At 32.8% G+C, this 57,671-nt stretch carries 49 protein-coding genes, 3 tRNA genes and 1 pseudogene (1 of these 53 running past the window's edge); 20 read left to right on the forward strand and 33 right to left on the reverse strand.

The genetic code is table 11. The annotated features are described in order from the left end of the window. Position 1: 1 nt before the first annotated feature. The 6 genes from B4H69_RS08855 to mutY form a co-directional block, all read right to left on the reverse strand. A tRNA-Asn gene (locus B4H69_RS08855) sits at positions 2-75 on the reverse strand. 58 nt (positions 76-133) lie between these two features. Then, positions 134-207, reverse strand: a tRNA-Asn gene (locus B4H69_RS08860). A 65-nt stretch (positions 208-272) separates the two neighbouring features. Continuing rightward, positions 273-1,583 carry an RIP metalloprotease RseP gene (gene rseP / locus B4H69_RS08865; RefSeq protein WP_280045411.1) on the reverse strand — a complete coding sequence of 437 codons (1,311 nt, stop codon included), beginning with the start codon at positions 1,581-1,583 and terminating at the stop codon, positions 273-275. 75 nt (positions 1,584-1,658) lie between these two features. Then, positions 1,659-2,267 carry a gliding motility lipoprotein GldD gene (locus B4H69_RS08870; protein WP_244957998.1) on the reverse strand — a complete coding sequence of 203 codons (609 nt, stop codon included), beginning with the start codon at positions 2,265-2,267 and terminating at the stop codon, positions 1,659-1,661. A gap of 15 nt (positions 2,268-2,282) precedes the next feature. Then, positions 2,283-2,735 carry a single-stranded DNA-binding protein gene (locus B4H69_RS08875; protein ID WP_038334855.1) on the reverse strand — a complete coding sequence of 151 codons (453 nt, stop codon included), beginning with the start codon at positions 2,733-2,735 and terminating at the stop codon, positions 2,283-2,285. Between the two features lie 38 nt (positions 2,736-2,773). Further along, a complete protein-coding gene (gene mutY, locus B4H69_RS08880; protein ID WP_291093588.1) occupies positions 2,774-3,793 on the reverse strand; it encodes an A/G-specific adenine glycosylase in 1,020 nt (339 codons plus the stop codon). Between the two features lie 104 nt (positions 3,794-3,897). Between mutY and B4H69_RS08885 the strand changes: the two genes are divergently transcribed. The 5 genes from B4H69_RS08885 to B4H69_RS08905 all read left to right on the forward strand — a co-directional run bounded on the left by B4H69_RS08885 (position 3,898) and on the right by B4H69_RS08905 (position 7,521). Beyond that, the gene (locus B4H69_RS08885; protein ID WP_019975652.1) at positions 3,898-4,194 is read left to right on the forward strand and encodes an HU family DNA-binding protein; all 297 of its coding nucleotides are present in this window, start codon (positions 3,898-3,900) and stop codon (positions 4,192-4,194) included. A 213-nt stretch (positions 4,195-4,407) separates the two neighbouring features. Beyond that, positions 4,408-5,979 (forward strand): Rne/Rng family ribonuclease, encoded by a 1,572-nt coding sequence (locus B4H69_RS08890; RefSeq protein WP_038334846.1) that lies wholly within the window; start codon positions 4,408-4,410, stop codon positions 5,977-5,979. Between the two features lie 57 nt (positions 5,980-6,036). After that, positions 6,037-6,711: a TIGR02117 family protein gene (locus B4H69_RS08895; protein WP_180905667.1), complete on the forward strand. Its 675-nt coding sequence runs from the start codon at positions 6,037-6,039 to the stop codon at positions 6,709-6,711. A gap of 135 nt (positions 6,712-6,846) precedes the next feature. Then, positions 6,847-6,920, forward strand: a tRNA-Asn gene (locus B4H69_RS08900). Between the two features lie 130 nt (positions 6,921-7,050). After that, complete coding sequence (locus B4H69_RS08905; RefSeq protein ID WP_180905666.1) at positions 7,051-7,521, forward strand: ecotin family protein; 471 nt, start codon at positions 7,051-7,053, stop codon at positions 7,519-7,521. Positions 7,522-7,573: 52 nt separating this feature from the next. Here the strand turns inward: B4H69_RS08905 and B4H69_RS08910 are convergent, their stop codons facing one another. The 3 genes from B4H69_RS08910 to era all read right to left on the reverse strand — a co-directional run bounded on the left by B4H69_RS08910 (position 7,574) and on the right by era (position 10,689). Continuing rightward, complete coding sequence (locus B4H69_RS08910) at positions 7,574-8,818, reverse strand: DUF445 domain-containing protein (protein WP_291093593.1); 1,245 nt, start codon at positions 8,816-8,818, stop codon at positions 7,574-7,576. A gap of 84 nt (positions 8,819-8,902) precedes the next feature. Beyond that, entirely contained in the window at positions 8,903-9,691 is a 789-nt protein-coding gene (locus B4H69_RS08915) for a universal stress protein (RefSeq protein ID WP_038334827.1), read from the reverse strand. Positions 9,692-9,801: 110 nt separating this feature from the next. Then, complete coding sequence (era, locus tag B4H69_RS08920) at positions 9,802-10,689, reverse strand: GTPase Era (RefSeq protein ID WP_291062348.1); 888 nt, start codon at positions 10,687-10,689, stop codon at positions 9,802-9,804. A gap of 222 nt (positions 10,690-10,911) precedes the next feature. Between era and B4H69_RS08925 the strand changes: the two genes are divergently transcribed. Further along, positions 10,912-11,181, forward strand: coding sequence for a hypothetical protein (locus tag B4H69_RS08925; RefSeq protein WP_291062346.1), 270 nt, complete (start codon positions 10,912-10,914; stop codon positions 11,179-11,181). Positions 11,182-11,239: 58 nt separating this feature from the next. Here B4H69_RS08925 and B4H69_RS08930 read toward each other — a convergent pair whose 3' ends face one another. Further along, entirely contained in the window at positions 11,240-12,283 is a 1,044-nt protein-coding gene (locus tag B4H69_RS08930) for a hypothetical protein (protein WP_291093596.1), read from the reverse strand. A 174-nt stretch (positions 12,284-12,457) separates the two neighbouring features. On the opposite strand from B4H69_RS08930, the gene scpA reads away from it, so the two are divergent. The 3 genes from scpA (at position 12,458) to B4H69_RS08945 (ending at position 17,986) form a co-directional block, all read left to right on the forward strand. Next, positions 12,458-14,590 (forward strand): methylmalonyl-CoA mutase, encoded by a 2,133-nt coding sequence (gene scpA / locus B4H69_RS08935; RefSeq protein ID WP_038334809.1) that lies wholly within the window; start codon positions 12,458-12,460, stop codon positions 14,588-14,590. Between the two features lie 76 nt (positions 14,591-14,666). Continuing rightward, positions 14,667-15,176: a hypothetical protein gene (locus tag B4H69_RS08940; protein ID WP_038334805.1), complete on the forward strand. Its 510-nt coding sequence runs from the start codon at positions 14,667-14,669 to the stop codon at positions 15,174-15,176. 59 nt (positions 15,177-15,235) lie between these two features. Then, positions 15,236-17,986 (forward strand): outer membrane beta-barrel protein, encoded by a 2,751-nt coding sequence (locus B4H69_RS08945; RefSeq protein WP_291093601.1) that lies wholly within the window; start codon positions 15,236-15,238, stop codon positions 17,984-17,986. Between the two features lie 113 nt (positions 17,987-18,099). Here the strand turns inward: B4H69_RS08945 and B4H69_RS08950 are convergent, their stop codons facing one another. Further along, positions 18,100-18,942 (reverse strand): siderophore-interacting protein, encoded by an 843-nt coding sequence (locus B4H69_RS08950; RefSeq protein WP_038334795.1) that lies wholly within the window; start codon positions 18,940-18,942, stop codon positions 18,100-18,102. 177 nt (positions 18,943-19,119) lie between these two features. On the opposite strand from B4H69_RS08950, the gene B4H69_RS08955 reads away from it, so the two are divergent. Beyond that, a complete protein-coding gene (locus tag B4H69_RS08955) occupies positions 19,120-19,875 on the forward strand; it encodes a tyrosine-protein phosphatase (protein ID WP_114998358.1) in 756 nt (251 codons plus the stop codon). A gap of 28 nt (positions 19,876-19,903) precedes the next feature. Here the strand turns inward: B4H69_RS08955 and B4H69_RS08960 are convergent, their stop codons facing one another. The 3 genes from B4H69_RS08960 to B4H69_RS08970 all read right to left on the reverse strand — a co-directional run bounded on the left by B4H69_RS08960 (position 19,904) and on the right by B4H69_RS08970 (position 25,194). Beyond that, positions 19,904-21,838 carry a heavy metal translocating P-type ATPase gene (locus tag B4H69_RS08960; protein WP_280045857.1) on the reverse strand — a complete coding sequence of 645 codons (1,935 nt, stop codon included), beginning with the start codon at positions 21,836-21,838 and terminating at the stop codon, positions 19,904-19,906. A gap of 58 nt (positions 21,839-21,896) precedes the next feature. Continuing rightward, positions 21,897-22,313: a Fur family transcriptional regulator gene (locus B4H69_RS08965; protein ID WP_280045858.1), complete on the reverse strand. Its 417-nt coding sequence runs from the start codon at positions 22,311-22,313 to the stop codon at positions 21,897-21,899. Positions 22,314-22,395: 82 nt separating this feature from the next. Further along, complete coding sequence (locus tag B4H69_RS08970; RefSeq protein ID WP_280045860.1) at positions 22,396-25,194, reverse strand: GH92 family glycosyl hydrolase; 2,799 nt, start codon at positions 25,192-25,194, stop codon at positions 22,396-22,398. Positions 25,195-25,283: 89 nt separating this feature from the next. Here B4H69_RS08970 and B4H69_RS08975 point away from each other — a divergent pair, with 89 nt between their 5' ends. The 5 genes from B4H69_RS08975 to serS all read left to right on the forward strand — a co-directional run bounded on the left by B4H69_RS08975 (position 25,284) and on the right by serS (position 30,009). After that, positions 25,284-26,285 carry an isoaspartyl peptidase/L-asparaginase family protein gene (locus tag B4H69_RS08975; RefSeq protein WP_291093604.1) on the forward strand — a complete coding sequence of 334 codons (1,002 nt, stop codon included), beginning with the start codon at positions 25,284-25,286 and terminating at the stop codon, positions 26,283-26,285. Next, positions 26,282-26,959, forward strand: coding sequence for a copper homeostasis protein CutC (locus B4H69_RS08980; RefSeq protein ID WP_291093606.1), 678 nt, complete (start codon positions 26,282-26,284; stop codon positions 26,957-26,959). Before B4H69_RS08975 ends, B4H69_RS08980 begins: the two co-directional genes overlap by 4 nt. Positions 26,960-26,977: 18 nt before the next feature. Further along, positions 26,978-28,102, forward strand: a complete 1,125-nt coding sequence (locus B4H69_RS08985; RefSeq protein ID WP_180905655.1) for an ATP-binding protein — start codon at positions 26,978-26,980, stop codon at positions 28,100-28,102. A 20-nt stretch (positions 28,103-28,122) separates the two neighbouring features. Further along, a complete protein-coding gene (locus B4H69_RS08990) occupies positions 28,123-28,425 on the forward strand; it encodes a hypothetical protein (protein ID WP_180905654.1) in 303 nt (100 codons plus the stop codon). A 315-nt stretch (positions 28,426-28,740) separates the two neighbouring features. Beyond that, the gene (serS, locus tag B4H69_RS08995) at positions 28,741-30,009 is read left to right on the forward strand and encodes a serine--tRNA ligase (protein ID WP_291093609.1); all 1,269 of its coding nucleotides are present in this window, start codon (positions 28,741-28,743) and stop codon (positions 30,007-30,009) included. Between the two features lie 69 nt (positions 30,010-30,078). On the opposite strand, the gene rfbD is transcribed toward serS, so the two are convergent. From rfbD to B4H69_RS09035, 8 genes are all read right to left on the reverse strand, one after another. Further along, entirely contained in the window at positions 30,079-30,933 is an 855-nt protein-coding gene (rfbD, locus tag B4H69_RS09000) for a dTDP-4-dehydrorhamnose reductase (protein ID WP_180905652.1), read from the reverse strand. Positions 30,934-30,986: 53 nt separating this feature from the next. Continuing rightward, positions 30,987-31,502, reverse strand: coding sequence for an OmpH family outer membrane protein (locus tag B4H69_RS09005; RefSeq protein WP_180905651.1), 516 nt, complete (start codon positions 31,500-31,502; stop codon positions 30,987-30,989). Between the two features lie 26 nt (positions 31,503-31,528). After that, positions 31,529-32,116 (reverse strand): OmpH family outer membrane protein, encoded by a 588-nt coding sequence (locus B4H69_RS09010; RefSeq protein WP_180905650.1) that lies wholly within the window; start codon positions 32,114-32,116, stop codon positions 31,529-31,531. A 61-nt stretch (positions 32,117-32,177) separates the two neighbouring features. Next, the gene (bamA, locus tag B4H69_RS09015; protein WP_291093613.1) at positions 32,178-34,700 is read right to left on the reverse strand and encodes an outer membrane protein assembly factor BamA; all 2,523 of its coding nucleotides are present in this window, start codon (positions 34,698-34,700) and stop codon (positions 32,178-32,180) included. A 20-nt stretch (positions 34,701-34,720) separates the two neighbouring features. Continuing rightward, complete coding sequence (locus B4H69_RS09020; protein ID WP_291093793.1) at positions 34,721-35,464, reverse strand: isoprenyl transferase; 744 nt, start codon at positions 35,462-35,464, stop codon at positions 34,721-34,723. An 11-nt stretch (positions 35,465-35,475) separates the two neighbouring features. After that, entirely contained in the window at positions 35,476-36,249 is a 774-nt protein-coding gene (locus B4H69_RS09025; RefSeq protein ID WP_291093615.1) for a DUF6089 family protein, read from the reverse strand. A 117-nt stretch (positions 36,250-36,366) separates the two neighbouring features. After that, on the reverse strand, positions 36,367-37,251 hold the full coding sequence (locus B4H69_RS09030) for an NAD kinase (protein WP_291093617.1): 885 nt from the start codon (positions 37,249-37,251) through the stop codon (positions 36,367-36,369). After that, positions 37,251-37,907: an HPP family protein gene (locus B4H69_RS09035; protein ID WP_291066308.1), complete on the reverse strand. Its 657-nt coding sequence runs from the start codon at positions 37,905-37,907 to the stop codon at positions 37,251-37,253. The genes B4H69_RS09030 and B4H69_RS09035 overlap by 1 nt, the downstream gene beginning before the upstream one ends. A 243-nt stretch (positions 37,908-38,150) precedes the next feature. On the opposite strand from B4H69_RS09035, the gene B4H69_RS09040 reads away from it, so the two are divergent. Genes B4H69_RS09040 through B4H69_RS09050 form a run of 3 tightly spaced genes read left to right on the forward strand, consistent with a single transcriptional unit; the run spans position 38,151 to position 40,972 of the window. Beyond that, positions 38,151-39,068 (forward strand): mevalonate kinase family protein, encoded by a 918-nt coding sequence (locus B4H69_RS09040; RefSeq protein WP_280049240.1) that lies wholly within the window; start codon positions 38,151-38,153, stop codon positions 39,066-39,068. A 25-nt stretch (positions 39,069-39,093) separates the two neighbouring features. After that, positions 39,094-40,017: a UbiA family prenyltransferase gene (locus B4H69_RS09045; protein WP_114998383.1), complete on the forward strand. Its 924-nt coding sequence runs from the start codon at positions 39,094-39,096 to the stop codon at positions 40,015-40,017. Between the two features lie 10 nt (positions 40,018-40,027). Further along, entirely contained in the window at positions 40,028-40,972 is a 945-nt protein-coding gene (locus B4H69_RS09050; protein ID WP_038334708.1) for a pseudouridine synthase, read from the forward strand. A 59-nt stretch (positions 40,973-41,031) separates the two neighbouring features. Here B4H69_RS09050 and B4H69_RS09055 read toward each other — a convergent pair whose 3' ends face one another. Both B4H69_RS09055 and rluF read right to left on the reverse strand, forming a co-directional pair. Then, positions 41,032-43,476: an alpha/beta hydrolase family protein gene (locus tag B4H69_RS09055; protein WP_291093619.1), complete on the reverse strand. Its 2,445-nt coding sequence runs from the start codon at positions 43,474-43,476 to the stop codon at positions 41,032-41,034. A gap of 114 nt (positions 43,477-43,590) precedes the next feature. Beyond that, positions 43,591-44,505: a 23S rRNA pseudouridine(2604) synthase RluF gene (rluF, locus tag B4H69_RS09060; protein WP_286478361.1), complete on the reverse strand. Its 915-nt coding sequence runs from the start codon at positions 44,503-44,505 to the stop codon at positions 43,591-43,593. 110 nt (positions 44,506-44,615) lie between these two features. On the opposite strand from rluF, the gene B4H69_RS09065 reads away from it, so the two are divergent. Together B4H69_RS09065 and B4H69_RS09070 are read left to right on the forward strand one after the other, a co-directional pair. Beyond that, positions 44,616-44,963, forward strand: a complete 348-nt coding sequence (locus tag B4H69_RS09065; protein WP_180905640.1) for an arsenate reductase family protein — start codon at positions 44,616-44,618, stop codon at positions 44,961-44,963. A 9-nt stretch (positions 44,964-44,972) separates the two neighbouring features. Further along, positions 44,973-47,111, forward strand: coding sequence for a S9 family peptidase (locus B4H69_RS09070; protein WP_180905639.1), 2,139 nt, complete (start codon positions 44,973-44,975; stop codon positions 47,109-47,111). A gap of 109 nt (positions 47,112-47,220) precedes the next feature. Here the strand turns inward: B4H69_RS09070 and B4H69_RS09075 are convergent, their stop codons facing one another. The 9 genes and pseudogenes from B4H69_RS09075 to B4H69_RS09115 form a co-directional block, all read right to left on the reverse strand. Beyond that, a complete protein-coding gene (locus tag B4H69_RS09075) occupies positions 47,221-49,422 on the reverse strand; it encodes a M1 family metallopeptidase (RefSeq protein WP_180905638.1) in 2,202 nt (733 codons plus the stop codon). Between the two features lie 69 nt (positions 49,423-49,491). After that, on the reverse strand, positions 49,492-51,639 hold the full coding sequence (locus B4H69_RS09080; RefSeq protein WP_180905637.1) for an alpha-N-acetylglucosaminidase: 2,148 nt from the start codon (positions 51,637-51,639) through the stop codon (positions 49,492-49,494). A 100-nt stretch (positions 51,640-51,739) separates the two neighbouring features. Next, positions 51,740-52,356 (reverse strand): annotated as a pseudogene (locus tag B4H69_RS09085) (DUF4254 domain-containing protein). Positions 52,357-52,435: 79 nt separating this feature from the next. Beyond that, on the reverse strand, positions 52,436-52,618 hold the full coding sequence (gene tatA, locus B4H69_RS09090; RefSeq protein ID WP_038336575.1) for a twin-arginine translocase TatA/TatE family subunit: 183 nt from the start codon (positions 52,616-52,618) through the stop codon (positions 52,436-52,438). Positions 52,619-52,655: 37 nt separating this feature from the next. Then, entirely contained in the window at positions 52,656-54,323 is a 1,668-nt protein-coding gene (locus B4H69_RS09095) for a murein hydrolase activator EnvC family protein (protein WP_280045868.1), read from the reverse strand. Further along, complete coding sequence (locus tag B4H69_RS09100; protein ID WP_291093626.1) at positions 54,323-55,123, reverse strand: DUF4292 domain-containing protein; 801 nt, start codon at positions 55,121-55,123, stop codon at positions 54,323-54,325. Before B4H69_RS09100 ends, B4H69_RS09095 begins: the two co-directional genes overlap by 1 nt. A 6-nt stretch (positions 55,124-55,129) precedes the next feature. Then, a complete protein-coding gene (locus tag B4H69_RS09105; RefSeq protein ID WP_286501653.1) occupies positions 55,130-56,152 on the reverse strand; it encodes a sugar phosphate nucleotidyltransferase in 1,023 nt (340 codons plus the stop codon). A 98-nt stretch (positions 56,153-56,250) separates the two neighbouring features. After that, entirely contained in the window at positions 56,251-56,685 is a 435-nt protein-coding gene (gene dut, locus B4H69_RS09110) for a dUTP diphosphatase (RefSeq protein WP_038336568.1), read from the reverse strand. 2 nt (positions 56,686-56,687) lie between these two features. Beyond that, positions 56,688-57,671, reverse strand: partial view of a lipopolysaccharide biosynthesis protein gene (locus B4H69_RS09115; RefSeq protein ID WP_280062637.1) — the 3' portion only. 435 nt of this gene lie beyond the right edge of the window; the window shows 984 of its 1,419 coding nt (coding positions 436-1,419); its start codon lies beyond the right edge, outside the window; its stop codon occupies positions 56,688-56,690.

The raw sequence follows: 57,671 nt of genomic DNA on the forward strand, positions 1-57,671 counted from the left end.
GCTCCTCCTCTTGGGCTCGAACCAAGGACCCTCTGATTAACAGTCAGATGCTCTAACCAACTGAGCTAAGGAGGAAAATCCGATATTTTAAAATTTTATTTTTAAGTCTTTGTTTGACGTTTCACTAAAAAAGCTCCTCCTCTTGGGCTCGAACCAAGGACCCTCTGATTAACAGTCAGATGCTCTAACCAACTGAGCTAAGGAGGAATGTTGCTTAATTGTGGGTGCAAATATAGAAGTATTTTTTACACCCACAAAAAATATTTTAAAATTTATTTAAAAATCATATTCACAATATCGTTCCCAAATATGAATACCATTAATCCTAAGATAATTACAACTCCAACCATTTGTGCTTTTTCTAAAACTTTTTCACTTGGTTTTTTACCTGTCACCATTTCATAGATAGCAAAAACAGCATGTCCACCATCCAAACCTGGGATTGGTAATAAGTTAATGAATGCTAACCAAGCAGAAATCATAGCCGTAAATGACCAGAAAAATAACCAGTTCCATTCTTTTGGCATTTGTTTTACCATTCCAATTGGCCCAGCAACTTGCTTACGACCGTCTTTTACTTGGAATAATGTTCCAATTCCACGAACTTGCGTTGCAATCGCTTCAAATGGCTCTACAATTCCTTTTGCGATTCCTTCACCAATTGTATAATCTTCCTTAGAAATCAATGAATCTAAATACGCTGTTGATCTTAGGAATCCAATGCTTCCATCTTTACCTACATTAACCATCAACTCTACAGGCTCACCTTTTCTTTCAACACTCAAAGAAACAGTTTTCCCTTTGTATTCTTTTAATTTATTTGTTAAATCTGAAAATAGAGGTGTTGTGAAACCATCAATAGCAATTACTTTATCATCTTTTAATAAACCTGCTTTTTGTGCTGCACTATTCTCAACAACCGAATCTACAACAGTTGGCATTTGAGGAATAAAGAAAGCGCCTTTAGCGTTTAAAATTTCAGTTCTGAAATCTTCTGTAATTGGTAAAGAAACTTCTTTTCCTTGACGTTTTACATCTAAAGTTTCACCACCTAATAAAGCTTCTTTTCCTATTTCGTTTAATGCTTGATATTTAACACCATTTACGCCTACAGGAATATCACCTTTTTGCAGGCCAAATTTAGTTTGCGTTGCATTCGCTTCGATTCCATATTGCATTTTGTTTACATCAACAAAGCTTTTTCCTTGAGAAATGAATAAAATAGTATAAATAATCATCGCTAAAATGATATTCACAATAATACCACCTAACATAATGATTAATCGTTGCCAAGCTGGTTTCACACGGAATTCCCATGGTTTTGGCTCTTGTTTCATTTGTTCCAAATCCATGCTTTCGTCAATCATTCCCGAAAGTTTTACGTATCCTCCAAGAGGCAACCAACCGATACCATAAACAGTATCTCCAATTTTCTTTTTCCAAATGGCAAATTTCACATCGAAAAAACAAAAGAAACGTTCGACACGAACGCCAAACCATCGCGCTGTAACATAATGTCCTAGCTCGTGCAACATTACTAAAAGCATCAAACTAAGCATTAAGGTAGCTATCTGTATTAACATATTGTTTTAAATTTATTTATGTTCTAATTTTATTAAACGATTACAAAATTAATAGAATTTATTTATCAAAGCTGTTTATTTTTTCCATTCTAAGGTTTCTAACAATTTTTTTACATCCTTTTTGATATAATCAACTGCTGGAGCTAAAGAATCAGGTTTTGGTTGAGTTTTGAAATAAACCGAACCTGCTAAAAAATTCTTTACACTATCCGTCGCATGAAATTGAATATTAATCGCTGATTCTCCTCCTAATTCATACATAGTACCAAAAACCTTTTTTTCTGGAAAAGAAAATTCTTGTGGCGAGATAAAACTGGCTTTAACCGTCTGTTCTTGTACAAAACTTTCACTTTCTTTTATTTGAACGATTAAATCTTGTGGTGACTGAACTGGAAAATACGTCAGGTAAATTGTTGCTTTCATTCGTGGATAAACAATATTGAAAGAGTTTGGTTTTTTCCCTGCAATCACCTTCCCAAAGTTTGAATACTGAAAAGTATAAGGCACATTTTCTTTGAATGATAGATAAGTTTGTTGCGGATATTCGAGACGAACTTGCCCTAAAGGTTTGGCAACTTCCTCGTTTTTATTGCACGACACAAAAAAAATAGCACTACTACATAATGCTATTATAGTTTTAAAATTCATTGTATAACGTAAAACGTTAAGTTTTGTAAAATTCATTTAATTTTTTAATTTCTAAAAAGGTAAATCGTCTTCTCCTTCATCTATAAAAGGCGGCTCGACAACTGTTGTGTTTTGTTGACTTTGCTGAACTTTGTTCTGATCATTTTGCATGGCTTGACGTTGTTCATTGTCAATTTTGGGTGTCAAAAACTCGATTGAATTTGCTACGATTTCTGTTGTATAACGCGTTTGTCCGTTATCGTCCCATTTGCGCGTTTTGATACGTCCTTCAACAAAAACTTTATCTCCTTTTTTTAGATAACGATCACATAATTCTGCCAATTTATTGCGTGTCACAATATTGTGCCATTCTGTTTCTGTAATTCGCTCTCCCGTTCTAGAGATATATGATTCTGTCGTTGCAATAGGAAATCGTCCAATACAATTTTGTTCGTCAAAATGATGCAATTTTACATCATCGCCCAAATTTCCGATCAAAAGTACTTTATTCGTTGTTCCATTCATAGTTGTAATAGGTTTTTAGTGGCTTGTTACTTACAAAGTTAATCCAAATAATGTTTATTTATAAATTTTTCTATTGGTTTTGGAAGCGGATAATGTTCGAGATCGTTTAAAGCAATCATTTCAAAATCATTTTCGGCTTGCAAATTTGTTATATCTTTTAAAGATACATTTAATTTCCAATATTTTATAAATAAATTTTGATGTGACAAAATGTGTTTCTCTTCTTCGATAAAAGTTAAATTATTTTCAAGATTTTTATCTAAAATCCAACCTTTATCCAACAAATCAGTTTCAGTTTCGATTTTTGGAAAAGTGAATAAATTTTTCCAAACATCATTTCCAATTCGTTTAGACAACGCAATTTTATCTTCATTTTCGATGAAAATAAAATGTAAAAAACGATTTGATACTTTTGTCTTTTTCAATTTGATAGGCAATTCGTTTACTTTATTTAATCGAAGCGCTTCACAAGACTCATTAAGTGGACAAATTTCACATTTTGGTTGTTTTGGTGTACAAATCGTTGCACCCAAATCCATCACCGCCTGATTAAAATCACCTGGACGTTTTTTATCAATGATTTCTAAGCCCAAATCCCAGAAAATCTTCTTTGTTTTTGGCGAACTTATATCATCTGTAATATTAAAATATCGCGCAAAAACTCGAAACATATTTCCGTCTACAGCAGGCACAGATTCATCATATACAATAGATGCAATTGCAGCAGCAGTGTAATCTCCTACGCCTTTTAGCTTTTTTAAATCTTTGAAATTATTCGGAAATTGTCCATTTAATTCATCAGCAATCGTCTTTGCCGTGAAGTGCAAATTTCTGGCACGGGAATAATAACCCAGTCCTTGCCAGAATTTTAGGACTTTTTGTTCGTCGGCATTTGCCAAATCGAAAATAGTCTCAAATTCTTGTATGAAATTATTGTAAAATTTCATACCTTGGTCAACCCTTGTTTGTTGGAGAATAATTTCCGACAACCAAATGTGAAATGGGTCTTTTGTATGACGCCAAGGTAAATCTCGTTTATTTTTGTCAAAATATGACAAAATCAGATAGTTGAAGTTCATAAAAACTGAAAAAATCTTTTTTTGTTGGGATACTATCGTTATATTTGCACCCGCTTTCAAATTTAAGAATAATAAGAGGAATTATGACAAAGGCAGAAATAGTAAATAACATTTCAGGTAAATTAGGACTTGAAAAGAGCGATACTCAAAGAGTGGTAGAATCGTTTATGGAGGAGGTGATTAAATCATTAGTAGAAGGAGAAAATGTATACTTAAGAGGATTTGGTTCTTTTACTATTAAAACTAGAGCTGAAAAAACAGGTAGAAACATTACAAAAGGTACTTCTATCATTATCCCAGCACACAACGTTCCTACATTTAAACCAGCGAAGACTTTCATCGAAGATGTAAAGACTAGCGAAGCAAACGTAATCAAATAACAATAAAATAATTGTATCATGCCAAGCGGAAAAAAACGTAAAAGACATAAGGTAGCGACGCACAAACGCAAAAAACGTCGTCGTCTTAACAGACACAAAAAGAAAAAATAATTAGTAGCTAAGCTATTAATAATTTAGTCTTTTTACAAGATAGCACTTTTCAATGGAAATTTTGGAAAGTGCTTTTATCATTTTTAAAAACATAATTTTTTGATGAGTAAAGAATTAGTGATTTCAGCCTTAGCTGATCAAGTACGCATCGCAGTTTTAGATGAAGGTCGCTTGATGGAATTTCATCAAGATACTGCAAATGATGGCTTTGCAGTTGGCGACATTTACTTGGGTAAAATCAAAAAATTAGCTCCCAGTTTAAATGCAACCTTTGTTGACATTGGTTATTCGAAAGATGCATTTTTACATTACCATGACTTAGGTCCACAAATACGCTCGTCAAATGCTTACAACAAAATTGTAGCAAATGGCACGTACAAAACCGAAAAATTGAAGAACTTCCGTATGGAAGAGCCGATTGACAAAGATGGACAAATTACAGAAATCTTTGCTCCAGGTGATTCCGTTTTGGTTCAAATTACAAAAGAACCAATCCATACGAAAGGACCAAGAATTACTTCTGAAATTTCAATTGCTGGTCGATATTTAGTTTTAGTTCCATTTTCGGAACGTGTTTCGATTTCGCAAAAAATCAAACAAAAACCAGAACGCGATCGTTTAATCAAAATTTTAGAAGGTTTAACACCAGAAGGCTTCGGAGTTATTATCAGAACAGTTGCCGAAGAGAAGAACGCAGAAGAATTGCAAGCAGATTTGGCATATTTGTTAAACAAATGGACTCAAATCTTCAAAAATCTTCAAAAAAAGAAAGCGCCAGCTAAAATTCTCAGCGAAATGGACAGAGCTTCTTCTATTTTGAGAGATAATTTTAATGATGATTTTATTAAAATTTCTGTTGATGATGACGAATTAGCTGACGAGATGCGCGAATATTTGGAAGTTATTGCACCAGATAAAATTAATTTGGTAAAAGAATACGACGATCCATTTGTTCCAATTTTTGAGAAGTTTAATGTCGAAAGACAAATTAAACAAGCTTTTGGTAAAACGGTAACTATTCCACAATCTAAAGGTGCATATCTTGTGATTGAACATACAGAAGCGTTACATGTAATTGATGTGAATTCAGGAAATATTTCTCGTAATTCTAAAAATCAAGAAGATTCAGCTTTTGCCGTAAACAAAATTGCTGCTTCTGAAATTGCACGTCAGTTGCGATTACGTGATATGGGAGGAATTGTTGTGGTCGATTTTATTGACATGACGGATGTAGAACATAAGAAAGAATTGTTCGAACATCTGAGAGCTGAAATGGCGAAAGATAAAGCAAAACATAAGATTTTGCCACCAAGTAAATTTGGATTGATTCAGATTACAAGACAACGTGTTCGCCCAGAAGTGAATTTCGTGACAACTGAAGAAAATCCTAACCAAGAATCGAATGAAGTTGAAGCACCTATCGTTACAATTGATAAAATTGAACAAGTGCTCTTGAATATCCTTGATAGAAAAGATAAGGATTTACGAAAAATGTCGTTGCACGTGCATCCTTTCGTAGCTGCTTATTTACAACATGGATTGCCAAGCATTCAGATGAAATGGTTTTTTAAGCATAAAAAGTGGATTAAGATTGTACCAAGAGATGCGTACAAATACTTACAATTTAATTTCTTGGACAAAGATCATAATACACTTTACAACGAATCAAATTAAGAAAAGCCTCGCAATTGCGAGGTTTTTTGTTTTATATTCGTTACACAACAAAATACTATGAAAAAAATCTTCCGAATTCTACTCAAAACTTTAGGAGCTTTAGTTTTACTAATTGTGGTGTATTTACTTGCAGTAGTTTTGCTGCCATTAATTCCAGTAAATAAGCAAAAAGAAAAGCCTAATGATCAAATTACAGCTTATATTTTGACAAATGGCGTACATACAGATATTGTGGTTCCAGTAAAATCTGAAGCGATTGATTGGTCGACTTTTGTGCCTTTTTCGGATACGAAATCGAAAAAAGAATACAAATATATTGCCTTTGGTTGGGGTGATAAAGGTTTCTATTTGGATACACCAGAATGGAAAGATTTGAAATTTTCTACTGCTTTCAACGCTGCATTTTGGTTGGGAGATTCGGCGATGCATACTACTTTTTATGATAAAATGACGTTGGGAGAAGATTGTAAAAAAGTAAACATGAGCTTAGAGGAATATCAAAAATTAATTGTTTACATCAAGCAATCATTTGATTTAGATAAAAATAACAAAGTCGAATTAATAAAAACGGATGCTGTTTATGGAGATAGTGATTCGTTTTACGAAGCAAAAGGAAGTTATAGCTTATTTTTTACGTGTAATACGTGGGCAGCAAGCGCGCTAAAAGCAGCAAATAAAGAAGCACCATTGTGGACGGCAACACAACAAGGAATTTTTCGTCATTATGAATAATTTTTTTGAATTATTTCTGATTCATTTTCAAAGAGTTGCCTATTAATGCGACTTGTAGAACGAAAAAAAATACTTTTAAGATTTGGAAGTAATAAAATTTGCTCTATATTTGCAACACAATATCGATAACGATACTCCTCCTTAGCTCAGTTGGTTAGAGCATCTGACTGTTAATCAGAGGGTCCTTGGTTCGAGCCCAAGAGGAGGAGCAAAAAAGACAATCAATTTGATTGTCTTTTTTTATTTCACAAAAATTTAACATTCCCTCACACAACCATTCACCTAACTTTTGCATCTTACTAATAGAAAACAAATAAAATAAAATAAAATCAAATTAGTATGAAACTTAGAAAAGTATTTAGCGTTTTAGCATTATTAATGGTTATGGTAACATTCGCGCAAAAAAATATGAAAATAGATTATTCAATGTATCCAAAAGCAAAAGATGGATATGAACAAAAAATTATCACGTTGAAAACTTTACCTAACGAAGATAATTATAGTGTAGAAATTTTCGCAGGTAAAAAAACATTGGTTGATTCTTGTAATCATTTTTTCTTAGCAGGAGCCTTCGAACAAAAAACTGTTGATGGTTGGGGTTATGATTATTTCAATTTCGAATCAAACGGTAACGTTGGAGGAACTTTAATGGGATGTTTTGACAATAAATCTGTCGAAAAAATTGTACACGCACAATCTATTCAAACGCGTTACAATAGCAAATTACCAATCGTAGTTTACGTACCAAAAGGCTATACTTTAGAATATAGAATTTGGAAAGCAGATGAAAAACTTAATTTAGTTAAGTAATATTTATAGTTGTTAATTGAAAAAGCTCGAGAGATTCTCGAGCTTTTATATTTTAATGAAATACCAATTGCGTAATCGTGTAAATAACTAAACCAACAAGTCCTCCAACCAACGTTCCGTTAATCCGAATAAATTGCAAGTCTTTCCCAACTTCCAATTCTAGCTTTTCGCTCAACTCTTTTCCTTCCCATTTATCAACGGTATTACTAATCAAACTTTCTACTTCTTTGACATTTCGTAAAATCATACGGTAAATAAAATGACGCACCCAACCATTAATCTTATCAATCATTTCTTGGTTATCGTTCAAATTCTCGGTCAATTTTATTATATTTTTTTTAATGTAAACTTGCATTGCAGAATTATCATCATCAAAACTTTCAGTCAAATTTTGTTTAATCGCCAACCACAAATCCAAAGCATAATCATTCAATCGTTCTTTTGTGATAAAATCATCTCGAAGCGATTCTAACCTAAATTTCCAATCGGGAGATTCTTTTATATTCTGAATATTTTCTCGGATAATTCGTTCGATATTATGACGAATTGGATGCTCTTTGTCCGCTTCAACCTCATCCAAAAAACTAACCACGCCTTCCACTACTCCTTTCGATATTTTTTTACCAGCAAAAAATGAAATGACAGGATGTTTTTCATTTAATTTATCTTTAATAATCAAATCACTTTCTAAAATATACTCTTTCGCTTTTGGAATGATTGCTTCTAAAATTTCGTCGTGTTTTTCCTTTTCTAAAATATACTCTAAACTTGATGATACTAATTCAGGTAAATCAAATTGTTTCAAAATTTCATCACCTTTCAAGGTTATAAAATCAACGACATCTTTATCATCTAAATCTTTGACAATTTTCTTGGAGAAATTAATCAATTCTTCTTGCAACATTTCTTGATTCGTAGGTTTATTCAACCAATCTGCTGCGTATTTTACAACTTCTAATTTCTCGATATATGGACGAATTGTAGATGGTGTCAAAAAATTCTCAGTTACAAACTGTCCCAAATTATCTCCAATCGAATTTTTACTATTTTCGATCAAATTTGTATGCGGAATTTTAAGTCCAAGCGGATATTTGAACAAAGCCGTAACCGCAAACCAATCGGCAAGTGCACCAACCATTGCTGCTTCGGCAAATGCTTCCACATATCCAATCCATTTCGCAGGTGAATGTTGACTTAGATAAACCATCAAAAAGTAAATAAAAGCCATCAAAATGAATAATCCTGTTGCAATTGCTTTATGTTTTTTGAGGTTTTGTATTTTCTGAAGTTCCGTCATAAAAGTGTTTTGAGAAATTTGTTGCAAAAATTTAGCCAATCAAAAAAGCGGAGAATTCTCCGCTCTAAGTTTTATGTTTTTAATTTATTTACTTTCCTGAAAAACCAATAACGCTACATTTGCACTCGACAATAATCGTTGGCTATGATTAATTGTAAATAATCTTTCAAAAGATGATAATTCACGGTGAACAACGCCTAATACATCGATATTGTTTTTCATACAATAATTGATTAAACCACCTTCTACATCTTTACTCGGTTCAATTGTAATCATCGCTTCAGGATATTCTTCTTCCCATTCTTTTTTTACGCTTAACATTTGCGGAGTAATCGATTTGTCATCAACATGTACAATGTTCAACAATTTATCGTAACGTTTTGTCACTTCTTCCATTTGCGCCAAAGCTTTTGTCTCTTTTTGATTAAACAATGTAGCATAAGCAAAATTTCTTTCTTCTTTAAATTTCACATTATTTGGAACAACCAACACAGGCGCAGGCGAATTATTAATGACATTTACAGTATTAGAGCCAAAAAACTTTTTGCCTAAACTATTTTGTCCATTCGTTCCCATCACCACATATTGTATATCATCTTTGTTGATAATATCCAAAATCATCAACAACAAATCGCCAACAACCAAAGAACTCTCTATTTTTACATGTTCAAGGTTATTTTCTTTTGCAATATTTTTAAGTTTATTGATATAATTTTCGAAGTTTTCTTCTGTAACTTCAAGATAATTTTTAAGATTTGATTGTACCGAAACTAACTTAATATCTGTTTTAAGAACTTTTGCAAGGTTTAACGCATACAAAAAAGCATTGTTCGCTGTTTCCGAAAAATCGGTTGGAAATAATATTTTAGCCATAATAATTAAATTCTAGAATAGATTTTGTTCTATAAATTTACAACTAAAATTTAGGTAAAGCCACAAAAAAAGTCTTGATTTCTCAAGACTTATCTATTTTTTAATCGTTTTTAATAACCAAAACGACGCAAATCATTCTCTTTGCTTCTCCAATCTTTTCGCACTTTCACGAAAAGTTTCAAGAATACTTTTTTATCAAAGAATTTTTCTAATTCTTCTCTTGCTTCTTTTCCTACTTTCGATAAAGACTCTCCTTTATGTCCAATAATAATTCCTTTCTGAGAATCGCGTTCTACAAAAATTTCAGCTTCGATAGAAATTAAATTCAAATCTTCTTTGAAGCGTTCTGTTACTACCTCAACAGAATAAGGAATCTCTTTTTGATAGTTTAATAAAATCTTTTCGCGAATTACTTCGTTTACAATAAAACGCTCCGAACGGTCTGTTAATTGATCTTCTGGATAATATTGTGGTCCTTCTGGAATAATTTCTTTGATCTTATTAATCAACAAATCTACATTAACGTTTTCTTTAGCCGAAATAGGTAAAATCTCTGCTTTTGGTAATAATTCGTGCCAATATTCTACCGCTTCATTCAATCGATCTGGCGTAGCTGTATCAATTTTATTCAACAATAAAATAATTGGTGTAGATGTTTTTTGCAGACGTTCGAAAACTTGTTCATTTTTCAATCGTTTTTCTCCAATTTCTACAACATAAAGAATCACATCGGCATCCACCAACGATTCATTTACTGCATCCATCATTTTTGTTTGCAGTTCATAAGCAGGATCCAAAACACCAGGAGTATCCGAAAATACAATCTGATAATCTTCTCCTGTCAAAATACCTTTGATACGATGACGAGTCGTTTGCGCTTTATGTGTTGCGATAACCAAACGCTCTTTCATCAACATATTCATCAAAGTAGATTTTCCAACATTTGGATTTCCTATGATGTTTACAAAACCGGATTTAAATTTCTTTTCGTCTGACATTCTGCAAATTTAGTGATTTCTATAATATTATTTCAGATTAATATGTTGAAGAAAAGATTAATATTCTAATGAAATTTTAATTTCATAAAATTGATTTTGGTCTGTATTTTGAATAATTCTAATTAAGTTCAAAAAAATATGACGAAAGTTATGGTTTATTGAAAAATATGATTAATTTCATACATGTGTTATGGAAGATTAAATTAACCAAAATTTAAAAAAATGATGAAAGCAGAACTTATCGAAAAAGAAGAAGTAAGAAACTATAAATTTTTAGACGCGCCAAAAGACGAAGTAACAGTAGAGGCAAACAAATTGAATGGTGCAGTAAGATTAGGAAACGAATTCAAATCGAAAGCATATATTACATTTCAAACAGATCAAGGTCCTAAGAAAATTGAGACGACTGTTTGGTCTGTTACGGATAATTTTTTACAAATTAAGAATGGAGTTTTGATTCCGTTAAAATCTTTAATTGATATTCAATACTAAAAATTGTTTATTGCTTAAATTCAAAAAGGGATACGACGATGTCGTATCCCTTTTTGAATTAATTATTTTCGTTAGATTCTTTCAACAATCTAATTAATTCTGCTCTAATAGCTGCTTTATCATTACTTTTTGGGAAATCTCCGATAAAAAATGTTTGTTGCGGAACTTCATAAGATTCTAATTCACTTTTTGGAATATCAACATGTTCTGCAAATCGACTTTCTATTACCAAAGAAATTACATCTTCTGTAGATCCTTTTTTCGGAAAAGCAATCACAATAAAATTATAATCGATATATGGTTTTAATTTCTCTTCGATCAATTCTAAATTCACCACATCTTTCCCATTCAACTTACACTCATTTCCAAAAATCCATCTAAACTTTTTCTGATCATCCGAAACAACAGCCTGTCTATTTAAATTTAGTGATTCTTTTTCGTAAGGCGAATTCAAGACTAAATTACCTTTTTCATCTTCCGAAAGTTCTATTTTATCTAAAACTGTATAATCTGTTTCATCTATTTTCTTTACTGCAATCGGAAACCCATTCGCGGTAAAAACTTGATAAAAAGTTGTTTTCGTTTGATCATTCAATTTACTTTTCAAATCATCTGACAAATCATCACTTTCGACAGCAATTTTTTCGATTCTTGCTAAATCTTCAAAAGAGTTTTCAATCTGTTTCTTTGTCAAATAAGCATAATTTAATGCGTATCCTATCTCGTCTTGACTTTCGTCTGTTAATGGAATCTTCACTTTATCCGAATTTTCATGACAATACAAATCAAAACCTCCTTCTATGGCTTGAACCAATGAAATTTCTCCTTCATTTTCTAAAACCGATGAACTTAAAAGTGTAGAATCACCTTTTTTCAATCCTAAAAAATTATTTAACGAATGAAATGTATCATTCACAAATTGAGGATCAAAATTTGATATATAAACATTATCTTCTCTCGAATAATGGAAATTAACTTTTTCTTCTTTTGAATCGATCTTTTTCATCAAATCAAAAATATCATTTTGCCATTGAAAGGTATTTTTATCCTGAAATTCACTCAAAATCTCTGGAATCTTTTTGTTACTAAAATCTAGCTTCATAATAATTATTTTTTGTGCGGTTTTAATTTATTGATAATCAAATTCAATCAATAATTTTACCAAAAAACTCGATTAAAATGTTTTTTCAACTTTTGTTGACAAAAAGTTGAAAAAAGCAGTTTCAAAAATTGGTGATTTTATAAAATCTAATGGATAATTATTTATCTTAGCAAGATGAATCACAAAACAGATTTTTCGAATTTAAGATTTAAACGAAATCTAAATTCTAATCCATCACATATAGAGTCATTTGAATTAGATAGTTTACAAGTCAAAAGTGATTACAATTACGATGATGTAAAAGATCTGAAACAGATTAACTTTCTACCCGGAGTTGCCCCATATTTACGCGGTCCTTATACGACTATGTATGTTCGTCAACCTTGGACAATTCGCCAATATGCAGGTTTTTCTACTGCCGAAGAATCAAATGCTTTTTACAAAAGAAATTTAGCTGCAGGTCAGAAAGGTCTTTCAGTTGCTTTTGATTTGGCTACTCACCGCGGTTATGACTCAGATCATGAACGTGTTGTTGGAGATGTAGGTAAAGCTGGCGTTGCAATAGATTCTGTAGAAGATATGAAGATTTTGTTCAATGAAATTCCATTGGATAAAATTTCGGTTTCAATGACAATGAACGGAGCTGTTCTTCCTATTTTAGCGTTCTACATTGTAGCTGCAGAAGAACAAGGTGTTTCACAGGAACAACTTTCTGGTACCATTCAGAATGATATTTTGAAAGAGTTTATGGTTCGTAATACATACATTTATCCACCAACTCCTTCGATGAAAATTATTGCAGATATTTTCGAATATACTTCTCAAAAAATTCCTCGTTTCAATTCAATTTCTATTTCAGGTTATCACATGCAAGAAGCTGGAGCTACGCCTGTTTTGGAAATGGCTTATACGCTTGCAGATGGTTACGAATATGTAAAAACTGGTTTGGAAGCAGGATTGAAAGTTGATGACTTCGCTCCTCGTTTATCATTTTTCTGGGCGATTGGAATGAATTTCCCTCAAGAAATTGCAAAAATGAGAGCTGCTCGTATGTTATGGGCAAAATTGATGCAAGAATTTGAACCTCAAAATAAAAAATCATTAATGTTGAGAACGCACTGTCAGACTTCTGGTTGGAGTTTAACAGAGCAAGAACCTTATAACAATATTGGTCGTACTGCAATCGAAGCGTTGGCTGCTGCATTAGGCGGAACACAATCTTTACATACCAATGCATTGGACGAAGCAATTGCTTTACCAACAGATTTCTCGGCTCGTATTGCACGTAATACACAAATCATTTTACAAGAAGAAACTCAAATTTGTAGAACAGCTGATCCTTTTGGAGGAAGTTTTATGATTGAATCTTTGACAAATGAAATGGCAAATCAAGCGTGGGAATATATTCAAGAAGTTCGTGAATTAGGTGGAATGACGCAAGCCATAGAAGCTGGAATTCCAAAAATGCGTATTGAAGAAGCTGCTGCAAAAAAACAAGCCAAAATTGATTCTGGTGAAGTTGCAATTGTAGGTGTTAATGCTTATCGCTCGAAATTAGAACAACAAGAATTCGAAATTTTAGAAGTTGACAACACAGCAGTTCGTCAAAAACAAATTGATCGATTAAATCAAATTAAAGCGGAGCGTAATAGCGAAGCTGTACAAGATATTTTAGTACAATTAACAAAAGCTGCTGAAACAGGCGAAGGAAATTTATTAGAATTATCTATCGAAGCGGCTCGTCGTCGTGTTACGTTAGGTGAAATTTCTGATGCATTAGAAGCTGTTTTTGGACGTCATAAAGCAATTACAAGAGGAATTCAAGGAGTTTATGCTATGGAAGCAGGTAAAATGAATAAATTTGAGGAAGCTCGTAATTTAGCTGACGAGTTTGCAGAAGAAGACGGACGTCGCCCTCGTATTATGGTAGCAAAAATGGGACAAGACGGTCACGATCGTGGTGCAAAAGTCGTTGCAACCTCTTTTGCGGATATGGGATTTGATGTGGATATTTCCCCATTGTTCCAAACGCCAGCAGAAGTTGCAAAGCAAGCTGTAGAGAATGATGTTCATATTTTAGGAATTTCTTCTTTGGCTGCAGGTCACAAAACATTGGTTCCGGAAGTTGTAAAGCAATTGAAAGAATTAGGTAGAGATGATGTTTATATCGTAGTCGGAGGTGTTATTCCGCGTCAAGATTATGATTATCTTTATCAAAATGGTGCAGATGCAATCTTTGGCCCAGGTACAAACTTAGCTGAATGTGCCTGCGAAATTTTAGAGAATTTATTGAAATCTTATAAATAAATCTATTTTAGTATGAGTATTCCTGTCTATTGACAGGAATATTTTTATATTTATACCACACAAACCTTAAAGCGAAATGAATAAAACTCTTCGAAATATTATCTTAATCATCTGTACAATTTTTATTATATGGTTTATTGGATACTTTCTGATTGGAGATTTTATCAGTTTAGAATTCGCGAATCATGACTTTGCAAAACTATTTCCAAAGCTTTTAACTTTTGCTGCGGCAGTTAGTATTTATGTGCTTTTTCTACTTTCGATCAAAAAGAAAGACGGATGGAGTTTTATGAATGTGATGAAATTTATCTTTGGAATTATCTTCGGATTTCTTCCACTTTTAACCTTCGAATATTATAGTATTGGAAGTTGTACAAATTGGAAAATTGATAAAAAAATTCAAAAAACGCTTTATAAATCCAATTCTTCTGATTCAGAAAAAATTGTTTTAATCGAAACATTTTGTCCAGAATCTAACCTAAAAACAACTCAAGTAAAGCGAATTGTAGAGATTACACCACTTTTTATAACAACTTCTGAAATTGATCTAAATAAAATTTCGGATAAAAGTTGGAAAAAACTTTAATCAAAATTAAACTTTGCCCAAAATTTGATGTCTAACAGATGAAGTAACCAATTCATCTCATGACAAAATATATTCTATCATTTCTTTTTAGTTTGATTACGATTTTTTCTTTTGGACAAGAAAAGATTACCGTCACTGGAAAAGTAACGGATGTACTTAATTTTCCTTTAACTGATTCTGAAGTTATTTTAGGCAATAAAGCCGATTCTACACAAATTTCTACTACATCTACAAATGATGATGGTACGTTCAAAATTGAAATTAATCTACAAGATAAACCTGTTTATTTAATTATTGATGAACCTTTAGAAGGCGTTTTCAAACAAAGTTTCGAATCGATCAAAAACAATATTGATCTTGGAACAATTATCATTAATCCGATGATTTATGATTTGGATGAAGTTGTGGTGACAAATGTGGAACCTATGGTTGTAAAACAAGATACAATCGAATATAATGCTGATTCTTACAAAGTAAAACCGAATGCAAATTTGGAAGCTTTATTGAGAGAATTACCAGGTTTTGAAATGGATGATAGCGGAAATATTACGGTAAATGGAAAAGATGTTAATGAGATTTTAATTGATGGTGAACCATTTTTTGGAACAGATGGAAAAGTTGCGTTAGAAAATTTACCTGCAGATATTATCAAAAAAATTCAGGTTTCGGATTATAAAACAAAGAATGAAAAATTCTCTGGAGAACGTTCTAAATCAGATAAATCTTCTATAAATATTACCTTGAAAGAAGATAAAAAGAAAGGTTATATGCTCAAAGCCACCGCGGGTTATGGAACGAATAATCATTACGAAGGCAATTTGATGGCGAACTATTTTAAAGGTAAAAAGAAAATTAGTTTGATTGGTTCTTCGACGGATATTGCGGCTTCTGGAATGACAAGCGGTGAAGGTTCGCGTGGTCGTGGCGGAATGGGACGAAGAGGTTCTGATGGAGTAATAACAAATACATCGATTGGATTGAATTATAGCGATCAATTAAATGATAATTTGAAAATTGGAGCTGATTACCGTTTAAATCATTCGTTTTCAAAAAATGATCAATACAAACATATCGAAAATTTTGCGCCTAAAAATATTTATACTTCTGATGCAAATTCTAAAACAAAAAGCGAATCGTATGGACATAATTTTGGAACAAATTTAGAATGGACGAAAAACAACACAAAAGTTTATTTTTATCCATCGTTTAGTAATTCATCATCTACAAATTCATCGATTTCGGATAGTAAAACATATTCTGATTTGGGTGATTTGAGAAATCAAATGAATCAAACTTCGAATGGAAAATCAAATTCGAATACATTTAATACATTATTATCACTTAATCAGAAATTCAAAAATAAATCTTATTTAGACTTTAATTCAAGTATTTCGATTGGTAAAACAGATCGAAATTCGTTCATCAATTCAACAACTTTATATACAAATGATTCGATAGCGGATATTTATCGAAACATCAATGAAAAAAATATTTCGAAGAATAATCAATACAATTTTGATATAAAATATACGTATCCAATTACAGATTCTTTGAAAATTGCTGTTGGTTCTGCTTATAATTTAACTGATTCTGAAACCAATAATAGAACATGGAATTATAATGATGTAACGGGAGAATATGATAATTTGAACAATGATTTGACGCGTTTTTATTCAACTCAATTGAATGAATTTAATCCATATGCTCAATTATTACTGAACAAAAATAAAATTTCGGCAACTGTACGTTTTGGTGCAAATATCTATAATCAACAAAATTTTGGAACGTTTAAAGCAGATGATTACAGCTCAACTCAAAACAAAACTTTGCCAGATATTTCGGGAAATATTCGTTATCAAAGCGGAAACAACTCGCTTTCTTTAATGTATAATTATCAGACAAGTTTGGCTTCGACATCACAAGTTTTACCGATTTTAGATGAAACTGATCCGTTAGATGTTTTCAAAGGTAACCCGGATCTTGATCCAAATAAAGCGCATCAAATCAATTTGATGTTTAGCAATTTTGATCGTAAAACACGTCAAGGGTTTAACGCTAACTTAGGTTATACGTACAATGAATCGAATATTGTGAATTATACAGAAATGGATTATTCGATTTATAAACGAACTACAACGTATGAAAATGTAAAAGGGAATTATCGTCTGAATGGTAACTTTTTCTTTAATAAGCAATACCAGAAAGGGATCAATAAATTTAGAGTAAATATAGGAATGTCGGCAAGTTATGCTTTAACGCAAGGTTTTAGAGATGCGGTGAAATATGAGCAATACAATACAACTCTATCGCCTACATTGAGATTAAATTGGGATTATGGTGATTATTTAACGATTTCACCTTCTTATCGTTTGAACTTTACAAATTCGAGATATGTAAACTATTCTATTGATAATCAAAATAATATTACGCACAATTTCGGAATTAAAACGATTTCTACTTTTCCTAAAAATTTGACTTGGACAAATGATTTCAGTTACAATTATAACTCGAGAATGGCAGCAGGTTTCAAGCGTGATTTCTTTTTGTGGAATACAAGTTTGATGTATCGTTTCTTCGATGATAAATTGGAGGCTGGTGTTAAAGTTTACGATTTATTGAATCAAAATAACAGTTATACGCGTACAATTACAGCAGAATCAACAATCGATCAACGCAATAATATTCTGACTCGTTTTGTAATGTTCTCGTTAACATTCAACTTAAATCAGTTTGGTGGAAAATCAACAAAAAATGGAAACGGAAACCGACCAAGAGAAGGTGGTGGAATGCGAAGAATGGAAATGCAATAGTAAAATAACAACAAAAAAACGGCTCAAAATTGAGCCGTTTTTTCAATTCTTATATAATCAAAAAAAGCTTCACCATTTCTGATGAAGCTTTTGATTAAATATCCCTCTTGTTTTTAGAAAACTCTTACCAACAATTCTTGTTCTATTTTATCGTGACAATTTTCTAATGCATTTCTCTCTGCTTTTCCAGCTTTCCAATGCGATGTACAATAAAATTCGTCTTTTTTCCATTCTAAATCATCTTTAAAAAATGATTTTATTTCCTTTACAGATTTAGATTCTCCCGCAACATAAGCAAAACGTTTTCCATCTTTGCGTTTCGGAAATTGCTGATTTTTCGTCAAACTATATAAAGCTGTTCCACTTCCTACATTTTGATTCACAATCCATTTAAATTCTAAATTTGCTTTTGTTTCAATTTGGTGAATATCATCTTCTGTTGGCACTTCCACACAAACAATTCCGTTTGTTTTAGCAGGAAGAGACTCTATAATTGCCGAAATTACAGGCAAACCTGTTAAATCTGCAGCTAAGAAAATGAAATCTGTTTTTGGAGCCAAGTCTTTCTTTTTCGACTTCATCGAAACCCCAATCATATCTCCAACTTTCGCCTCATTTGCCCAACGCGATCCTGGACCGTTCAATCCATGATTTGCAATATCAATCACAATCACATTGTTTTTTGCATCAATATCACGCAACGTATAGGTACGAGAAACTGGTTTAAATTTTTCTGATGGCGAAATCCATTTTTGATTTTCTTCATCATACTCAGCGTAGTGAATATCACGGATTCCAAGCGGTGGAAAAAGTAATTTACATGTTCCGCCCAACGTTGTATCCTTAAAAAAAGAAACATCATCATTCTCCAAATGAACGCGAATAAGATGTGGTGTCACAAATTCTTTCTTTTTTAAGATGAACTTCTCCTTCGCAATTTTCACTTTATCTCCCATCAGATTATTTAGATTTATTCTAATTCTATGCGAATATAAAATAAATTTAGATTGAATAAAAATAATAAAATGTTAAAGTAAAAAGTTATACTTTTTTTAATATCATTTTAATATGATAACTAAATAATTAGCCTTAACTTTTACATATCAAAAAATAACCTAAAAAACGAACAGAAAATGGAAAATACTTTTTGCGAAATCTCGCTCGAACAAAGAACTCTTCCACTTGAAGGCGGATTTAATTGCAGAGATTTAGGTGGAATAATTAACACAAAAAATGAAGTCATTAGAAAAGGATTGTTAATTCGATCTGATGATTTAGCAAATTTGACAGATGATGACTTGGAGATTTTAAACGATTTTCCAATTCGAACAATTATTGATTTACGCACGACTTACGAACGTTTAAAAAATCAAGATCACATTCCAAATAGTTGTAATCACGAAGTTCATTTGGATATTTCTTCTGGACATTTCGAAAATTTAGTGAAACAATTCAAAGCTGGAATTTCAAATCCGAAAGAATTTATGTGCAAAATTTACGAGGATTTTGTTTTAGATAAGACGTGTCAAACGCAATACAAAAGCTTTTTTGATATTATTCAACACAAAAATAGAACGCCAATTTTATTTCATTGTACAGCTGGAAAAGATCGAACTGGATTTGCAACAGCAATGATTTTATCTGCTTTGAAAGTCGATTTAGATACAATTATGGATGATTATTTGGCTTCTAATATCTTTTTGGAACAAAAATATGCTCACATCTTAAAAATCGATCCAAATTATAAATATCTAATTGATGTTTTACCTGAATATTTAGAAAGTTCTTATGAAGCGATTAATAAGAATTTTGGTTCAGTCGAAAATTATTTAACTGATATTTTAAAGGTTGATTTAGATTTGATGAAAGATTTATACATAAAAAAATAAGCGATCAATTGATCGCTTTATTTTTTATCTAAAATTTCATTCGTTGAATTCGTACCGCATTCAAAATTGCTAATAAAGCAACCCCAACATCAGCAAAAACAGCTTCCCACATATTGGCGATTCCTTCTGCACCAAGGAAAAGCACGATTATTTTAACGCCCATTGCTAAAATGATATTCTGTATCACAATCTTTTTTGTTTCACGACCAATTTTTATCGCCGTTGCTATTTTAGAAGGTTGATCGGTTTGGATTACAACATCTGCAGTTTCTATCGCAGCATCACTACCAAGTCCACCCATCGCAATTCCAACATCAGAAAGAGCTAAAACAGGTGCATCATTGATTCCATCTCCAACAAAAGCCACCACTTGATTTTGATCTTTTTTCAATGCTTCAACTTTCTCTACTTTTCCTTCTGGTAACAATCCACCAAAAGCTTCATCAACACCAACTTCTTTCGCAACTTTCTGCGTAATGGTATTTTTATCACCACTCAACATAATCGTTTTCGAAACACCCAAAGCCTTCATTTTCTGAATTGCTTGTTGCGCATCTTCCTTAATTTTATCGGCAATCGTAATATATCCAGCATATTTATTATCAACCGCGACTACCACAATGCTTTCTACAATATCATGAATTTCTTGTGGATACTGAATCGAGAAATGATCTAATAATTTAGTATTTCCAGCTAAAACTATTTTTCCATCAACTTTTCCTTTCAAACCTTTTCCAGAAATTTCTTCCACTTCTATCGCTTTCAATTCTGATGGATGACTTGCCACAATCGCTTTCGCAATTGGATGCGTAGATTGTTTTTCTAAAGCCGAAACAAGATTTAAAAAATCGTTTTCAGGAAGATTAGTTTCAATTTTTTGAACTTCGAAAACCCCTTCCGTCATTGTTCCTGTTTTATCCATCACAACTGTGTTTACTTTCGCCATTAAATCTAAAAAGTTAGAACCTTTTACTAAAATTCCGTTGCGTGAAGCTGCCCCAATTCCTCCGAAATAACCCAATGGAACCGAAATTACTAATGCACAAGGACAAGAAACAACCAAGAAAACTAAACCTCTATACAACCAATCATGAAAATCATAATTGTCAACAAAAAAGTAAGGAATAATCACCAAAGCAGCAGCTAAAAAGAAAACAATTGGTGTATATATTTTTGCAAATTTTCGGATAAATAATTCAGTTGGTGCTTTGCGAGAAGCTGCATCTTGAACCATTTGTAAGATTTTTGCAATCGAACTATCTTCAAATTTTTTAGTAGTTTGAATCTCGATTACATTTTCAAGATTTAACATTCCTGCCAAAACAGTTTCTCCAGTTTTATAAGTTGAAGGCTTACTTTCTCCCGTCAAAGCAGCAGTATTAAAGCTTCCTTTATCTGAAATCATAATTCCATCTAACGGAACTTTTTCCCCAACTTTTACCTGAATTGTTTCTCCAATTACCACATCTTGCGGTTTTATTGTTTCGAAATTACCATTTCGTAAAACATGCGCTGTATCTGGGCGAACATCTAACAAGGCTTTGATATTTCCTTTTGCCTTATTAACCGCAGCTTCCTGAAACATTTCGCCAATAGTATAAAACAACATTACCGCTACACCTTCTGGATATTCGCCAATAATGAAAGCACCTAAAGTTGCAATTCCCATCAACGAAAATTCATTGAAAAAATCTAGCTTTTTAGCTAATTTAAAGGCTTCTCCCCAAACAGGAAATGCTACTATAATATAAGAAATGCCAAACCATATCAAACGAATAGTCTGATTATCAACAAACCAAGTCGGTTTTAAAACATATTGAACAAAAATCCCAGCAAAGAAAATAGCTAAACTGGCACCTAATAAAATTTTACTATTATTGTGTTCGTGGTCATGACCTTCGTGATTGTGATCATGAGTATCTTTATGTTCGTCATTTGACGTACTACAACAAGCTTTAGACATAATTCAAAAATTTATATTTCAAAATTATAAAGTTATTGCTGCAATCTGGTTGCAAAGTTTAGGACTTACATTGATCGCAAATTCCTTTTAAGATAAATGAAGATTGTTCGGCTTCGAAATTTTTGGGTAGATTGATTTCTGGCACATGAATATTTCGCAAACAAAACGTTTGATTACAATTGTTGCAATGAAAATGAGCATGCGTAAACTCGGGCGTACATTTGCAACTCGACTCGCAAAGCGCATATTTTATAGAACCCGTTCCGTCCTCGATTGAATGAATTAATTTATTTTCTTCGAAAGTTTTTAAGGTTCTATAAATTGTTACTCGATCTGCCTGATCCATTTCAATTTCTAAATCAGCCAAGCTCAGCGCAACTTCTGCATTCATCAATTTATCCAAGACCAACAATCTCATCGCAGTCGGATTGATAGAACGATTTTGTAATGTTTTGTTTAAAATTTCTGTTTGCATTTTCTTCGATTTCGAATATAAAGTTACGAAAAAAGAGGCAAATCGTATTGATTTACCTCTTTTTATAAATTTGAATATTATCTTATTTGATTGTTATTTCATCAACGAAAATATAGGATTTCCCTTGAAAAGGTTCTGCTAAATGACCTTTTGGAAATGCACCATAATTTGTTGCTTTTACTTTGATATAACGTGCTTTTTCTGTTTTGAACTGAACTTTCCATGAATCAGAAAACACATTATTATCAAATGCATCAACTTGTTTTTCTAACATTCCAACCAATTTAAAATTCTGATTATCCTTAGAAATATAGACTTCTAATTTTGTCGGTAAGACAATCCAAGAACGAGAATCTTGCAAGAAATTCATGACAACAGAAGAAACGGATTTCGTTTTTTTCATGTCAACAATTGCTACAAAATCTTGGTCATAATAGCCTTGCCAATCACCTTTTTTCCAATTGCTATCTCCAAGTATTCCATCCAATAAACCTTGTGGTCCACCTGCATGATATTGTGGTGTATACGTAGAATTCAACTGAATTGTATAATCATTTGGTTTCTTTGTAAACGTTCCAGAAATCGTTTTACTTTTCTTTCCATTCATTTCTATGAAAGAAGAAATTGTAGTCGTTTCTTTTATTAAAATTGGCTTTTTATAGATTTCAGCTTTTTTACCATTCACCGAAACATAAATTTTTGCATTAGGTTCAGAAGATTTTACTTCGACATTCATTTTATTTTGAAATGATCTATCTTCAGCAACCAAAACTGGAACCGTTACAATTTTTTCACTTTCAGAAATAGTCTTAATCTCTCTATCTTTCAAGAATTCAAATCCTAAAAATTGATTTTCTTTATAATTATTTTTCGTGATTACACGCTTCGTTCCATCTTCTAAATTAATCGTGATTTCATCAAAATACGGCTCAACAGTCGTCCACATTCCAGAACCTGGCGTAACACTGTAAATTCCCATCGAAGCCAAAACATACCACGCACTCATCTGCCCACAATCTTCATTACCAATTAATCCATCTGGCGAATTTTTATAATGTTCGTCCAAAATTTTATGGACTAATTCTTTCGTTTTTTCAGGTTTATCAATGTAATTGTACAAAAAAGCTACGTGATGACTCGGCTCATTTCCTTGCGCATATTGCCCAATAAGTCCCGTAACATCCACTTGTTCACGACCTGTAGTTTCTGATGGCGCATTAAATAATTCATCCAATTTTGCCTCAAAACCATCTTTTCCTCCATAAATATCAATCATTCCATTGATATCTTGCGGAGCGAAAAATGTGTATTGCCAACCATTTGCTTCTGTGTAATTGTTATTAACTTCACGCGGATCAAAAGGCTTTAGCCAACCTCCATTTTTCTTTGGCTGAATAAATTTTGTCTCATGATTAAATAAATTTTTCCAATATTGAGAACGCTCAATGAAGTAATTATAATCGTCTTGTTTATTTAAAATCAATGCCATTTGTGCAATACACCAATCATCGTATGCATATTCTAACGTTTTTGAAACTGACTCGTGTTCATCATCAATCGAAATAAATCCATTCTGTTTGTAGGCTTTCAATCCCAAATGATCTAACATTGCCGAATGTTTTGCTGCTTCATAAGCTTTCTCATATTCAAAGCCTTTGAAACCTTTTACCATCGCATCTGCAATCACAGAAACCGAGTGATAACCAATCATACAATCGGTTTCATTGCTCGCTAATTCCCAAACTGGCAAACGTCCGCCTTGTTCGTAATGCTTGATAAATGTGTTAATAAAATCGATCGTTCTTCTATTCTCAATCAACGTATACAAAGGATGCGCAGCACGAAAAGTATCCCAAAGTGAAAAAACCGAATAATAATCGAAATTATTTGCCAGATGAATTTGATCGTCCATTCCACGATAATTTCCATTCAGATCTTGCGAAATATTTGGTTGCATCATCGTGTGATACATCGCGGTATAAAAAATTGTTAGCTTATTTTTGTCTGAAGATTTTACTTCAATCTTAGATAATTCTTTGTTCCAAGCTTTTTCAGCAGCAGCTTTCGTTTTTGTAAAATCAAATGTTGTTAACTCTTTACTATTAACATCCGTTCCATTATATCCAGTTGTAGACAAGGTAACTTTTACCAAAATCTTCTCACCTTTCTTTACTTTTTTCCCAAAAGCCAAGGCAATTTCATTTCCTTTGAATGTTTTAGATGTAATATTTCCGTCTTTTGAAGAAGTTAATTTCAACGGAACATTAAATTCTATTTTCGCAAAAATCTTTTGATTTTTCGCCCATTCTTCCGAATTTCTGTAGACATAAAGCGTTTTAGCGTCTACAATTTTCACTTCTCCGTCTACTAATTTATCACGATGATTAAGATCTAAAATGATATTTGCATCACCAGCTTTATTAAAAGTATATTCATGCAAACCAACGCGAGTTGTCGTAGTTAATCGAACATTGATATTGTATTTATCTAATAAAACTTGATAATATCCGGCTGTTGCTTTTTCATTTTTATTCGAAAATTTTGAGCCATAATCCGTTTGATTAAATCCTTTTTGATTAAGCGTTGGCATCAACATAATATCGCCATAATCAGAAACTCCTGTTCCGTTAAGATGCGTATGCGAAAAACCATAAATAAAATCATCTGAATAATGATATCCACTACAACCGTCCCAACTTCCATCAACACGCGTATCTGGCGAAAGCTGAACCATTCCATAAGGCAAAGTCGCGCCAGGAAAAGTATGCCCGTGACCGCCGGTTCCAATAAAAGGATTTACATATTGTGTATAATCATTTTTTTGAGCAAATGAAATACTTGAAATCATTATCCAAAAAACAGATAGTAAAATTGTTCTCATAAGTTTTTAGTGTTTTGAGTATCAGATAAACTGTTATACAATTATATGAATTATATTTGTTAGATTCATAATTTGAAATCGATTAACATATGAATAATAGAAGAAATTTTATAAAAAATTTAGGTGCATTAGGCTTGCTTTTAGGTACAACAAAACTTGATCTTAGTGCACAAACTAAATCTATAAAATCAGCTACTTCAACAAAAATCAATAAGCCAATTGTTCTTTCTACATGGCGTTTTGGACTTGAAGCTAATGCTGAAGCTTGGAAAATTTTAGGTAAAAATGGAACTGCTTTAGACGCAGTAGAACAAGGAGTAAAATTGGTGGAGGCAGATCCAAATGAACGAAGTGTTGGTTACGGTGGACGTCCTGATCGTGATGGAAAAGTAACGTTGGACGCCTGTATTATGGACGATCAAGCGAATATCGGTTCTGTTGCAGGTTTAGAATATATCAAACATCCTATTTCTGTTGCGCGAAAAGTGATGGAAGATACGCCGCATGTTATGTTAGTTGGAAATGGTGCACTTCAATTTGCGTTGGAAAAAGGCTTCAGAAAAGAGAATTTATTGACTGATGTTTCCGAACAAGAATGGAAAGAATGGTTGAAAGACACCAACTATCAAATGCCAATCAATATCGAAAATCATGATACAATTGGAATGATTGCATTAGATGCGCACGGAAATCTTTCTGGAGCTTGTACGACAAGTGGCATGGCATACAAAATGCACGGACGTGTTGGAGATTCACCAATTATCGGCGCAGGTTTGTATGTTGATAACGAAATTGGTGCAGCGACAGCAACTGGACACGGTGAAGAAGTAATTCGTATTGCGGGAAGTCATTTGGTTGTGGAATTGATGCGTCAAGGTTATTCGCCAGAAAATGCGTGTAAGGAGGCTGTACATCGAATTATTAAGTTAACAAAATCGCGCAAAAAAGATTTATCGGCTATTCAAGTTGGTTTTATTGCGATTAATAAACAAGGTGAATATGGTTCGTATTGTATCCATCCAGGCTTTAACTTTGCGGTTTATGACGAAACTGGAAATCGTTTGATTGACGGAAAATCTATTACAAAATGAAAAAATTAGAAATCGCTTGTTTCAACTTAGAATCAGCTTTAATTGCTGCAAAATCAAATGCAGATCGAATTGAGTTATGCGCCAATGCTTCAACAGGTGGAGTTACACCAGATTTTGAAGATATCAAAACATTGCGAAAAGAAACAGACAAAGAAATTATGGTGATGATTCGCCCTCGTGGTGGAGATTTTTGTTATTCTGATGAAGAATTTGAACAAATGAAATCTGAAATCATCATGATTAAAAATTTTAGAATTGATGGTTTTGTTTTTGGAATTTTGAATGAAGATAACGAAATTGATTTTGAACGAAATCAAGAATTAGTTGAACTTTCAAAACCTTTTCCATGTACGTTTCATCGTGCATTTGACAGAACTTCTGATGCCGAGGACACACTTCAAACAGTGATTGATTTAGGATTCAAAACAATCTTAACTTCTGGCTTGGATAGCAATGTAGATTATGGAAAACGTGAATTAAAAAATCTGGTTAAAAAAGCAGAAAATCAAATTACAATTATGCCTGGAGGTGGTTTGCGCTCAACAAATATTGAAGAAATTGATTCATATGCAAATGCAACTTATTTTCATTCTTCAGCAATGATTGACGATTCTGGAATTGCTAATTTAGAAGAAATCAATCGATTAAAAAGTTTGATAAATTCTGAAAAATAAAAATAGTAACTTTGGACTATGCTTTGGGAAAATGTAATTGGACAACAGGAGATTAAAAACAAACTTCAACAATCTATAAAAGATGGTCGTATAAGTCATGCGCAGCTATTTTCTGGTCCAGAAGGTTCGGGAACTTTGGCTTTGGCTATTGCTTATGCACGTGAGGTTTTGTGTGGTTTGAATAACGAACAATGCAATCTGAAAGTTGATAAATTACAACATCCCGATTTACATTTTTCTTTTCCTTATTCAGCAACAGAAAGTGTAAAAAAGCCACTTGCTAAGTATTTATTAAACGATTGGCGAACTTTTGTAGACGAAAATGTCTATGGAAATCTAACCGATTGGATGTCCCATCTCGGAATTGAAAAAAAACAAGGCGTTATCCCTGTTGATGAAGCAGATGAAATTGTTAAAACATTAGCGCTAAACAGTTACGAAGGCGGTTACAAAATCATGATTATTTGGCAAGCAGAGGAAATGACAACTGCTGCAGCCAATAAATTGTTGAAAATAATTGAAGAACCACCTCAAAAAACACTGTTTTTATTGGTAACAGAGCGCGAGGATTTAATTTTACAAACCATTACTTCTCGTTGTCAATTAGTCAAAATCCCACGTTTATCGCAATCGGATGTAAAGAACTATTTGGTTGAGAAGAAAAATATTAATCCAGAAAAAGCGCAACATATTGCTTTTCTATCGCAAGGAAATGTACGAGAAGCCTTGCATCAATTGAATGATGACGAGCATTTATTCGATAAATATTTTGTGACTTGGGTTCGAAAAGCGTTTATGGCAGCCAAAACTCCAACCGTTTTAAAGGATTTGATTGATTGGTCAAATCAAATTGCAAGTTGGTCGAGAAGTGAGCAAAAAGATTTTTTGAACTATTGTTCCGAGATTTTTCGTCAAGCTTTGTTAAAAACGTATCAATCTGATGATTTAGTTTTCTTGCAAATCAATGCAGAAGGCTTTAAATGGCAAGGTTTTGCGCCTTTTATACATGGAGCAAATATCGAAGATATTTTAAATGAAATTAATGAAGCGTCATATCATATCGAGCGAAATGGTAATTCTAAAATTATTCTTTTAGATTTATCAATCAAGCTAACGAGATATTTACATCGCAAAACAGCATAAAAAAACCACTTATCTAATAAGTGGTTTCTTTATATGATCTGAATGTTATTTCAAATTATTTTGCTGGAGCTTCAGTAGCTGGAGCTACTTCTTTAGCTGCACCTTCAACTTTAGTTGCTGCTGAATCAACTTTAGCTGCTGCTGAGTCAACTACTGCTGCTGCTGAATCAACTACTGCTGCTGCTGAATCAACTGTTACTGCTGCTGAATCAACGTTAGCTGGTGCTTCTTCTGCTTTTTTCTCACCACAAGATACTGCTCCTAAAGATAAAGCTGCTACTGCAACTACTGCGAAAAATTTTTTCATTGTTTTATTGTTTTAATTATTAATAATTTTCGATTAATTTTCTTTGACAAATGTATTTCGAAATGCAAACAACAGCATGTAAAATCAATGTAATATAGTTGTATTAATAAATTCTCAATAAATAAAGTTTAATGCATTAATTATCAATTAATTATAAAATATTTTACAATTTTTGAATATTATTTGTAAAAAACATTATGTCAATTATTTATCTAATAAAGACAGTAAAATCTAAAAATAAGTAGATTTTGATTAATTTTTGATACTAAATCATTTAATCTTTATTCTAAAAAATTAATTATTTATACATTTGTATAAATTTAATAAAAGTATGCTAGTAGTTTCTTACATTCAAGAAAACAAAGATCGTGTAATTGAAGGACTTAAAAAACGTAACTTCAAACAATTAGATCTTGTTGATGAAGTTTTAAATGTGGATGAACTTCGTCGTAAAACACAATTTGAATTAGATAATGTATTAGCTGAATCCAACAAATTAGCAAAAGAAATTGGTAATTTGTTTAAAGATGGAAGATCGGAAGAGGCTAATGAATTAAAAAACAAAACGGTTGATTTAAAAACTCAATCAAAAGAGTTACAAGATTTATTATCGTCTTACGAAACATCCGTTAAAGATATTTTGTATCAAATCCCGAATATTCCGAACGAAATCGTAATGGCAGGAAAAGATGCTGATGATAACGAAATCGTTTTTGAACACGGAGATGCAACTGCAAAACCAAACAATTTGCCACACTGGGAAGTTGCTAAGAAATTTGACATCATTGATTTTGAATTAGGTGTTAAAATTACTGGAGCTGGTTTCCCTGTTTACAAAGGAAAAGGTGCTCGTTTGCAACGTGCTTTAACGCAATTTTTCTTAGATAAAAATTCTGATGCTGGTTATACAGAAATTGTTCCTCCTTTTGTTGTAAATGAGGCTTCTGGTTATGGAACTGGACAGTTACCAGACAAAGAAGGGCAAATGTATTATATTGGAGAAGATGATTTGTACTTGATCCCTACTGCGGAAGTTCCTGTAACAAATATTTACCGTGATACGATTGTAAAAGCAGAAGATTTACCAATTACGCTGACTGCATATTCGCCTTGTTTCCGTCGTGAAGCGGGTTCTTATGGAAAAGATGTAAGAGGTTTGAATCGTTTGCACCAATTTGAGAAAGTTGAGATTGTGCGTATTGAAAAACCAGAAAATTCTTATGCTGCTTTAGACGGAATGATTGAGCACGTAAAAGGAATTTTAGAAGATTTAGAATTACCATACCGTATTTTAAGACTTTGTGGTGGAGATACAGGTTTTACATCTGCAATTACATACGATTTCGAAGTTTTCTCTGAGGCGCAAGAAAAGTGGCTAGAAGTTTCTTCTGTTTCTAATTTTGAGACATTCCAAGCGAATCGTTTGAAATTACGTTACAAAGATGAAAACGGAACGCAATTAGCGCATATTTTAAATGGTTCTGCTTTAGCTTTACCACGTATTTTAGCGTCAATTCTAGAGAATCACCAACAGGCTGATGGAACAGTAAAAATTCCGAAAGCATTGCAACCTTATACTCGTTTTGAGATTTTAGATTAATTAATAACCTTTCAGATAAATAAAAAGCTCGAGAAATTCTCGAGCTTTTTTATGTTATTAAAATTGAAACTAAATCAAATACTTCAATTCTTCTTTCAAACTATCTTCCCAAGTCGGAATATCAAGTTGATACACTTCTTTTATTTTTGATTTATCCAATAAACTGTACGCAGGACGCTTCGCTTTTGTTGGATAAGCTGAAGTTGGAACAGGATTAATTTCGATTGTTGAATTAGAAAATTCTTTAATTTTTTGAGCAAATTCAAACCAAGAACATTCTCCTTCATTCGAATAATTAAAAATTCCATACGTTAAATCATTTTTCGAAATAATCGTTAAGATTGCGTCAGCCAAATCAATCGCATTTGTTGGAGAACCAATTTGATCTGCCACAACAGAGATTGAATCTTTGTCATTAAACAATCTAAGCATCGTTTTAACGAAGTTATTTCCAAATCGAGAATAAACCCAAGCTGTGCGTAAAATAATCGTTTTAGGATTGTTTTCTAATGCTAAATTTTCTCCGTCTAACTTTGTTTGACCATAGACACCAATCGGATTTGTTTGATCAGTTTCTAAACGAGGTTGAGCTTCAGTTCCATCAAACACATAATCTGTCGAAACATGAATAAATGGAATTCCTTTCTCATTCGTAATTTTTGCTAAAAATTCTGTTGCTTTTGCGTTTACTAAATAAGCATTCTCTTGATCATCTTCTGCTTTATCAACCGCTGTATAAGCTGCACAATTGATAACAAAATCGAATGATTTATCTTCGAAATAATGATTAATTAATTCTTCGTTCGTAATATCTAATTCGTTTCGAGTGACAAAAAAACATTCAATTTCCTTGTAGTTTTTTGATTGCTCTAAGATTGATTGACCTAACTGACCATTCGCTCCGGTAACTAAAATTCTTTTCATATATAAAAAAAGCCACTAAAATAGTGGCTTGAAGATATTAATAATACTTAAAATTATAAACCTAATTCTTTTTTAACATCGTTTAATAAGTCGTATCCTCCAGCTTTGTAAACTAAAACACCTGCAGGTAAAACATATTTAACTCCTTTTTTTGCAGCAGCAGCATTAATTGCATCCATTACTCTTTTCTCGATTGGATCCATTAAAGCTTTCTCTTTTGCTTGCATTTCATCTTGAGCAGCTTTTGCATAATTTTCATATTTCTTTTGCATTTCTTGCTCTTTTTCTTGGTATTTGTTCGCTGCAATTAATTTTTGAGCTTCTTCTTGAGATTTACCAGCTAAATCTTTTTGTGCTTTTTCCATAAAAGCCTTATATTCTGCTTGTAAAGCTTCAATTTTAGTTTGGTGACCTTTTCCTAATGCTTCTAAGTCTGCTTCAGCTTTTTTGTATGCTGGCATTGATTCAATTACTGCTTGCGTATCAATATGTGCAATTTCTTGAGCGAAAGATAAAACGCTTCCGAAAACCATCATTGTAAATACTGCTATCAATCTAATTTGTTTCATTTCTAGTCTAATTTGTTTTTTAAAATTTATTTTCTTGTTTTATTGCTACTATTACTAGTTTTATTATTTCCAGAAGTTGATGTTTTTGAATTATTTGGTTTCAATTCTGGTCTTAAAGTCATTAATACTTCTCTACTTATGTCAAACTTTGGATCTGTGTAAATCATGATTAAATCACTTCCTTTATCAAATACGAAACCATAACCTCTTTTATCAGCAACTTCTTTTGTCGCATTATAAATTTGATCTTGTAAAGGTTTTACCATTGATCTTCTCAGATTCACTAAATCACCATTTGGTCCATAACGCTTGTCTTGCAAAATTCTTACAGCTGCCACTTCATCCGCTAGCTTTTTCTCTTGCTCTTTCACCTGTTCTGCCGTTAATAAAATCTTTTCGGCTTCGAATTCGGCTTGTAATTTAGCTAAATTTTCTTGTTTTTGCTCAATTTCTTTTTGCCAAGATTCTGTTTGAGATTTTAATTTGCTTTGAGACGAAGTATATTCAGGTAAATTTTCTAAAATATACTGGCTGTCTACGTAACAAAATCTTTGCGCAAAAGAGAAACTTGCTAATCCAAAGAACAACGCTATAAAGCTAATCCATTTTTTCATATTTGTGATGTGTTAATTCTAAAATTATGCCAAAACGTTCTAAGCAAATTTAATCAATTTATTAGAATTGTTGTCCAATAATAAAGTGAGTTTGCCATCCAGAGCGTTCTGTTTGTCCAAATCCTTTATCAAATCCGTATCCAAAATCAAATCCTAACAAACCAAATGCTGGCATATAAATACGAACACCTGCTCCTGCAGAACGTTTTAATTCAAACGGTTTAAATTCACTTGTATTGTTCCAAACGTTACCTCCTTCTGCAAAAGTTAATGCATAAATTTTGGCTGTTTGGCTCATTGTGATTGGATAACGTAATTCTAACGAATATTTATTATAGATTGTTCCACCTCCTTCTGGCGTAATATCTCCTGTTTGTCCACCAGAGTTTGTTGCATCTTCGTAACCTCTTAATGAAATGATCTCACGTCCATCGAAACGATTTTGTGTAAGACCTGTTCCTCCTAAGTAGAAACGCTCGAAAGGAATTGTTCCAATTTTACGGTTATATGTTCCTAAAACTCCAAATTCTCCACCAGCTTTTAAAACTAATTTACCTGTTAATTCTTTGTAGAAATATGCTTTAGCTTTGAATTTATAATATTCTAACCATTTGAATTTTTCTACGTCAGACATGTTTGTATAGTCTTTGTTATTAAAAACTGAATAAGGAAATGTTGTCGTAAACGATAAACTAATTTCTGATCCTGATTGAGGGAAAATAGGGTCTGGTCCAGCTGAATTACGTGTTAAACCTAATGTATAGTTTAAGTTGTTTGACGAACCATTTTCATATTGCATATTACCAACAGACATCGCATAATTATCGAAGTTATATAACTGATAAGAAATTGAGTTTGATAAACGGAAATAATCATCTGGCCAAGTTAACAACTTAGTTAAACCAACTGAAGCTCCTAAGATATCCAATTTCGCTTTTTCTCCATAATTATCGCGGTAATCATATTGTGAATAATAAAAAGACGTTGATAAAGCTGTAGGGCGTTTTCCTCCAATCCAAGGTTCAACAAACGATAAACTATAATTTTTATATCCGTTACCAGCTTGTGCTCTTAATGATAATTGTTGTCCATCTCCCATTGGAATTGGTTTCCAAGCTTTTTTATTGAAAAAATTCTTCAATGAGAAATTCCCGAAAGTTAATCCTAATGTACCAATGAAAGTCCCTGCACCATATCCTCCTTGTAATTCTACTTGAGAAGATGATTTTGGCGCAACTTTCCACTCTACATCAACTGTATTATTATCTTGATTTGGTTGAATATCTGGAACAATTTGCGTTGGCTCTAAATATCCTAAAGAAGCTAACTCCATCATCGTACGTTTAATGTCCGATTTAGAGAATAAATCTCCTGGTTTAGTTCTTAACTCACGGTATAAAATATGATCATGAGCTTCTGTATTACCGTTAATCGTTACTTTGTTAAGTGTAGCTTGAGTACCTTCGAAAACTTTAATTTCAAGATCGATTGTATCATTTTTCACACTTTTTTCTACAGGAATAGCACGAGCAAACAAATACCCTCTATCCATGTATAATGTAGAAATATCATCGTCTTTTTCTGATCCAGAAATCTTTTTGTTGATACCTACTGCATCATAACGATCTCCTGTTTTGTAACCAAAAATTCGTTGTAATTGTTCAGAAGTATAAATTGAGTTTCCAGAAAACGTTACATCTCCTAAGAAATATGGTTTTCCTTCGTTAACTTTAATTTTAACTAATAAGTTTTTGTCATCAACTTTTTCGATGTTGTATGACTCAACTTTAGCATCTCTAAAACCAACAGATTTGTATTCTTCAACCAATGTTTTTAAATCTTCCTGGAATTTTTCAGGAATCATTTTAGATGACTTGAAGATATTGATAGATTTCTGTTTGGTATTTTTCATCCCTTTTTTACGTAAACGAGCAGCAGTTAAGTTTTCATTTCCTTCGAAAATGATTTTCTTAATCTTTACACGCTCTCCACGATTCACATTTAATGTAATGTTTTCTTCGTCTTCTTTACCAACAATTGGCTGACGTTCTACATTAATTGTTGTGTTAGGATAACCTTTTCCAGTATAATAATCTTTAATTTTATTATTTGTCGTATTGATTAAACTTTGTGTAATCTTAACACCTGGATTTAATTTATTTTGTTTGATTAAATCTTCGCGTTGCGATTTTTTCACACCATTAATCTTAATTTCTCCTAAACTAGGAACTGAAACCAAGGCAAGCTCTAATGTAACTTCGTTACCTTCTATTTTATCTACATACAAGTCGATGTCAGAGAAAATATTAGATCTCCATAATTTTTTTACAGCATTATTTACCTTCGTACCTGGTAATTCTATCTCTTCACCGATAGCAAAACCTGCATAACGGATAATTTGATTCTTAGAATATTTAGAGTCACCTGTTACAACGATATCTTTCAATTTGAAAGTTCGTGCATTGGTATAATCTAAGACAAAATTATCTTGTTGTGTTGAATCAATGGTTTTCGTAGAATCTACGACTTGCGCTTGTGCCATGTAAGCTCCAAGCATACACATTGTCCAAAAAATTTTCTTCATAATCCTCTATTTCAGTTCGATTAGTTCGTTAGTTGCTCGCTTATCTTACCAAATCTACGTTCTCGATTTTGGTAATTTAAAATTGCTTTATAAAATTCTTCCTCGTTAAAATCAGGCCACAAAACCTCTGTAAAATATAATTCTGCGTAAGCAATTTGCCACAACAAGAAATTACTAATTCTGGTTTCGCCACTTGTTCTAATCATAAGATCTACCATAGGTAAATCGTGTGTATATAAGTTTTGATGAACTAATTCTTCATTAAAATCATTGTCGGATATTTCTCCGTCTTTATATTTTTGTGCAATAGACTTCATCGCTTGTAATAGTTCTTCTTTCGAACCATAACTTAATGCTAATGTCAAAACACAAGCTGTGTTGTCTTTCGTTTTTTCTATTGCTTGAGTCAAATCTTTGAATGCTTTTTTTGGTAATTTTGATAAATCTCCAATCACATTCAAGCGAACTCCATTTTTGTGTAATTCATTTATTTCGTCCTTAATTGCAGAACTTAATAAAGTCATTAAAACATTGACTTCTAATTTTGGACGATTCCAGTTTTCTGTAGAAAATGCGTAAAGTGTAAGATGTTGTATACCTAATTTGCGACATGTCTCTATAGAAGATCGAACAGCTCCTAAAGCACTTTTATGTCCAAAAGTTCTTTCTTTACCGTTCTTCTTGGCCCATCTTCCGTTACCATCCATAATGATTGCAACGTGATTAGGTATATTATTTTTATCTATTTGTTCTACTAAACTAATTTCCATTCTTTTTAATCACAATAACATGCAGGTCGACCAAAACTATAAGTTAAGGTGATTCCTGTTAATACATACCAGTCTTTACTAGACATATTTCCAAATTGTCTTTTATCAAATTCACTTTTTGGTAAAGTTCCGTCTGCTATTGCCTCATTAAATCGATCAGAAAACTTCCCTGTGTTATAATCAAGATAATCTACATTTGCATAACGAACACCTGTTTCGAAAGATAAAATCCAATTGTAATTGAATCTTACTTTATAGCCAACTCCAAAAGGAATCGTCAAATCAGTATTGTATTTTGTTTTTTCTATAATCAAATCATTGTCTGCGTCATAATCATATTCCTTTCCTTTGGCAGAGAAAGCACCCAAACCTATAAAAATATAAGGAGATTGAGCTTTTTCCTGATCATCATTTATGCTAAAGAAATTATACTCAAACATTACTGACCCTTCTACTATATTGTTTCGAAAACTTTTTTTCCGGTCTAATTTATATTGCTCTTTCGAACGGTGATCACTTGCACCTACTTTCGAATAAGAAATATTTGCTCTAAATCCCATTTGTGGATTTATATTAAAACGATACAACCCTCCAATCGAAACAGGCAGGAAAATTTTTCCATCAGGTTCAGTTTTTGTAGGAAATGGATTGATATAACTGGCTTTACCAACATCTCCAATCACATTTGCTCCACCAGCAAAAATTCCGAGTTCATGTCTTTGCGCAAAAGTTAATTGCGAAAAACATAATATAAAAACAAACAAAAATAATCTCCTCATAAGTTGTGTTATTTTTTCGGCTTTTGCTTTTTCTTCTTTTTAAATTCGAACAAATATAAACAAAAGTCAATTCAACGTAACTGATTTAACAAAAATTAAGAAGTTTTATTGTAAATTTTAATTCCTTTTATCTGAACCCCAAAGCATTTTTTCTCTCAAAGTCGTGAAATAAGTCGCATCAATAGCTTCAACAATTAGGATTTTGAACTCTGCTTTTTGTATGGTTAATTCAACGTCAGTTGTTAAAGGAAAGTTACGAGAATCCAACGAAAGGAAGTATTCATTAGCTCTACTACGTATTTTTAAGTCAATTTTTTCGTTTTCTGATACAATTAATGGACGCACATTAAGATTATGTGGCGCAACAGGTGTAATGACAAAATTTTGATTAGACGGATGAACAATTGGTCCTCCACAGCTTAAAGAATATCCTGTAGATCCTGTTGGCGTAGAAATAATTAATCCATCAGACCAAAAAGAATTTAGAAATTCATTGTTCAAATAAGCATCAACCGTAATCATACTAGTTGTTTCACGGCGAACTACAGTTACTTCGTTTATCGCAAAATTATTTTCAATTTCTACACCATCACTTCTTTTCACTGTTAATAAAGTTCGTGGAATAATGTTATAATCATCATTGAAAAAACTATCCATTTGCTCCAACAACACACTTTTATTAATTGTTGCTAAAAAGCCTAAACGTCCAGTATTTACGCCAATAATTGGAATATTAGAATCCCTAACAATTGTAGTTGCCGATAAGATTGTTCCATCTCCACCAAAACTGAATAAAAACTTGACCGATTTGTCTAAATCATCATAAGAAGTATAGGTTTCTACGTTATCAGTATCAAAATCAGTTGTTTCTTTTAAAATTTGAAGAAAATTTTGCTCAACACAAAAAGCAATTTCGTTGTGAACTAAATAATTAATAAATGGTGGAATAATATCCGTTAAAGACGTACTTGTTTTTTGTCCAAAAAGTGCAACTTTTATCATTAGGTATTCATGTATTTTAACAATTGTGCATAACGACTTTGCAGAAGTTCTTGTTTTTCGTCATTATAAAATTTTTGAATCACTTGATATCCATAACGCTCAAATGTTTCGCCAATTGCCAACAAGTTCGATGAACTAAATTTCAGCAAAACATAAACGCTATCCTCATTATTCCCAACAATCATCATTCCCAAAATTTTTCCGTTATTCACTTCAATAATATTAGAAATCGCGGTCATCGACAAATCTTTTTCCGCAATCGAAACCAACATCGAAACGCCTTGCGCAGCGACAAAAGGAAAATTTGCAAATGTGTTGATAATATCCGTTTCCGTAATAAAACCAACATAGCGCGATTGTTCGTTAAGAATTGGTAAGATATTCGCCTGATTCGTGTACATCATGTGAATTGCATCTAAAAGCGTACTCAATTCAGAAAGATAAAAACTCTCCAAATACGAAGTATAATCTACTTTTTCATCATCAATTGATAATTCAATCAAATCTTCTTCCGAGATATTTCCAACAAAATCCAACCCTTTAAACAAAGCTAAATGCGTCAATTTATTCTCTTGCACAACTTCTAAAAGCTGACTTGGAGAAGAATTAACTTTCCCTGGTTTTATCTCATTCGATAGATATTCGGTGATATACATGGCACAAATTTATATATTTTAATACATTAATTCTCTATTTTTAATGCTAATTGGGTTAAAATCATTGATTATTAATTGAAATTTAACCAATTTATTCTAAATTATTTAGTCAAAATATATTCCAAAATCTACTAATAATCAAAAAATAATGTGATTTACAATTTTTTAAAGCAAAACTCTTCCTCAAATTCAAAAAAGAATGGCTTAAATTTTGTAGATTTGCAGTACCAATTTTAACATTGAATGAAGAACCCATTATTTTATGCCAAAATCTTACTTTTTGGCGAATATGGAATTATTGAGAACTCGAAAGGATTAACAATTCCTTATAATTTTTACCAAGGTGCATTAAAATTTGAGCCTTCTGAAATTGCAGAAGAGTCAAATGCTCACTTGAAAAATTATGCGAAATTTTTAGAAGAGAATTTTGCAGATACTTTTGATACAAAATCTTTTTCGGAAGATGTTGCAAACGGAATGTACTTCGATTCTAACATTCCTCAAGGATATGGTGTAGGTAGTTCTGGCGCTTTGGTTGCAGCTATTTATGACAAATATGCCTTGAATAAAATTGATATCAATCAAAATCTAAACAAAGAAAAAATTAGCAAATTAAAAGCTCTTTTCGGAAATTTAGAATCTCATTTTCATGGAAAAAGTTCTGGAATTGATCCTTTGATTTGTTACATGAATATTCCTTTATTAATTCAATCAAAAGATGATATCTCGACAATTGGTTTACCTTCTGCAAACGTAGACGGAAAAGGAGCTGTTTTCTTAATCAATTCGGGTACACCAGGAGAAACGGCGCCAATGATTCATATTTTCTTCGAAAAAATGAAAAAAGAGGGTTTTCGTAAAACATTGAAAGAAGAATTTATTAAATACAACAACGCATGTATCGAAAACTTTGTGAAAGGTGAATACAATCCACTTTTTTCAAATCTTCAAAAATTGTCAGCTTGGGGTTATGAGCATTTCAGACCAATGATTCCTCAAAAACTGGTGAATGCATGGAAAACTGGAATTGATACAGATACGTATTACCTAAAACTTTGTGGTTCTGGCGGAGGCGGTTATGTTCTTGGTTTTACACAAGATTATGACAAAGCGAAAAGCTACTTAAAAGACTTCCAGACCGAAGTTATTTACAAATTCTAAAAAATAATTTATAAAAATATAATCAATGAACGTTCAGAAAATAATCTTAAAAGTTTTTGCATTATTTTCTGTTGTTCGTGGCTATAATTTAATTGTGTTAATATTGGCACAATACCTTGCTGCACTTTTTATTTTTGCGCCAGAAGTTGGTCATCGTCAATTGTTGACAAATCCAAAGTTGGACGGGCTTATTCTTTGTTCGATACTTTGTGTGGCCGCGGGATATATCATCAATAATTTTTACGATTTAGAAAAAGACGAACTCAAACGTCCTTTACAAGTTTATCTTCAGAAACAAGTTTCGCAAGGTTTCAAACTAACTGTTTACATTGTTCTGAATGCTTTAGCATTGATTATTGCAGCCTTAATTTCGTGGAAGGTTTTCATTTTCTTTTTGATTTATCAATTTCTAGTTTGGTTTTATAGCCACAAAATCAATCGATTTGCATTGATCAAAAACTTTTATTTGGTTATTATTCGTGTCATGCCATTTTTCGCCTTATTGGTTTATTTTGATCATTTCACGTTCAATTTGGCTTTACATGCTACTTTTTTGAGTATTTTATTATTGATTACTGATATTGTAAAAGATTTGAGTTCTCAAAAAGCAGATTTGATTTATAATTATGATTCAATTCCAATCAAATATGGAATAGATTTTACAAAAGTTTTGATTTCATGTTTAATTATTACAGAATTAATCATTGGAATTATTATCATTATGAAAAATGATGTTGGCGCGATGAAGTACTTTTTTATTGCTGCGAATATCGCTTTCACAGTGATTTTATTTATCATTTGGAGAATAAAATCGACACAAGCATATAAGATTTTACATTATTTTTTTAAGGGAATGATTGTTGCGGGTGTATTTAGTATCGTATTAATCGAAATAAATCCCTTAACTTTGCAAACTATTGCGCAAAATTTTAATCAGCGCATAAATTAATCAAATTCAGATGAATAACAGACGAAATCAATCCAACGACAGAAATTCCCAAGGCGGGAACAATCGTGGAAAAGGTGGAGCAAGAGGAAATTCTTCTTCTAAACCATCTTCAGGGAAAGGAAAACCAACTTTTGGTGGAAAACCATCAGAAGAAGGAAAGAAAAGTTTTGGACCAAAGAAACCGTTTAACAAACCAGGTGAAAAACCATTTGTTAAAAGACTGAAAAAAGCACCAGTTGATGACGGGACTATTCGTTTAAATAAATATGTAGCGAATGCAGGGATTGCATCCAGAAGAGAGGCCGACGAGTTGATCAAAACTGGAATCGTTACAGTGAATGGTCAAGTGATTACTGAAATGGGTTATAAAGTACAACCCGATGATGAAGTTCGTTTCGATGGTCGTAAAATCTCTTCAGAGAAAAATGTATATTTTGTGTTGAATAAACCAAAAGGTTTTATTTCAACATCAAATGATGAAAAAGGACGTAAAACTGTGATGGACTTAATGTCTACAGCAACTACAGCGAGAATTTTCCCAGTAGGACGCTTGGATAGACAAACAACAGGAGTTTTATTGTTTACAAATGATGGTTATTTAACTAAGAAATTAACACATCCAAGTCATGATATCAAAAAAATATATCACGTTACATTGGACAAAAAGTTAACAGCAAATGATTTGGCTGACATCAAAAAAGGTGTTCGTTTAATTCCTGAAGGAATTGCAGTTGTTGACGAAATTTCTTTTATTGAAGGTAGACCGAAAAATGAAGTTGGTGTAGAATTACACATTGGTTGGAACCGCGTTGTACGTCGTATTTTCGAAACAAAAGGATACGAAGTAGAAGCGTTAGACCGCGTTTCTTTTGCAGGACTTACAAAGAAAACTTTACAAAGAGGTGATTTTAGAAGATTAACAGAATTAGAAGTTAACTTCTTGAAAATGTTATAATACCTCAGCTATAAAATTTAAAAACCACTTCTTTCGAAGTGGTTTTCTTGTATTGAGAATTATTTCTTTTCAGAATTTTTTCCTTTGTTTTTCACATATTTCTCTAACCATTGGTCTTGTTCCCACAACATGTGAAGAATGTTTTCTCTTGCTGCATATCCGTGAGATTCTTGTGGTAATAAAACCAAACGTGTTGTTGCTCCCAAACCTTTCAATGCATTGAAATAGCGCTCAGATTGCATCGGGAAAGTTCCTGTATTATTATCTGCTTCACCATGAATTAACAACAATGGTGTTTTCATTTTATCTGCATTTTGGAAAGGCGCCATTGTGTTGTAAACATCTGGAGCTTCCCAATAATTACGTTGTTCAGATTGAAATCCAAAAGGCGTCAATGTACGGTTATAAGCACCTGAACGTGCGATACCTGCCGCAAATAAATTAGAATGCGTTAATAAATTTGCTGTCATAAATGCGCCATAAGAATGTCCACCAACCGCAACTCTTTCACGATCGATAAAACCTAATTTATCCACCGCATCAATCGCAGCTTTTGCATTGGCAACCAATTGAGGAACGAACGTATCATTTGGCTCCTCTTTTCCTTCTCCAATAATTGGAAAAGCCGCATCATCTAAGACCGCATATCCTCTCAATGCCCAATAAATAGGACCTCCGTAAGAAGGAGAAGTAAATTTATTTTCAGAAGTTGTTACCTGACCAGCCGTAGATGCATCTTTGAACTCGCGAGGATAAGCCCACATTAACATTGGCAACTTTTCCTTTTTCGTTTTATCGTAATTTGGCGGCAAATATAAAGTTCCTGATAATTCTACACCATCAGCACGTTTGTACGTAATTAATTCTTTCGAAATTTTGTTCATTGCCTCAAAAGGATTTTTTGTAAACGTTACTTGTTTTGGCTTTCCTCCTTTCTGAAAAATATTACGAACATATAAATTTGGATAATCTGTTTTCGATTGAATCTGTTCTAAAATGATCCCTTTCTTCGGATCGATAACTCTAGCAATCGCTTCTAGTTTATCTGATTTCTGTGCTCTCCATAAACGAGAAGTTTTTTGCGTTTTGATATCAAAATCATCTACAAAAGGTAAGATTCCTTCCGCAGAAACTCCTTCTCCAACTAACATCAATTTTCCTTTGTTAATTGCTAAAACATTGTAACCATAATCATTCATTTCAGTTACAAAACTTCCAGGATTATTGTAAGCATCTTGCGAGTTTCTACTAAAAAAGCGTATCGGTTCTTGATTTGGATTTGACGGATTGAACAAATAACTACTTTCGTTACGTGTATTATACCAAGCATCTCTCACAATCGCAACCTCATCATTCCCCCAAGTCACTCCTCTATAGCGATCTTTTACTTTTACCAACAACTCTTTATTCGCTGTAAATGGCGCCGTTACTTGATAAAGCGCATCGCGATATTCCGCAGGCTTGTTTGCATCACCACCATCTAAAGCCTCAACCCAATATAAAGTATTTGGTTTATCTGCTCTCCAATTCAAACCTCTTTTTCCCATAATCGTAGAAGAAAATCCTTTCGGAACAACTTCTTGTAACTCTTTATGATCAACTTCTTTTATTAATTTTCCGTTGATATCATACACAATATTGGTTGAAGGAAAACTATTGTACGTTACTAAATATGAAAAAGGTTTTTTGATTTCGTTCACCAAAACATATTGTCCATCTGGAGAAGTCGAAATATCTGTGTACATCGCAGCGTCTTTCCATTTCGATTTTGCACCTGTTTCGATATTTACTTTTACTAATTCAGAAATTGCTAATTGTTCGAAGTTAAACTCATCATTTTTATTTTGTAATAAATCTTGATAGGTTCTGTTTTGCGCTTCTTTTCCGTCAGCAACAGAAACTGTAGGTCCAGTTGCAATCGCATCTTTCGTGTCAATCAAAGCTTTTTTAGAAGCTGGAATTACATTCACAATTAATTCTGTATCTGAAATCCAATTGAAAGGACGACCTAAGTTTGCGTTTAATTTATCTTCATAAACTTTTGTTGCAGCTTGTGTTTTTACATCAACAATCCATAGTTCTACACCTTTATTTGTTGTATTTGTAACGGCAAATTTCGATTGAGAAGTGTTCCAAGATTGATTAGAAAAACGACCTTTTGCAGGTAAACCAGCAATCGTTTTTTCTTTTGAAGTTTTTAAATCAAAATAAGTAATTTTCTCGCTGAATGTTTCACGTGAATTAATATTTGTAACTGGATTAATTCGTAATCCTGCTAAACGTAATTCCGTTTCTGACAATTCATTAATCGTTTTATAACGACTTCTATAAGACAAAAATGCATTCTCCGCTTTACGATCTGTACTAATTGACGGCGGCATATCTGCATCTGCCAATTGTAAAATTTCTTGCGGAGGCAATTGATAAGTAACATTTTCTTGTGCTTTTACCGATGCACCAAAAGTCATCGCTATAAAAAGCAACGAGTAAACAATTTTCTTCATGTGTTTTTAAGATTTTACTTTATAAAGATATAGAATCTTTGACAAAATGATATGATAGAAGTTAGTTTTGACTAGAAACTATAAAAAAGACGAATAATATTCGTCTTTTCAATTTTATCTTCTTTTACCAAATTTCCCTCCTTTGGTATTTGTAGGTGGTTTACTTTTTCCTACTCTGGCTTGAGTTGTTGATTTTTTTACAGGCTTTTTGATAGATTTTCCTTTCGAATCTTTAAAATCTGGAGAAATTTCTTTTGTTTTTTTCGCTGATGATTTTTTTGATTTTGAAGCTGGTTTCTTTTCTTCATGTTTTTCAGAATCTCTCGTTAATCGATTGATTTCTGCTAATTCTTCTGCCGTTAAATCACGGTGTTGACCAATTCCGACATTCAACGTTAAGTTCATAATTCGAACACGTTCTAATTTTTTTACACCATATCCAAAATATTCGCACATACGACGAATCTGTCTATTCAAACCTTGAATCAATGTAATTTTGAAAACGTTTGTACTTATTTTTTCGATCTTACATTTCTTCGTAACTTGATTTAAAATCGGAACACCTTTCGACATTCTTTCGCAAAATTCATCCGTAATTGGTTTATCAACGGTTACGATATATTCTTTTTCGTGATTATTTCCTGCACGTAAAATCTTATTCACAATATCGCCATCGCTTGTCAATAAAATCAATCCTTGCGAATCTTTATCTAAACGACCAATCGGAAAAATTCGTTCTCCAAACGAAAGAAAATCGACAATATTATCTGGATCCGTAGGATCTGTTGTACACGTAACGCCCACAGGTTTATTGAGCATAATATAAACCGCATGCTCCTTTTCGCGCGGTTCTATTTCGACACCTTTTACAGTCACCACATCATTTGGTCCTACAAATTGCCCAATTTTAGCAACTCGTCCATTAATTTGTACCAAACGATTTTCGATGTATTGATCTGCTTCGCGACGCGAACAAAAACCACTATCGCTAATATATTTGTTTAAACGCAAAAAATTAGTTTCTTCCATACTTGCAAAGATAGTTTTTTATCGATTTGAAATATATTTTGACAAAATTCTTTATCATTCTGCAAAACGATGAAACTTATTTATCTTTACAAAACCAAAGATTTTGAGAAATGAAAAAAGTATTTTTTTTGAAAACTTGCGATACGTGCAAACGTATTATGAAAGAGTTTGATTTTACAGGTTTTGATTTGCATGAAATAAAAACGACTGCGATAACGGCTGAAGAATTAGAAGAAATGAAGAATTTAGCTGGGAGTTACGAAACTTTATTTTCGAGACGTGCGCAGAATTACAAAAAATTAGGATTGAAAGATCAACAGCTTTCTGAAGATGATATCAAAAATTATATTTTATCAGATTATACTTTCCTAAAACGTCCTGTCGTGGTAGACGGAGACAAAATTTTTATTGGGAACGAAAAGAAAAACTTAGAAGCCCTTGGGCAATATTTGAAATAGAAATCACACATGAAAAAAACAATTTTATTGAGTACACTTTTAATGAGCGCTAGTTTATTAGCTCAGAAAAAGAATGTCACAATGGAAGATGCTGTACTTGGATTATCGACGAATTTACGTATCGAAAGTCTAAATCAAGTTCAATGGATTCCGAATCAAAATGCGTACACGCAAAATGTAAAAACGTCTTATGGAGAAGCTTTAATCAAGAAAGAAGTTCCTTCTCTTAAAACTGATACAATTTTCAGAAGTTCTCAATTTGAGAATAAAAGAATTCCTTCTTTGAATTGGATTAATGATAAGCAAGCCTATTATTCGACAAAAACGGGTTACAAAACAATTACAACTGCTGGTCAACAAAATGATTGGTTGAAATTACCTGATAATGCAGAAAATGTAGAATTTGATGCAACAAATAATCAAGTTGGATACGTTATTGACAATAATTTATTTTTTGTTGATAAAGCTGGAAAAACACATCAAATTACAAAAGACGGAAAATATGAAATTGTGAATGGAAAATCGGTTCATCAAAATGAATTCGGTATTCACAAAGGAATTTTCATTTCGCCAAAAGGGAATTTAGTTGCGTTTTATAGAATGGATCAAACAGCGGTTACAGATTATCCAATTATCGATTGGTCTGTGCAACCTGCAGTGAATAAAAACATCAAATATCCATTTGCTGGAACAAAAAATCATACCGTTACGTTAGGCGTTTATAATCCAACCACTCAAAAAACGATTTTCTTAGAAACTCATCCAGAAGTCGATCACTATTTAACTTCGGTTACGTGGTCGCCAGATGAAAAACATATTTATATTGCGTTACTTTCTCGTAATCAAAAACACATGGAATTGAATCAATATGATGCAACTTCAGGGAAATTGATTAAAACATTATTCAAAGAAGATGATGCAAAATATGTAGAACCTCAAAACGAATTACATTTTATTCCAGGAAAAAATAACGAGTTTGTTTGGTGGTCGCAACGTGATGGTTTTATGCATTTGTATCGCTTCAATACAGACGGAAAATTATTAAACCAAATCACAAAAGGAGATTGGATTGTAACGGATCTTGTTGGCGAAAATGCGAAGAAAAAAGAATTCTTAATTATAACAACAAAAGATTCTCCGAAAGATCGTCATTTATATACAGTGAATTGGGAGAATGGAAAATTGCGTAAAATAACAACAGATGCAGGAACGCACAATGTTTCGGTTTCAACGAATGGAGAATATGCAATTGATAATTGGAGCAATGATAACACGCCTCGTAAAATTGATGTGTTGGATGCAAATGGAAAATTCAAACAAAATATCTTAACTGCTCAAAATCCTTTGGCAAATTACAACACAGCGAAAGTTGAAAATGTAACATTAAAAGCAGATGATGGAACAGATTTGTATGGAAAATTGATTTATCCTACAAACTTTGATTCTTCGAAAAAATATCCAGTTATCGTTTATTTGTACAATGGTCCTCACGCGCAATTAATCACAAATCGTTTTCCTGCAACAGGAAATCTTTGGTACGATCATTTAGCGGAAAAAGGTTATGTTGTCTTTACAATGGACGGACGCGGATCTGCGAATAGAGGTCTTAAATTTGAGCAAGCGATTCACGGAAATGTAGCAACTACAGAAATGAATGACCAAATGAAAGGTGTCGATTTCTTGAAAACTTTACCTTTCGTAGATGCGGAACGTATGGGAATTCATGGTTGGTCTTATGGTGGATTTATGACAACATCATTCATGTTACGTAAACCTGACGTTTTTAAAGTTGGAGTTGCTGGTGGACCAGTTTTAGATTGGACGCAATACGAAATTATGTATACGGAACGTTACATGGAATCGCCTCAAGATAATCCTGAAGGTTTCAAAAACACGAATTTAATTAATCGTGTAAAAGACTTAAAAGGTAAATTATTAATGATTCACGGAGCGCAAGATAATGTGGTTGTTTGGCAACATTCGATTGATTTTATTCGCGAAGCGGTGAAAAATAGTGTTCAAATGGATTACTTTGTTTATCCTGGGCATGAGCATAATGTTCGTGGAAAAGATCGCGTTCATTTGATGCAAAAAATTACAGATTACTTCGATTTATATCTTAAACCAGAAGGTACATCTCAAAAATAATAGTCAATAAAAAACCACTTCTTGCGAAGTGGTTTTTTTATTTTCCTGATGTGATTTACTTTTCTGATGAGATGCTGAAATGAGTTCAGTATGACAACTTAGAACAAATTTACTTCTTCGTAAACTCGAATTTTTGTCCAGCTTCTTCTACAGAAAATGTCTTTTTATCTTTTGCAAAAGTCAATTCCAAACCGCCTTGTTCATTCACAAATTTACCATCACCTTGATAATCTAACGGAATAGTTTGTCCACCAAAAACTAAATTCAATTTATCGTTTTCAGCTTTCAACACAAATTCAGCATTGATTTGTTTATTCGTAAATGTACCTTCGTATTCTTTTGGATTAATTTTTTCAACAGGTTTTGCCTCCGCCATATTGAATGTATTATTCTTCAAATCAATATCTGGTAAAGCTCCATTTGGATCCAATTTAATCGTCGAAACTTCTTTTGTTGAAGGCACTTTGAAAGTCCATTCTGTATTACGTTTCCAAACTTCAATCGGTAATTTAACTTCTTGCGAAGTTCCATCTTTAAAATTCACTTGAACAGTTGTTGGCATTGGCAATTGTCCAAAGTTCTCCACTTTCAAAATCAAGCCTTTTTTATAATCGCCATCTACATATTTTGCGCTGTTAATTCCTTGATCAATTGTCCATTTATTCAAGAACCAACCTCTCCAAAACCACGATAATTCCTCTCCTGAAACATTTTCCATTGTACGGAAAAAATCTTCTGGTGTTGGATGTTTATATGCCCAATATTTGATGTATTGACGCAATGCTTTATCAAATTTTTCTTCGCCCAAAATTGTTTCACGCAAAACTTTCATTCCCGCTCCCGGCTTATAATACAACAACGCACCTATATTTCTTTCACGCATATTATCCGGTTGAGTCGTTACAGGTTCAAGATTATCGCTGAATAAATAACCTGCCATTCGTTGTGCAGATTGCTTTTTGTAATATTCACCATTGTTGAAATTCTTTGTCGAAATATCATTGATAAACGTATTAAAACCTTCGTCCATCCAACCATGAACACGTTCATTAGAACCAACAATCATCGGGAACCAAATATGTCCAAATTCGTGATCTGTAACTCCCCAAAGACTTTCTCCTTTCGAAGTCAAATGACAAAAAACAATTCCCGGATATTCCATTCCGCCCTCATTTCCTGCCACATTTGTCGCCGCTGGGTAAGGATATTCTAACCATTGTTTTGAGTAATGTTCAATAGAAGCTTTTGTATATTCTGTCGATCTTCCCCAAGCATCATTTCCATCACTTTCTACTGGATAAGCCGAAATTGCTAACGATTTTTGACCACTTGGAAGATTAATTTTTGCTGCATCTAAGATAAATGAAGATGATGAAGCCCAAGCAAAATCGCGTGTATTCTGAATTTTAAATTTCCACGTTTTTGTTCCTTTTGCAACTTTTGTCGCTTTGTTTACCTCATCAGCAGAACGAATAATAACGGTTTTATCACTCGATTTTGCTTTGTTCCATCGGTTTACTTCTTCTTTTGAGTAGACTTCATTTTCATTCAATAATTCTCCCGAACCAACTACATAATGCGATGAAGGAACCGTTATATTAGCTGTTATATCTCCATATTCCAGATAAAATTCTCCTGGACCTAGATATGGCAACGTATTCCATCCCATGATGTCATCGTAAACCGCCATGCGAGGAAACCATTGTGCCATCGTAAAAATCTTTCCATTTTTAGTCGGCTCAACTCCCATTCTATCTGCTCCATAATTAGGCGAAACAAACGAATATTCAATCTTGATTTTTGTTTTTCCTCCACGCGCTTTCAAATGATTAATCAAATCAATTTGCATACGCGTATCTGAAACAGTGTATTTCGCTTCTTTTCCGTCGATTTGAACAGATTTAATTTTATAACCTCCTTCAAATTCAGAAGTTGAATCGCCATAACGGCTTCCAGAAATTGGTAATAAAGCACTTCCACGAGATTCTTTTTTGAATAAATTTTGATCCAATTGTAACCACAAAAAGTCTAAATCATCAAAACTATTGTTGGTATATGTAATTTCAGATGTTCCAGAAATTTCATTTTTTTCTTCATTCAAACTAACATTCAGATTATAATCCGCACGATTTTGCCAATAATTATGACCTGGTTTTCCACTCGCTGAACGAGTTTCTGTTGCATTATTCTGATAAAAAAATGGTTTGAAAGCTTCTTGATAATCGTATTTTGGTTTCTCTTGTTGACCAAAAACCGAAATCGAAAATAAACTTATTCCTAAAAGTAAGGGTTTGAAATAATTTTTCTTCATGTGTGAAATTTTACAGTAATTATAAAAATACCTCATATTTTTCAATACGAGGTAATTTCAACTTTATAATTATTCTAAAATTTTAGCTTGAAGCTTTTTAAATTCTTCTGGCGTTGATTTTTTGGGTTGATACAAATCTTGTTTCTTCGACCACTCAACTTCCATTTTATAAAAATCTTCTGGATTTGAGATTTTACCATTTATAGAATTCTCCACAAAGACTTTCCAACGCTCCAAATAAAGCGAACCAAGTAATCCGTTCCATTCTTTGTGCGCGTAATCTCTCAGCGTCGTACGCGGCAACGTATCTGGTCCCCAAAACGTAATTTGTCCTTTTGCATTGTACATCACGTTTTGAGCATCAGGCAAATTCTTTCCAAAATCTTTAGCTTCTTCTACCCAACGATTCAGCGTAAAATATTTACTATTTCCTAATAATTCATTTTGCAATTTTACCATTTCGATAAAATTATTTCCAGCTTTTTGGATACGTTCTTTATCTTGATAATTTATCGCAGCAACCATTCGCGCATAAGCATCATCACCTTTATCTGCCCAAACTTGACGAAGAAAATCGATTTTATCGGTTTGATACGTTTCTACATTTTTGAATTCTTCATCTGCTTTCACAAATAATTTTACAGCTTCCTTATATTGTTTAATATCGTAATTTCTCTTACGTGTTCCCCAAGATGAAACTGGATTGACGTTCAACGAAGGACGCGCACAATAAATACTTTCCGAAGGTCCTTCTTGGTAAACTTCTGGACTTGAATAAACTGTTTGTGCAAAACCTTTCCAAGCATTTATGATATCTTGATTTTCTTTTCCGTATCGATAAATTGTATAATTTTTTAGCCATTCGTCAAGATTTGGTTTTTCATCTTGCCAAGCCAAATCCAACATCAAATCGTAAGCAACAGGATTGTTGATAATTCCTTCTGGAATAATTCCGACACCTTTCAAATATTGTCCATATTCAGAGTTTTTGGCGCGATAAACTTCATCAATAAAACGTTGTAATTTTCCGTACAAACCATTCTTTTCTCCGAAATTACTCACATTTGACCAAATAAAACTTGTACCGTTATATCCTTTTCTTTTGTACCAATTATCTGTATTTTCTCCAAACAATTCAATGATTAAAGTATTCTCTTTTTTAAGACCTTTTAAAATATCATCCGAAGGATTGTTTTGCCAACCTTGTAAAACCCACGTCGAATTTGGATAATTCTTTTGCATGGTTTGTTGCACGTGTTGCGCTACTTCTGGCACATTAACTCCTTTTGTTTTCCCTCCTTCGTGAAAAGGTTCACCGCCAAAATATTTGATGTCATTTCCATACAATTTCTTCATCTCATCGTAGTAAATGTTAGCAACATTCTCGAAATGAGAAGTGGTAGGAACTAAAATAGCTGGACGCGTAAATTCTGTGAACACCCAATTTCCTTGATCGATAACTGGTGCATCTTCGTATCCTTTTTTCGTTTTCAAATCGTGCGGAACCATTCCATAAAAACCTTGTAAAATAGGCTCGATTCCTAACTCTTTCATTCGTTTCAGAATCTTTTTTTGCAATTCTGCTTGTTGATCTATTAATTGATTGCTCACAGGACCGCCCCAGCCTTCAAGATTTCCCATTAACCACCAAGCTGTAAACGCAGGACCTGGAATAAAAGCTTTGGCTTCTTCATCCGAATAACCCATTTTGATCAATGTGTTGTACCAAACTTTTTCAGTCCCAACTGGCGCTAACATAATATTGACACCATTCAGCGCCATCCAATCCAATTCTTTCTCCCATTCTTCCCATGTATAAAAGCTAAACGAATAGTTGATCGTACAATAATTTAATGCATAACGATATGGAACAAATGATTTCTTTTTAATTGGTTGATTAATTTGCGGAAGTTTGGCAAGCTGCGATTTGTTATCGCCCATATGCGAAATACTTTGGTGTGCCACATGTTTCGCATACCAATCTAATCCGCGCGAAGCTGCACTTGTAGACGATGCTGATATATATAGTTTATCTTTTTTCGTTTCGATTACAAAGACATCTTCATCATTCTCTTTTGAAATCTCTTTGAGTACAACTTTATTCTTCAACCACGGAAATTGCCTCGTGGTTAAATCTTTTACTGCAGCATATTGCGCATACAATTGTGTACCAAAAATAAATAAGGTAAAGCAAGTAATAAATTTCAGTTTTTTCATTCTAATGTTTTGATTAGATGAAATTAACACATTTGTACGCAATAAAAAAAACTCATCCAAAAAAGATGAGTTTTCTATATTTTATTAATTTTTATGAAAATTATTTCTTGTTTGCATAAAGAACTGGATTCAAATCCTCGTCATTATACATTTTCATTTGTTTATACACTTTCATGTATTTTTTACCCGCTTCAAAATCAGCCAATAATTCTTCAATCGCAGTTGATAAATCTTGATGTTGTTGATTCAAAACATCTAATTTCACTTGACAAGCTGCTTTATGTTCTGGAGTTGCGTCTTCACGTTCTACCTCTTGTTTCATGTGATAAACCTTAAGCGATAAAATAGAAAAACGGTCTACAGCCCACGCAGGAGATTCTGTATTGTATGTTGCATCTTCTTTTACGTCAACGTTCGCATATTGTTGTAAAAACCAGCTATCCACATATTCTACCATATCTGTACGTTCTTGGTTTGATTTATCAATCCAACGTTTTAAACTTAGCGCTTCAACAGGATCAATTTGTGGATCACGAATAATATCTTCTAAATGCCACTGAACTGNNCTGTATCAATCCAATTTTTTTTGTACAATAAATGAGCGATTAAATCTTCTTCGCTATATGGATTTTCTATTTGACGATTTACATCATCATATTTGTGATAATCATTGATACTTTGATTAAAAATAGACCAAGCTTTATCTGTGAATTTCATGTTTTTTTAGTTTATAAAATAAAAGCATTGTAATTGTATACGCAACTACAATGCTTTATTATTTAATTAAAAATATATTTTAATTTTCTTTTTTGTCAGAAGTACTTTCTGTAGCTTCTGATTTGTTATCATCTTTTGTTGCTTTCTTGAATTCGTTTAATCCAGAACCTAATCCTTTCATTAATTCAGGAATTTTCTTTCCTCCGAATAATAATAACACAACAAGTACGATTACGATCCATTCTTTACCTCCTAATCCCATACTGAATTGATTTTAATGCAAATATATAATTTATTTATTACATTCCCGCTACCCAAGAAGCAGGATTTTGTTTTGTTGTTCCACTCCAAATTTGGAAATTCATGACTGTTTCACCATCTCCACTTGTATAGATAATTCCTAAAGACTGACCACGTTTTACATCATCACCTTTCGAAACACTTACACTTGACAAGTTTGTATAGACTGAATAATATGAACCATGTCTTACCAATACAGATTTACCATTTCCAGATACACTCATTACAGCTTGAACAGTTCCTTCGTAAACGGCACGTGCATGTGCACCACGATAAGTTGAAATATCAACACCACTATTTTGTGTTGTAATATTAGATAAAACTGGGTGAGAATTAGAACCAAATCTGCTTACAATCGTTCCTTTATCAACAGGCCAAGGTAAACGACCTCTGTTTGATGAGAACTCTCCCGAAATACCTTCAGAATCTGGACGTTCAGCAAAAGTCTCAGCTGGTTTTACCGCATCTACTTTTACAACACGTTCTTTTTCTGGCACTTTTACAACAACTTTTTGTTCTGCTTCTATCTTCGCTTTACGCTCAGCTTCAGCTTTAGCTGCTGCAATTTTACGTGCATCTTCTTCTTTTTGAGCTTTTAGACGTGCATCTTCTTCCGCTTTACGTTGTGCAATAATGCGTTGACGTTCAGCTTCTGCTTCACGTTCTAATTGCTCAAATTTAGAAATTTCTGTTTTCGCTGTAGAAACGAAACTTCCGGTTGGATGATGAGTTAAATAAGATTGATACGCTTGTTTTGTATGTGCCGAACGTGCAATATTCCATGCTTTAGCATCATTCTCAATTCTTAAAATCGCTGTACGAGCTGATTTCGCGTAATCACCTTTCGGATTATCTCTTAAATATTCGTTATAAGACGCAATAGAGTTTCCTCGTTTCGCTTCGTTCCAATCTTTTAAATCTTTTTCTGCACGAATCTTCGCTTGACGAATTTCTTCTTCAATAATTGCTTTAATCTGCGCATCAATTTGGCGTTGTTGTGCTTCTTTTGCATTGATTTCTGCAGCAATAACACCTTCATTTTTACGGAATTCTTCGACAGCTTTCTCTTTTGTTAATCGTTCTTTTTCAAGATTTTGACTAAACAATGTTTGTTGAGAAAGTACTTTTTCTTTTTCGTCTTTCGCTTTTTCTTTTTTCGCTTTTTTCGTTTGAATATCAGTTTGTTTACCGATAATTTCATTAGCTTGTCCTAATTGAAAAGCCGAATATTTTTCTAAATATTTGATACGACGATAAGCCTCTCCCAAACTTTTAGAAGAAAGCACAAAAAGTAATTTATTTTCAACAGATTTGTTCTTATATGCACGAACCAAAACCTGTTTGTAGTCTTTTTTTAGCTCAACCAACTCGCGCGAAAGTTTATTAATCTCTAATTGAGTTAAATAAATTTCGTCCTCGATAAAGCGTTTTTCTTTTGATAAGTTGTTAACTAATTTTGTTTGAACCTGAATTTTTTTCGTCAAATTCTGCACAAAATCAACATTTAACTTCGAATTTTGCTTATTAACCTCGAGTTGTTTGTTTAAGTTTATAATCTCTTTTTTAAGCTGAGCATTCTGTTTTTGTAAGTTCGCTTTATTGTACGGAACCTGCGCAAACACTGATAATGACAACGTTAAAAGTACAGTTGATAAAACAAACTTCATTATTTTATTTCTTTTTTCTTATACCCATCTGGAATTGAGAACGGTGTGTTCGTTTCCTGAAACGTAAAACTATTATATTCCAAGTCTATTTGACGCGTTTTTTTCTCTTTTATAATAATTTTAACATTTTTCGGAAATTCCTCTGCTCCAGCTTTTACCCAATTGTCGTAAGCCAAATCAACTTCCATTTTTCGTTTTGGATCTTTCAGATGTGCTTCTTTCAATCGGAAACCATTGTCAAAAACATATGTTTGTATGTATTCGCCTTCTTTTGGAGAAATAGAAATTGCTTGATTTTTATTATATGTAATCGTATATTGATTATTCGCAAAAGTCGCTGTATAATCTGTAGGATTTAGATCAACGAAAACTTTTCCTAGCATCAAATTTTGTAATTTTTGATAATCGATAAAATCAACTTTCAATAATTTATTTGCAATAGAAAAATCTCCTTCATAATATGTTCCACCGATTTTTTCGAAAGCAGAAAAACCATCAGGCGTAATCAATGCGCGCGCACCCGTAAATCCAAATTTCGTAGCATTAACCCATATCTTTTGTCCATTTTTCACAGCAATTGTAGCATTTACATCTCCAGAAATTTCTTCTAAATCTGCCGTTACTTTTGCCTTAATCGTTAAATCTTTGAATGATGATTTTTTTGATAAGGTTTGCTGAATAATCTTTGAAGAAGCCGAAACAACTTCTGTATTATCTTTATCTACTTTTGCTACTTTCTGAGTGTTACAAGCTGTTGCAAGAACTCCTAAACAAAAGATATATGTTAATTTTTTGATCATAATTTTTTAAGCTTCGTGAGATTTAAAATCCAATTCCGAATAATCTCCTAAACTGATACTGCGCGAAACACCAAAATATTTGGCATTGTTTCCGATCATTGTATCTGTAAGATTTGCATTACTGATGATTGAATTTTCTTGAATCAAACTGTTATCAATATTCGAGTTTTCAACAACCGTTCCATTTCCTAATGAAACAAAAGGTCCAATTTTCGAATTTTTAATCACAACATTTTCTCCAATAAAACATGGCTCGATGATTAATGAATTGTCAATTTTTGCAGAAGACGAAATCGTTTTGAAATCTTCTTTGTCCAAATTCAACACACGTGTATTAGTATCAACTGTAACCGCTTTGTTACCACAATCCATCCATTCGTCCACTTTTCCAAGCGTAAATTTATCACCCGCAGCACGCATATTTTCTAATGCATCTGTCAATTGATATTCACCACCTTTTTGAATATCATTTTCCAATAAATATTCGATTTCTTTATATAGCTTTTGTCCATCACGGAAAAAATAAATCCCGATAATTGCTAAATCCGAAACGAATTCTTTTGGTTTTTCAACGAAATCTGTAATAACGCTATTGTCATCTAATTTCACTACACCAAAAGCCGAAGGATTATCAACTTGCTTTACCCAAACAACACCATCCGACTCCATATCTAATTTGAAATCAGCACGGAATAATGTGTCTGCATACGCAACAACAGTTGGTCCATCCAAAGCTTCTTTTGCCATCCAAATAGAATGTGCTGTTCCAAGCGGCTCCAATTGATGACAAATTGTTCCTTTTGCTCCTAATTTTTCTGCAATTGCAATTAAATCAGCTTCAACCTCAGCTCCAAAATCACCAATTACAAAAGCAATTTCGTCAATTTTTTCTGAACAAACTTTTGCAATATCTTCTACCAAACGATGTACGATTGGTTTTCCTGCGATAGGAATTAATGGTTTTGGTGTTGTTAATGTATGAGGGCGTAAACGTGAACCACGTCCTGCCATTGGGATAATAATTTTCATTTTATTTCTAAAAATATTTTTTGTTAGATTGATATTTTATAGTTGAATTAATTCTTTTTTTAGATTCTTCGACAAGTTCAGAATGACAAAAAAATTATTTATTGTTTTCCTGTACTTCCGAAACCTCCAGCTCCGCGTTCAGTTTCATTTAAAGCGTTTGATTCTTCCCACTCAACCGTTTCATGTTTTGCGATTACTAATTGTGCAATTCGCTCGCCATCGTTGATTGTAACTGCTTCGTTGGAAACATTTGCTAAAATAACACCGATTTCTCCACGATAATCTGCATCGATTGTTCCAGGAGAATTAAGACAAGTTAAACCATATTTTAAAGCCATTCCACTACGAGGGCGAACTTGTGCTTCGTAACCTGCTGGTAACTCGATACTCAAACCTGTTGGAATTAATCTTCTTTCCAAAGGTTTTAATTCGATTGGTGCATCTATGTTAGCCGTTAAATCCATTCCAGCCGATAATGCTGTTTTATATTCTGGTAAAGCGTGTTTTGAAATGTTGATAACTTTTACTTTCATCTTTATTTTCTTAGTTTTTTAAGTGTGTTTTTTTCCGCAAATGCAATAAACGCAATGTACACGATTAGAATCAGATTACCAATAATCAAATTAGAATCGAGCATATAGTAGTTTGTACATGCTAGAGCAATTGCAATTCCCATGTAAAGTAGAATTTTATTCACCTTATATGGAATTGGATAAACTTTCTGCCCCCAAATGTACGAAATCACCATCATTACACCATACGCTAATAAAGTTGTCCAAGCAGAAACCATAAAACCATATTTTGGCAATAAAAAAACATTCAAAATAATAGTAATTGCACCACCAACCAATGAAATTATAGTTCCGATACTTGTTCTATCAGTGACTTTGTACCAAGTTGAAAGGTTGTAATAAATTCCGAAAAATAAATTCGCAATTAAAATAATTGGTACAATATCTAAAGCATTCCAATAGGTTGAATTTGGAACAAATATTTTCTTAATCCAATCTATATTTGCTAAAATTCCAAGAATCACAATATTACAAATGATACTGAAAAAGAACAGAATATTCGCATACGTCTGTTTTGCATCTCCTTTTTTGGCAACTTTAAAGAAAAATGGTTCTATACCCATTCGATAAGCTGTTACGAAAAGCGTCATCAATGTTGCTAATTTGTAACAAGCGCCATAAGAACCCGCTGCTGCTGGATCAATTAATTGTCGTTGAACTAATTTATCGAAATTTTCATTCAAAATATACCCCAAACCTGCAATCATAATCGGATAACCGTACAAAAACATTTGCTTGAAAAGTGGTTGATCAAATTTGAATTGAACATGACGTACAACGCCTATTAATAATACAAAACCTAAAATACTCGCTAATAAATTCGCAATAAATGGGTAGGAAATCGCATTATCAAAACCAAGACTTAGCATAAAATCTTTCGAAACATAATACAACAAACCAATTGTCAAAACTGCCTGAAAAACATTCTGAATTACGCGAATTGCTGT

The sequence above is a fragment of the Empedobacter sp. UBA6745 genome (assembly GCF_002453775.1).
Classification (GTDB): Bacteria; Bacteroidota; Bacteroidia; order Flavobacteriales; family Weeksellaceae; genus Empedobacter; species Empedobacter falsenii_C.

Bases quoted from the DNA above. Each gene is read 5' to 3' on its own strand.
- B4H69_RS09045 (WP_114998383.1), top strand. From the start codon at position 39,094: ATGAACGTTCAGAAAATAATCTTAAAAGTTTTTGCATTATTTTCTGTT.
- dut (WP_038336568.1), bottom strand. From the start codon at position 56,685: ATGAAAGTAAAAGTTATCAACATTTCAAAACACGCTTTACCAGAATAT.
- B4H69_RS08885 (WP_019975652.1), top strand. From the start codon at position 3,898: ATGACAAAGGCAGAAATAGTAAATAACATTTCAGGTAAATTAGGACTT.
- serS (WP_291093609.1), top strand. From the start codon at position 28,741: ATGCTAGTAGTTTCTTACATTCAAGAAAACAAAGATCGTGTAATTGAA.
- B4H69_RS08870 (WP_244957998.1), bottom strand. From the start codon at position 2,267: ATGAATTTTACAAAACTTAACGTTTTACGTTATACAATGAATTTTAAA.
- rfbD (WP_180905652.1), bottom strand. From the start codon at position 30,933: ATGAAAAGAATTTTAGTTACCGGAGCGAATGGTCAGTTAGGTCAATCA.
- B4H69_RS09055 (WP_291093619.1), bottom strand. From the start codon at position 43,476: ATGAAGAAAATTGTTTACTCGTTGCTTTTTATAGCGATGACTTTTGGT.
- B4H69_RS08985 (WP_180905655.1), top strand. From the start codon at position 26,978: ATGCTTTGGGAAAATGTAATTGGACAACAGGAGATTAAAAACAAACTT.
- B4H69_RS08915 (WP_038334827.1), bottom strand. From the start codon at position 9,691: ATGGCTAAAATATTATTTCCAACCGATTTTTCGGAAACAGCGAACAAT.
- B4H69_RS08905 (WP_180905666.1), top strand. From the start codon at position 7,051: ATGAAACTTAGAAAAGTATTTAGCGTTTTAGCATTATTAATGGTTATG.
- B4H69_RS08940 (WP_038334805.1), top strand. From the start codon at position 14,667: ATGAATAAAACTCTTCGAAATATTATCTTAATCATCTGTACAATTTTT.
- B4H69_RS08970 (WP_280045860.1), bottom strand. From the start codon at position 25,194: ATGAGAACAATTTTACTATCTGTTTTTTGGATAATGATTTCAAGTATT.
- B4H69_RS09065 (WP_180905640.1), top strand. From the start codon at position 44,616: ATGAAAAAAGTATTTTTTTTGAAAACTTGCGATACGTGCAAACGTATT.
- B4H69_RS09070 (WP_180905639.1), top strand. From the start codon at position 44,973: ATGAAAAAAACAATTTTATTGAGTACACTTTTAATGAGCGCTAGTTTA.
- B4H69_RS09100 (WP_291093626.1), bottom strand. From the start codon at position 55,123: ATGATCAAAAAATTAACATATATCTTTTGTTTAGGAGTTCTTGCAACA.
- B4H69_RS09035 (WP_291066308.1), bottom strand. From the start codon at position 37,907: ATGTATATCACCGAATATCTATCGAATGAGATAAAACCAGGGAAAGTT.
- B4H69_RS09080 (WP_180905637.1), bottom strand. From the start codon at position 51,639: ATGAAAAAACTGAAATTTATTACTTGCTTTACCTTATTTATTTTTGGT.
- B4H69_RS08925 (WP_291062346.1), top strand. From the start codon at position 10,912: ATGATGAAAGCAGAACTTATCGAAAAAGAAGAAGTAAGAAACTATAAA.
- B4H69_RS08910 (WP_291093593.1), bottom strand. From the start codon at position 8,818: ATGACGGAACTTCAGAAAATACAAAACCTCAAAAAACATAAAGCAATT.
- B4H69_RS09075 (WP_180905638.1), bottom strand. From the start codon at position 49,422: ATGAAGAAAAATTATTTCAAACCCTTACTTTTAGGAATAAGTTTATTT.
- rluF (WP_286478361.1), bottom strand. From the start codon at position 44,505: ATGGAAGAAACTAATTTTTTGCGTTTAAACAAATATATTAGCGATAGT.
- B4H69_RS08930 (WP_291093596.1), bottom strand. From the start codon at position 12,283: ATGAAGCTAGATTTTAGTAACAAAAAGATTCCAGAGATTTTGAGTGAA.
- B4H69_RS08975 (WP_291093604.1), top strand. From the start codon at position 25,284: ATGAATAATAGAAGAAATTTTATAAAAAATTTAGGTGCATTAGGCTTG.
- B4H69_RS08875 (WP_038334855.1), bottom strand. From the start codon at position 2,735: ATGAATGGAACAACGAATAAAGTACTTTTGATCGGAAATTTGGGCGAT.
- scpA (WP_038334809.1), top strand. From the start codon at position 12,458: ATGAATCACAAAACAGATTTTTCGAATTTAAGATTTAAACGAAATCTA.
- B4H69_RS09105 (WP_286501653.1), bottom strand. From the start codon at position 56,152: ATGAAAATTATTATCCCAATGGCAGGACGTGGTTCACGTTTACGCCCT.
- era (WP_291062348.1), bottom strand. From the start codon at position 10,689: ATGTCAGACGAAAAGAAATTTAAATCCGGTTTTGTAAACATCATAGGA.
- B4H69_RS09040 (WP_280049240.1), top strand. From the start codon at position 38,151: ATGAAGAACCCATTATTTTATGCCAAAATCTTACTTTTTGGCGAATAT.
- B4H69_RS09010 (WP_180905650.1), bottom strand. From the start codon at position 32,116: ATGAAAAAATGGATTAGCTTTATAGCGTTGTTCTTTGGATTAGCAAGT.
- B4H69_RS08980 (WP_291093606.1), top strand. From the start codon at position 26,282: ATGAAAAAATTAGAAATCGCTTGTTTCAACTTAGAATCAGCTTTAATT.
- B4H69_RS08890 (WP_038334846.1), top strand. From the start codon at position 4,408: ATGAGTAAAGAATTAGTGATTTCAGCCTTAGCTGATCAAGTACGCATC.
- B4H69_RS09050 (WP_038334708.1), top strand. From the start codon at position 40,028: ATGAATAACAGACGAAATCAATCCAACGACAGAAATTCCCAAGGCGGG.
- rseP (WP_280045411.1), bottom strand. From the start codon at position 1,583: ATGTTAATACAGATAGCTACCTTAATGCTTAGTTTGATGCTTTTAGTA.
- B4H69_RS08965 (WP_280045858.1), bottom strand. From the start codon at position 22,313: ATGCAAACAGAAATTTTAAACAAAACATTACAAAATCGTTCTATCAAT.
- B4H69_RS08950 (WP_038334795.1), bottom strand. From the start codon at position 18,942: ATGGGAGATAAAGTGAAAATTGCGAAGGAGAAGTTCATCTTAAAAAAG.
- B4H69_RS08945 (WP_291093601.1), top strand. From the start codon at position 15,236: ATGACAAAATATATTCTATCATTTCTTTTTAGTTTGATTACGATTTTT.
- bamA (WP_291093613.1), bottom strand. From the start codon at position 34,700: ATGAAGAAAATTTTTTGGACAATGTGTATGCTTGGAGCTTACATGGCA.
- B4H69_RS09030 (WP_291093617.1), bottom strand. From the start codon at position 37,251: ATGATAAAAGTTGCACTTTTTGGACAAAAAACAAGTACGTCTTTAACG.
- B4H69_RS08960 (WP_280045857.1), bottom strand. From the start codon at position 21,838: ATGTCTAAAGCTTGTTGTAGTACGTCAAATGACGAACATAAAGATACT.
- B4H69_RS09025 (WP_291093615.1), bottom strand. From the start codon at position 36,249: ATGAGGAGATTATTTTTGTTTGTTTTTATATTATGTTTTTCGCAATTA.
- B4H69_RS08955 (WP_114998358.1), top strand. From the start codon at position 19,120: ATGGAAAATACTTTTTGCGAAATCTCGCTCGAACAAAGAACTCTTCCA.
- B4H69_RS08895 (WP_180905667.1), top strand. From the start codon at position 6,037: ATGAAAAAAATCTTCCGAATTCTACTCAAAACTTTAGGAGCTTTAGTT.
- B4H69_RS09005 (WP_180905651.1), bottom strand. From the start codon at position 31,502: ATGAAACAAATTAGATTGATAGCAGTATTTACAATGATGGTTTTCGGA.
- tatA (WP_038336575.1), bottom strand. From the start codon at position 52,618: ATGGGATTAGGAGGTAAAGAATGGATCGTAATCGTACTTGTTGTGTTA.
- B4H69_RS09095 (WP_280045868.1), bottom strand. From the start codon at position 54,323: ATGAAGTTTGTTTTATCAACTGTACTTTTAACGTTGTCATTATCAGTG.